This is a genomic window from Micromonospora sp. ATLC16 (assembly GCF_057196645.1).
The window spans coordinates 1-57,671 of record NZ_JBXUOW010000020.1 but is presented as its reverse complement, the minus strand read 5'-3'; the positions used below and the strand labels follow the sequence as shown (position 1 = coordinate 57,671).

Annotated in this window: 48 protein-coding genes, 1 tRNA gene and 1 pseudogene (1 of these 50 running past the window's edge); 19 read left to right on the top strand and 31 right to left on the bottom strand. The window is 71.3% G+C overall.

Features of this window, described 5'->3' with window-relative positions; translation table 11 throughout:
* A protein-coding gene (eccD, locus tag AC2CHE_RS11325) for a type VII secretion integral membrane protein EccD (RefSeq protein WP_484504858.1) crosses the window boundary here: on the bottom strand, nucleotides 1-1,302 show its 5' portion. Its footprint begins 99 nt before the window's first position; the window shows 1,302 of its 1,401 coding nt (coding positions 1-1,302); the start codon lies at nucleotides 1,300-1,302; its stop codon lies off the left edge, out of view.
* 100 nt (nucleotides 1,303-1,402) lie between these two features.
* Here eccD and eccCa point away from each other — a divergent pair, with 100 nt between their 5' ends.
* The 3 genes from eccCa to AC2CHE_RS11310 all read left to right on the top strand — a co-directional run bounded on the left by eccCa (nucleotide 1,403) and on the right by AC2CHE_RS11310 (nucleotide 7,537).
* Nucleotides 1,403-5,341: a type VII secretion protein EccCa gene (eccCa, locus tag AC2CHE_RS11320; RefSeq protein ID WP_484504857.1), complete on the top strand. Its 3,939-nt coding sequence runs from the start codon at nucleotides 1,403-1,405 to the stop codon at nucleotides 5,339-5,341.
* A 73-nt stretch (nucleotides 5,342-5,414) separates the two neighbouring features.
* The gene (mycP, locus tag AC2CHE_RS11315; RefSeq protein WP_484504856.1) at nucleotides 5,415-6,737 is read left to right on the top strand and encodes a type VII secretion-associated serine protease mycosin; all 1,323 of its coding nucleotides are present in this window, start codon (nucleotides 5,415-5,417) and stop codon (nucleotides 6,735-6,737) included.
* A gap of 158 nt (nucleotides 6,738-6,895) precedes the next feature.
* Nucleotides 6,896-7,537 carry a phosphatase PAP2 family protein gene (locus AC2CHE_RS11310; RefSeq protein WP_484504876.1) on the top strand — a complete coding sequence of 214 codons (642 nt, stop codon included), beginning with the start codon at nucleotides 6,896-6,898 and terminating at the stop codon, nucleotides 7,535-7,537.
* Between the two features lie 6 nt (nucleotides 7,538-7,543).
* Here AC2CHE_RS11310 and AC2CHE_RS11305 read toward each other — a convergent pair whose 3' ends face one another.
* The 6 genes from AC2CHE_RS11305 to AC2CHE_RS11280 all read right to left on the bottom strand — a co-directional run bounded on the left by AC2CHE_RS11305 (nucleotide 7,544) and on the right by AC2CHE_RS11280 (nucleotide 12,827).
* Nucleotides 7,544-8,722: a MarP family serine protease gene (locus AC2CHE_RS11305; protein ID WP_484504855.1), complete on the bottom strand. Its 1,179-nt coding sequence runs from the start codon at nucleotides 8,720-8,722 to the stop codon at nucleotides 7,544-7,546.
* Between the two features lie 63 nt (nucleotides 8,723-8,785).
* Entirely contained in the window at nucleotides 8,786-9,517 is a 732-nt protein-coding gene (locus AC2CHE_RS11300; RefSeq protein ID WP_484504875.1) for an NUDIX hydrolase, read from the bottom strand.
* Nucleotides 9,518-9,522: 5 nt separating this feature from the next.
* Nucleotides 9,523-10,131, bottom strand: a complete 609-nt coding sequence (locus tag AC2CHE_RS11295; protein ID WP_484504854.1) for a TlpA family protein disulfide reductase — start codon at nucleotides 10,129-10,131, stop codon at nucleotides 9,523-9,525.
* Nucleotides 10,128-10,907, bottom strand: a complete 780-nt coding sequence (nth, locus tag AC2CHE_RS11290) for an endonuclease III (protein WP_484504853.1) — start codon at nucleotides 10,905-10,907, stop codon at nucleotides 10,128-10,130. The genes AC2CHE_RS11295 and nth overlap by 4 nt, the downstream gene beginning before the upstream one ends.
* 54 nt (nucleotides 10,908-10,961) lie before the next feature.
* Entirely contained in the window at nucleotides 10,962-12,107 is a 1,146-nt protein-coding gene (locus tag AC2CHE_RS11285) for a CapA family protein (RefSeq protein ID WP_484504852.1), read from the bottom strand.
* Between the two features lie 57 nt (nucleotides 12,108-12,164).
* The gene (locus AC2CHE_RS11280; protein WP_484504851.1) at nucleotides 12,165-12,827 is read right to left on the bottom strand and encodes an adenosylcobinamide amidohydrolase; all 663 of its coding nucleotides are present in this window, start codon (nucleotides 12,825-12,827) and stop codon (nucleotides 12,165-12,167) included.
* A 220-nt stretch (nucleotides 12,828-13,047) separates the two neighbouring features.
* On the opposite strand from AC2CHE_RS11280, the gene AC2CHE_RS11275 reads away from it, so the two are divergent.
* A complete protein-coding gene (locus tag AC2CHE_RS11275; protein ID WP_013736306.1) occupies nucleotides 13,048-13,725 on the top strand; it encodes a Crp/Fnr family transcriptional regulator in 678 nt (225 codons plus the stop codon).
* A 213-nt stretch (nucleotides 13,726-13,938) separates the two neighbouring features.
* Nucleotides 13,939-14,172 (top strand): annotated as a pseudogene (locus tag AC2CHE_RS11270) (acyl-CoA dehydrogenase family protein); the annotation flags it as partial.
* Between the two features lie 33 nt (nucleotides 14,173-14,205).
* Here the strand turns inward: AC2CHE_RS11270 and AC2CHE_RS11265 are convergent.
* A complete protein-coding gene (locus tag AC2CHE_RS11265) occupies nucleotides 14,206-15,348 on the bottom strand; it encodes a hypothetical protein (protein ID WP_484504850.1) in 1,143 nt (380 codons plus the stop codon).
* The gene (locus tag AC2CHE_RS11260; RefSeq protein WP_484504849.1) at nucleotides 15,345-16,286 is read right to left on the bottom strand and encodes a transporter substrate-binding domain-containing protein; all 942 of its coding nucleotides are present in this window, start codon (nucleotides 16,284-16,286) and stop codon (nucleotides 15,345-15,347) included. The genes AC2CHE_RS11265 and AC2CHE_RS11260 overlap by 4 nt, the downstream gene beginning before the upstream one ends.
* Before the next feature lie 271 nt (nucleotides 16,287-16,557).
* On the opposite strand from AC2CHE_RS11260, the gene AC2CHE_RS11255 reads away from it, so the two are divergent.
* Nucleotides 16,558-16,893 (top strand): hypothetical protein, encoded by a 336-nt coding sequence (locus tag AC2CHE_RS11255; protein ID WP_484504848.1) that lies wholly within the window; start codon nucleotides 16,558-16,560, stop codon nucleotides 16,891-16,893.
* A gap of 17 nt (nucleotides 16,894-16,910) precedes the next feature.
* On the opposite strand, the gene AC2CHE_RS11250 is transcribed toward AC2CHE_RS11255, so the two are convergent.
* From AC2CHE_RS11250 to AC2CHE_RS11220, 7 genes are all read right to left on the bottom strand, one after another.
* Nucleotides 16,911-18,386 carry a serine/threonine-protein kinase gene (locus tag AC2CHE_RS11250; RefSeq protein WP_484504847.1) on the bottom strand — a complete coding sequence of 492 codons (1,476 nt, stop codon included), beginning with the start codon at nucleotides 18,384-18,386 and terminating at the stop codon, nucleotides 16,911-16,913.
* Between the two features lie 31 nt (nucleotides 18,387-18,417).
* On the bottom strand, nucleotides 18,418-18,954 hold the full coding sequence (locus AC2CHE_RS11245) for a hypothetical protein (protein ID WP_484504846.1): 537 nt from the start codon (nucleotides 18,952-18,954) through the stop codon (nucleotides 18,418-18,420).
* A gap of 223 nt (nucleotides 18,955-19,177) precedes the next feature.
* Nucleotides 19,178-22,765 (bottom strand): adenylate/guanylate cyclase domain-containing protein, encoded by a 3,588-nt coding sequence (locus AC2CHE_RS11240; protein ID WP_484504845.1) that lies wholly within the window; start codon nucleotides 22,763-22,765, stop codon nucleotides 19,178-19,180.
* Nucleotides 22,762-23,589 carry an MBL fold metallo-hydrolase gene (locus tag AC2CHE_RS11235; protein WP_484504844.1) on the bottom strand — a complete coding sequence of 276 codons (828 nt, stop codon included), beginning with the start codon at nucleotides 23,587-23,589 and terminating at the stop codon, nucleotides 22,762-22,764. The genes AC2CHE_RS11240 and AC2CHE_RS11235 overlap by 4 nt, the downstream gene beginning before the upstream one ends.
* A gap of 111 nt (nucleotides 23,590-23,700) precedes the next feature.
* Nucleotides 23,701-24,171, bottom strand: a complete 471-nt coding sequence (locus AC2CHE_RS11230; protein WP_484504843.1) for a RidA family protein — start codon at nucleotides 24,169-24,171, stop codon at nucleotides 23,701-23,703.
* Nucleotides 24,168-24,323: a Sp36 family protein gene (sp36, locus tag AC2CHE_RS11225; protein ID WP_412818755.1), complete on the bottom strand. Its 156-nt coding sequence runs from the start codon at nucleotides 24,321-24,323 to the stop codon at nucleotides 24,168-24,170. Before sp36 ends, AC2CHE_RS11230 begins: the two co-directional genes overlap by 4 nt.
* 44 nt (nucleotides 24,324-24,367) lie before the next feature.
* Nucleotides 24,368-24,862, bottom strand: coding sequence for a hypothetical protein (locus AC2CHE_RS11220; RefSeq protein ID WP_484504842.1), 495 nt, complete (start codon nucleotides 24,860-24,862; stop codon nucleotides 24,368-24,370).
* A 326-nt stretch (nucleotides 24,863-25,188) separates the two neighbouring features.
* Here AC2CHE_RS11220 and AC2CHE_RS11215 point away from each other — a divergent pair, with 326 nt between their 5' ends.
* From AC2CHE_RS11215 to bagB, 3 genes are read left to right on the top strand one after another with little or no spacing between them, the layout of a single operon-like run.
* Nucleotides 25,189-25,776 (top strand): Rv0361 family membrane protein, encoded by a 588-nt coding sequence (locus AC2CHE_RS11215; RefSeq protein WP_484504841.1) that lies wholly within the window; start codon nucleotides 25,189-25,191, stop codon nucleotides 25,774-25,776.
* A gap of 26 nt (nucleotides 25,777-25,802) precedes the next feature.
* On the top strand, nucleotides 25,803-26,780 hold the full coding sequence (gene bagA / locus AC2CHE_RS11210) for an ATPase BagA (protein ID WP_484504840.1): 978 nt from the start codon (nucleotides 25,803-25,805) through the stop codon (nucleotides 26,778-26,780).
* 53 nt (nucleotides 26,781-26,833) lie between these two features.
* A complete protein-coding gene (gene bagB, locus AC2CHE_RS11205) occupies nucleotides 26,834-27,985 on the top strand; it encodes an ATPase BagB (RefSeq protein WP_484504839.1) in 1,152 nt (383 codons plus the stop codon).
* 46 nt (nucleotides 27,986-28,031) lie between these two features.
* Here the strand turns inward: bagB and AC2CHE_RS11200 are convergent, their stop codons facing one another.
* The gene (locus AC2CHE_RS11200; RefSeq protein WP_093409985.1) at nucleotides 28,032-28,352 is read right to left on the bottom strand and encodes a WhiB family transcriptional regulator; all 321 of its coding nucleotides are present in this window, start codon (nucleotides 28,350-28,352) and stop codon (nucleotides 28,032-28,034) included.
* 402 nt (nucleotides 28,353-28,754) lie between these two features.
* Here AC2CHE_RS11200 and AC2CHE_RS11195 point away from each other — a divergent pair, with 402 nt between their 5' ends.
* Nucleotides 28,755-31,208 (top strand): penicillin-binding protein, encoded by a 2,454-nt coding sequence (locus AC2CHE_RS11195; protein WP_484504838.1) that lies wholly within the window; start codon nucleotides 28,755-28,757, stop codon nucleotides 31,206-31,208.
* A 106-nt stretch (nucleotides 31,209-31,314) separates the two neighbouring features.
* Here the strand turns inward: AC2CHE_RS11195 and AC2CHE_RS11190 are convergent, their stop codons facing one another.
* A complete protein-coding gene (locus AC2CHE_RS11190; protein ID WP_484504837.1) occupies nucleotides 31,315-31,770 on the bottom strand; it encodes a GatB/YqeY domain-containing protein in 456 nt (151 codons plus the stop codon).
* 25 nt (nucleotides 31,771-31,795) lie between these two features.
* Here AC2CHE_RS11190 and AC2CHE_RS11185 point away from each other — a divergent pair, with 25 nt between their 5' ends.
* The 3 genes from AC2CHE_RS11185 (at nucleotide 31,796) to AC2CHE_RS11175 (ending at nucleotide 36,855) form a co-directional block, all read left to right on the top strand.
* The gene (locus tag AC2CHE_RS11185; RefSeq protein WP_484504836.1) at nucleotides 31,796-32,689 is read left to right on the top strand and encodes a metallophosphoesterase; all 894 of its coding nucleotides are present in this window, start codon (nucleotides 31,796-31,798) and stop codon (nucleotides 32,687-32,689) included.
* Nucleotides 32,690-32,754: 65 nt separating this feature from the next.
* Nucleotides 32,755-32,831: transfer RNA gene (locus tag AC2CHE_RS11180), tRNA-Pro, on the top strand.
* 289 nt (nucleotides 32,832-33,120) lie between these two features.
* A complete protein-coding gene (locus AC2CHE_RS11175; protein WP_484504835.1) occupies nucleotides 33,121-36,855 on the top strand; it encodes a S8 family serine peptidase in 3,735 nt (1,244 codons plus the stop codon).
* Nucleotides 36,856-36,966: 111 nt separating this feature from the next.
* Here the strand turns inward: AC2CHE_RS11175 and AC2CHE_RS11170 are convergent, their stop codons facing one another.
* Together AC2CHE_RS11170 and AC2CHE_RS11165 are read right to left on the bottom strand one after the other, a co-directional pair.
* Nucleotides 36,967-37,785: a hypothetical protein gene (locus tag AC2CHE_RS11170; protein ID WP_484504834.1), complete on the bottom strand. Its 819-nt coding sequence runs from the start codon at nucleotides 37,783-37,785 to the stop codon at nucleotides 36,967-36,969.
* Between the two features lie 245 nt (nucleotides 37,786-38,030).
* On the bottom strand, nucleotides 38,031-38,294 hold the full coding sequence (locus AC2CHE_RS11165) for a metallophosphoesterase (RefSeq protein WP_484504833.1): 264 nt from the start codon (nucleotides 38,292-38,294) through the stop codon (nucleotides 38,031-38,033).
* A gap of 181 nt (nucleotides 38,295-38,475) precedes the next feature.
* Between AC2CHE_RS11165 and AC2CHE_RS11160 the strand changes: the two genes are divergently transcribed.
* Nucleotides 38,476-39,894, top strand: a complete 1,419-nt coding sequence (locus tag AC2CHE_RS11160; RefSeq protein ID WP_484504874.1) for a diguanylate cyclase — start codon at nucleotides 38,476-38,478, stop codon at nucleotides 39,892-39,894.
* A gap of 122 nt (nucleotides 39,895-40,016) precedes the next feature.
* On the opposite strand, the gene AC2CHE_RS11155 is transcribed toward AC2CHE_RS11160, so the two are convergent.
* On the bottom strand, nucleotides 40,017-41,078 hold the full coding sequence (locus AC2CHE_RS11155; RefSeq protein WP_484504832.1) for an aspartate-semialdehyde dehydrogenase: 1,062 nt from the start codon (nucleotides 41,076-41,078) through the stop codon (nucleotides 40,017-40,019).
* 5 nt (nucleotides 41,079-41,083) lie between these two features.
* Nucleotides 41,084-42,349, bottom strand: coding sequence for an aspartate kinase (locus AC2CHE_RS11150; RefSeq protein WP_484504831.1), 1,266 nt, complete (start codon nucleotides 42,347-42,349; stop codon nucleotides 41,084-41,086).
* A gap of 222 nt (nucleotides 42,350-42,571) precedes the next feature.
* On the opposite strand from AC2CHE_RS11150, the gene AC2CHE_RS11145 reads away from it, so the two are divergent.
* The 3 genes from AC2CHE_RS11145 to leuA all read left to right on the top strand — a co-directional run bounded on the left by AC2CHE_RS11145 (nucleotide 42,572) and on the right by leuA (nucleotide 46,017).
* A complete protein-coding gene (locus AC2CHE_RS11145; protein WP_484504830.1) occupies nucleotides 42,572-43,387 on the top strand; it encodes a hypothetical protein in 816 nt (271 codons plus the stop codon).
* Between the two features lie 85 nt (nucleotides 43,388-43,472).
* Nucleotides 43,473-44,021 (top strand): nitroreductase family protein, encoded by a 549-nt coding sequence (locus tag AC2CHE_RS11140; RefSeq protein WP_484504829.1) that lies wholly within the window; start codon nucleotides 43,473-43,475, stop codon nucleotides 44,019-44,021.
* Between the two features lie 238 nt (nucleotides 44,022-44,259).
* Nucleotides 44,260-46,017: a 2-isopropylmalate synthase gene (gene leuA / locus AC2CHE_RS11135; protein WP_484504828.1), complete on the top strand. Its 1,758-nt coding sequence runs from the start codon at nucleotides 44,260-44,262 to the stop codon at nucleotides 46,015-46,017.
* A 39-nt stretch (nucleotides 46,018-46,056) separates the two neighbouring features.
* On the opposite strand, the gene AC2CHE_RS11130 is transcribed toward leuA, so the two are convergent.
* A complete protein-coding gene (locus AC2CHE_RS11130; protein WP_484504827.1) occupies nucleotides 46,057-47,529 on the bottom strand; it encodes an MFS transporter in 1,473 nt (490 codons plus the stop codon).
* 108 nt (nucleotides 47,530-47,637) lie between these two features.
* Here AC2CHE_RS11130 and AC2CHE_RS11125 point away from each other — a divergent pair, with 108 nt between their 5' ends.
* Nucleotides 47,638-48,297, top strand: coding sequence for an HNH endonuclease family protein (locus AC2CHE_RS11125; protein WP_484504826.1), 660 nt, complete (start codon nucleotides 47,638-47,640; stop codon nucleotides 48,295-48,297).
* The gene (locus AC2CHE_RS11120; RefSeq protein WP_484504825.1) at nucleotides 48,279-48,725 is read left to right on the top strand and encodes a hypothetical protein; all 447 of its coding nucleotides are present in this window, start codon (nucleotides 48,279-48,281) and stop codon (nucleotides 48,723-48,725) included. Before AC2CHE_RS11125 ends, AC2CHE_RS11120 begins: the two co-directional genes overlap by 19 nt.
* A gap of 82 nt (nucleotides 48,726-48,807) precedes the next feature.
* Here the strand turns inward: AC2CHE_RS11120 and AC2CHE_RS11115 are convergent, their stop codons facing one another.
* The 8 genes from AC2CHE_RS11115 to AC2CHE_RS11080 all read right to left on the bottom strand — a co-directional run.
* Complete coding sequence (locus tag AC2CHE_RS11115; protein ID WP_484504824.1) at nucleotides 48,808-49,911, bottom strand: ABC transporter ATP-binding protein; 1,104 nt, start codon at nucleotides 49,909-49,911, stop codon at nucleotides 48,808-48,810.
* Complete coding sequence (locus AC2CHE_RS11110) at nucleotides 49,908-51,023, bottom strand: ABC transporter ATP-binding protein (protein ID WP_484504823.1); 1,116 nt, start codon at nucleotides 51,021-51,023, stop codon at nucleotides 49,908-49,910. Before AC2CHE_RS11110 ends, AC2CHE_RS11115 begins: the two co-directional genes overlap by 4 nt.
* Nucleotides 51,024-51,086: 63 nt before the next feature.
* The gene (locus tag AC2CHE_RS11105; RefSeq protein ID WP_484504822.1) at nucleotides 51,087-52,049 is read right to left on the bottom strand and encodes an ABC transporter permease; all 963 of its coding nucleotides are present in this window, start codon (nucleotides 52,047-52,049) and stop codon (nucleotides 51,087-51,089) included.
* On the bottom strand, nucleotides 52,046-53,050 hold the full coding sequence (locus tag AC2CHE_RS11100; RefSeq protein ID WP_484504873.1) for an ABC transporter permease: 1,005 nt from the start codon (nucleotides 53,048-53,050) through the stop codon (nucleotides 52,046-52,048). Before AC2CHE_RS11100 ends, AC2CHE_RS11105 begins: the two co-directional genes overlap by 4 nt.
* 77 nt (nucleotides 53,051-53,127) lie before the next feature.
* On the bottom strand, nucleotides 53,128-54,789 hold the full coding sequence (locus AC2CHE_RS11095) for an ABC transporter substrate-binding protein (protein ID WP_484504821.1): 1,662 nt from the start codon (nucleotides 54,787-54,789) through the stop codon (nucleotides 53,128-53,130).
* A 268-nt stretch (nucleotides 54,790-55,057) separates the two neighbouring features.
* Complete coding sequence (recR, locus tag AC2CHE_RS11090; protein WP_093410030.1) at nucleotides 55,058-55,651, bottom strand: recombination mediator RecR; 594 nt, start codon at nucleotides 55,649-55,651, stop codon at nucleotides 55,058-55,060.
* 8 nt (nucleotides 55,652-55,659) lie between these two features.
* Nucleotides 55,660-55,968, bottom strand: coding sequence for a YbaB/EbfC family nucleoid-associated protein (locus AC2CHE_RS11085; protein WP_484504872.1), 309 nt, complete (start codon nucleotides 55,966-55,968; stop codon nucleotides 55,660-55,662).
* A gap of 127 nt (nucleotides 55,969-56,095) precedes the next feature.
* The coding region (locus AC2CHE_RS11080) for a DNA polymerase III subunit gamma/tau domain-containing protein (RefSeq protein WP_484504820.1) at nucleotides 56,096-57,671 on the bottom strand (1,576 nt) is incomplete at its 5' end.

The window sequence follows — 57,671 nt, the reverse complement described above, 5'->3', positions numbered from 1 at the left end:
CCGCCCGAGATACGGGGAGACCGGCCGGCGGGCGTACGTCGTGCCGCCCGCCACCACCAGCAGCGCGCCCAGCAGCCCGCCGGTGACCAGGATCAGCCGCACCGCCGGGTCAGCGGCCCCGGCCAGCACCCCGCCGAGGACCGCGTACCCGGCCAGGCCGGCGAGCACCGGCGCGATTCGGTGCCGGACCGTCCTGAAGAGCCGGGCCCGTAGCAGCAGCACCGTCGCGGTCACCCCGACCAGCAGCCGACCGGCGGTGCCACCGGTGCTCACGAGGATCACGGCCGCGCCGACGGCCAGCACGGCCTGACCGATCAGCATGCCGGTGAGCATTTCCTCGGTACGGGCCACGGCTGCGTGCACCCGGCCACGGTCCGGCAGGTCACGAGCCTGGTCCGAGTCATCCGACGCGTCGGTGGGCAGGGTTACCGGCGGCAGCGGCACCTTGCCCAACCGGACGGCCAGCAGCGGGACGGCCCCGACGGCGAAGGTGAGCGTGCCGAGCAGGACGGCCGCCGCGTCGGCCGGGCCGAGCAGCAGACCGCCGAGGGCGGCTGATCCGGCACCCGCCCCTACCACCGTGCCGGCCACGAAGATCCGTAGTCGGGTGGCCACTCCGAACAGCCCCAGCACCGAAGCGAGCAGCAGCGCCACCGACCCGGCCAGCAACTCCGGTGCGCCCACCCAGCGCAGCGTGCCGATCGGCCCGACCTGGTCGCCCGTGCTGACGGCGAGGGCGCCGGCCAGCGCCGCGTAGGGCAGCGCGTGTCCGCCCAGCACGGCGCCGGCCGGACCGTCGCCCTGCGCACGGGACAGCACGGTGCCGGCCAGCACCAGCAGACCCGCCACCACGGTCGCGGCCGGCCAGCCGGCGGGGTCGCCGGGCCCACCTGCGGCCAGGGCGAGCAGGCCGACGACGAGCGGCACACCGGCACCGACAAGTGTCACCGCCCGGGTGGCACCGGGTGACCAGGCCCCGCCTCGGCGGCGGGCGGCGTCGGCGATGGCCTCCACCACGTCGTCGTACTCGAACTCCGGCCACTCGGTGCGAGCCGGCACCAGGTGCAGCACCTCGCCGTCGCGGACCCCCTGAGCGAGCAGCGCCTGCCCGCCGGTCAGCACGGTGCCGTCGGCCCGCCGGAGCAGCCAACCGCCGTGCTGCTCCCCCTCGTCGGCGAGCCCGTCGCCGGCATGGCGCAGCACCTCGGGCAGCAACTCGGCGAGGGGTACCTGGTCCGGCAGCGCCACGTCGACCCGCCGTCGGGGCGTGCTGACGGTGAGCCGGGCAAGCCCGACGGTCATCGGCTCACCTCCATCCCGAGCGGGCCTGCTGCTGCGCGGACGACAGGACTTTACCTACCATGAGCCAGGCTCGGGTCACCGTGCGCAGTCGGGAGGTCGAGTGTCCACTGTCGTCATCCGGCGGCCGGCCCGACGCCCGGCGCCCGAGATACCGGTCGGTGACCTACCGGTGCAGGCGCCCCCGGAGATTCCGGCCAGCGCCGACACCCGCTGGCACCAGCTGCTGATGCTGCTGCCGATGCTCGGCGGTACGGTCGCGATGGCGATGATGTTCGGCCGGGGCGGCGGGGCGTACGCGTATGTGGTCGGCGGCATGTTCGGCCTCTCCTCTCTGGCGATGCTGGCCACCTCGTGGGGAAGTGCCTCCGGCAGTCCGAGGAAGTCCGAGATGATGGCCGCCCGCCGGGATTACCTGCGGCACCTGGCCACCCTGCGTCGGCAGGTCCGGCAGACCGCGGAGCGGCAACGCGCCGGCCTCTGCTACCGGCACCCCGATCCGTCGCTGCTCTGGTCGACGGTGCACAGCCACCGGGTCTGGGAACGACGGCCGACCGACCCGGATTTCGCGGTGATTCGGGTCGCCGTCGGGCCGCAGACGCTGGCCACGCCGTTGGTGCCGCCGGTCACCCGCCCGCTGGAGGAACTGGAGCCGATGACGGCGGGCGCGCTGCGCCGCTTCCTGGACGCGTACTCGGTGGTGCCCGACCTGCCGGTGGCTCTCTCGCTGCGCAGCTTCGCCCGGGTCTTCGTCCGGGCCGCTCCGGCCGGACCCACCGGGTCGCCGGCCGCGCAGGCGCTGGCCCGGGCCATGCTCGCCCAACTCGCGGTCTTCCACGCCCCGGACGAGCTGCTGGTCGCCATCTGCGCCGGGCCGGAACGACGCGGCCGTTGGGAGTGGGTCAAGTGGTTGCCGCACGCCCAGCACCCCACCCGCACCGACGCTCTCGGCCCGGTACGGCTGGTGGCCACTTCCGCCGTGGAGCTGGAACGACTGCTCGACCGGGTGTTGGCCAGCCGGTCGAGGTTCAGCCCGGCCGGACCGGCCACGGACGGGCCGCACCTGGTGGTCGTGTTCGACGGCGGGGACCGCACCTGCGCCACCGAGCTGGTCGGGGACGGCGGGATCGACGCGGTGACCCTGATCGACCTGGACACCCCGCCGCCGCGCCTGCTCGACCGGTTCTCGCTGCTGCTGGAGCTGCGAGACGGCCGGCTGCACTCCCGCTCCTCGGACGGGTCGGCCGAGGTGGGCACGGCCGACGCGCTGGAGGTCGCCGAGGTCGAGGCGGTGGCCCGAAGGCTGGCACCACTGCGGCTGGCCGCCACCCCGGGTGCCGACGCCGCCCCCGGGGCCGAACCGGGTCTACCGGAGCTGCTCGGCATCGGCGAGCCGGAGAGCTTCACCGTCGAACAGGGGTGGGTTCCGAGGTCGCCGCGGGACCGGCTGCGGGTGCCGATGGGGATCGGCGTGAACGGCGGCGCGGTCGAGTTGGACCTGAAGGAGTCGGCGCAGGGCGGCATGGGTCCGCACGGGCTGCTGATCGGAGCCACCGGCTCCGGCAAGTCCGAGCTGCTGCGTACGCTGGTGCTCGGGCTGGCCGCCACCCATTCCGCCGAGCAGCTCAACTTCGTACTCATCGACTTCAAGGGTGGGGCCACCTTCGCGCCCTTCGACCGGCTGCCGCACACCGCTGCGGTGATCACCAATCTGGCCGACGCGCTACCGCTGGTCGACCGGATGGTCGATGCGATCAACGGGGAACTGGTCCGCCGGCAGGAGCTGCTGCGCCGAGCCGGCAACTTCGCCAGCCTGCGCGACTACGAGCGGGCCCGGGCGGCCGGCAATCCGCTGCCCCCACTGCCGTCGCTGCTGCTGATCTGTGACGAGTTCTCCGAACTGCTGTCGGCCAAGCCCGACTTCATCGACCTGTTCGTCCAGATCGGCCGGCTGGGCCGCTCGCTCGGGGTGCACCTGCTGCTGGCGAGCCAGCGGCTGGAGGAGGGACGACTGCGTGGGCTGGACACCCACCTGTCGTACCGGATCGGTCTGCGGACCTTCTCCTCGCTGGAGTCCCGCACCGTGCTCGGGGTGCCTGACGCGCATGAGCTGCCCCCGTCGCCGGGGCACGGTTTCCTGCGCTTCGGCACCGAGCCGCTGCTGCGCTTCAAGACCGCGTACGTCTCCGGCCCGGTGCGTCGGCGCGCCCTGGCGACCGACGCGGCCGGGCCCGAACGTCCCCGGCTGCTCGCCTTCTCCACCCACGCCATCCCGGTGCCGCAGCCGCCCGTCCCGCCGGCCGTGGAGGATGATGCGGACGGCACGGAGACCCTGCTGTGTCTGCTCGTCGACCGGCTGGCCGGGCAGGGTGCGCCGGCCCACCAGGTGTGGCTGCCGCCGCTGGATGCCGCTCCGGCCCTGGACGAGTTGGTCGGCCCGCTCACGGTCTACCCGGCCCGGGGGCTGACCTTCGGCAATCCCGAACTGCACGGTGCCCTCCAGGTGCCGGTGGCCGTCGTCGACCGGCCCTTCGAGCAGCGCCGCGACCTGTTGTGGTTGGCGTTGGACGGCGCCGCCGGTCATGTCGCGGTGGTCGGCGGTACACAGAGCGGCAAATCCACCGCGCTGCGTACGCTGATCTGTGCGCTGGCCCTCACCCACACGCCTGCCGAGGCTCAGGTCTACTGCCTCGACTTCGGTGGCGGCGGGATGGCCTCGCTCCGTGACCTGCCGCATGTCGGTGGGGTCACCGGCCGAGCCGATCCCACCGGGGTGCGCCGCACCGTCGGCGAGATGTCCACCGTGCTCGCCGATCGGGAACGCCGCTTCGCCGAACTGGGCGTGGAGTCGATGGCCGCCTGGCGACAGCGGCGCGGCACCGGCACCAACCCGGGCGATACCGACGCGTACGGCGACGTGTTCCTCGTCGTCGACGGGTGGACGACCCTGCGGACCGAGTACGAAGATCTGGAACCGCTGATCACCGACCTGGCGACCCGGGGACTCTCCTACGGCGTGCACGTGGTCGCCAGCGCGGTGCGTTGGCTGGATTTCCGGCCGGCCATCCGGGACCTTTTCGGCTCCCGACTGGAACTGCGCCTCGGTGATCCGTCCGACTCGCTGGTCGCCCGACGGGCGGCGGCGCACGTGCCGGAGCAGACCGCCGGGCGTGGCATCACCTCGGAGAGCCTGCACTTCCTCACAGCGCTGCCTCAGCCGACCGGTGGGGACACCGCCGGGCTGGTGAGGCGGATCAACGACGCGTGGTCCGGCCCGGTCGCACCTCCGGTCCGGCTGCTCCCGGCCGTGCTGCCGTACGCCGACCTCGACCTCGACGCCACGACGGGGCTGCGGATCCCGGTCGGTGTCGCCGAGGCCGACCTACGTCCGGTGGTCCTCGACTTCGCCACCGAGCCACATCTCGTGGTCTACGGGGACGCAGAGAGCGGCAAGTCGTCGTTCCTGCGCGCCCTGGCTACCTCGATCGTCACCCGGTTCACGCCGGAGCAGGCACGGGTGATCCTGGTGGACTATCGGCGCAGTCTGCTCGGCGTCATCTCCACGGAGCACCTGATCGGCTACGGCACCGCGGCGGCACACACCGCCGACCTGGTCGAGTCGGCCGCCGGTTACCTGACAGGCCGCGCACCGGGGCCGCAGGTCAGCCCGACGCAGCTGCGGGAACGGTCATGGTGGTCCGGGCCGGAACTGTTCGTGCTGGTCGACGACTACGACCTGGTGTCCAGCGGGCCGGCGAACCCGCTGCGGGCGTTGGAGGAGCACCTGCCGCACGCCCGCGACGTCGGGCTGCACCTGGTGTTGGCGCGCCGTTCCGGCGGTGCCGCCCGCGCCCAGTACGAGCCGTTGGTGCAGCGGTTACGGGAACTGTCCACCTCGGGCCTGGTGATGTCGGGCAGCCCGGAGGAGGGTGCGCTGGTCGGTCCGGTCCGTCCTGGTCCGCTGCCGCCCGGGCGCGGTCGGCTCTTCACCCGACGCGAGGGCGTACGCCTGGTCCAACTGGCTCACCTGCCGCCACGGTGACGTCGACTCCACGGAACGTCCCTGTAGGCGGGTTGGACCCGGTAATCTCCGATCGTCATGTGTCCCGCGACGAATGGCTGAGGATGTGACCAGGCTGCGGCACAGCGGCCCGGCGAGGGCCGGCCGGTTTGCCAACCGCGTGCTGTTCGCGACGGCCGCCACCGCGCTGTCGACTGCCGTCGCGGTCGTGCCCGCCGCCGCCGTGCCGGTCCAGGCTCCCGCGCTCGGCCCGCCGGCTGCCCACAATCCCGACGCCGCGCGACGCGCCGACCAGGTCCGTGACGAGCAGTGGCAGCTCGACAAGTTGAACGCCCGGACGGCGTGGCGTACCTCGACCGGGCGCGGTGTGATCGTGGCCGTGATCGACTCCGGGGTGGACGGCTCCCACCCGGACCTGACCGGTCAGGTGCTGCCCGGGCTCGACCTGGTCGCGCCGATCGGGGCGACCGAAGCGGACCCGGTCGGGCACGGCACCACGGTGGCCGGCCTGATCGCGGGGCGCAACGACGACCGCCGTGGCGTGGTGGGGCTCGCGCCGGACGCCCGGATCCTGCCCGTACGGGTGCTGGACGCGGAGAACCGCTACGACGACGCGCTGATCGTGGCCAAGGGTGTGCGATGGGCGGTCGACAACGGCGCGAAAGTGATCAACCTGTCGCTCGGCGGTAACGGCGACAGTGCGGCGCTGGCCGCGGCGATCGACTACGCCTTCGCCCGGGACGTGGTGGTGGTCGCCTGCACCGGTAATCTCGCCACCTCGCCCGAGGCGAAGGTGTGGTATCCGGCCCGCGAACCCGGCGTCATCGCGGTCTCCGGCCTGGAGCGCAACAGCGACAACCTGTGGAGCGGGGCGATCACCGGCCGTGCCACCGTCCTGACCGCCCCCGCCAGCGGACTGGTGGGCGCGCGTTCGGCGGGCGGCTACTGGCGGGTGCAGGGCACCAGCTTCGCGGCACCGCTGGTCGCCGCCACCGCCGCCCTGGTGCGGTCGCGTTACCCGCAGATGTCCGCCGCAGACGTGGTGAGCCGGCTGCTGACCACCGCCCGGGACATCGGACCAACCGGGCGGGACGAGCGGTTCGGGTACGGGCTGGTCGACCCGGTCGCGGCGCTGACCGCACAGGTGCCGTCGACGGAAAAGAACCCGTTGGACGACAACGACCCGCCCGGGGTGACCGGCTTCGGTCACGCGCCGGGCTCCGTGACGACGAGTGATCCCGATGCCGAGCAACTCGGACTGACCAGGTCCGGGCAGGAGACCCAGTGGCGGGCCCGGGCCGCCGGTTTGCAGGACGACGCCGGATCGGAGCGGCTCTGGATCGGCTCGGCCATCTTCGTCGCACTGCTCACCGGGGCGGCGCTGCTGGTGCGCCGGTTCCGGCAGGCGCGCCGCTGACCGACCCCGATCGACGTATCCCGCCGCAATTTCGCGCATCTGCCCGGGGCGGTCCCGTTCAGCGCGGTACAACCATCGCCGTGGACGCCTTCGAACGAGTCGATCCGACACCGCCCGCCGGTCCGGACCGGGTCGGACAACGGGACGACCGGCCAGGTGTGCGGCCGGCCCACACCGTCTCCGGCGTGCTGCTGGCTACGCCGATCGCGCTGCTGGCCGCGCTGGTGCTGGGTGACTGGCCGCCGCTGCGTCGACTCGACCTGGCGATCACCACCCACCTGCACGGGTACGCCCAGGACCACCCGGTCTGGGTCCGGGCGATGAGCTTCTGGACCGACGCCTTCGCGCCGATGCCCCTGCGGGCCGTGGCGCTGGTCCTGGTGATCTGGCTGGCCCGCGACGGTGCGCGGCGGCTCGCCGGCTGGGTCGCCAGCACCATGGTGCTCGGTGGTCTGCTCGGGCCGCTGCTCAAACTGCTCGTCGGCCGGCAGCGACCGGATCTGCCCGACCCGGTGGCGCAGGCGCCCGGTCTGGCCTTTCCGTCGGGCCACGCGCTGAACGCGATGCTCGCCGCCGGGGTGCTGGTGGTGGTGCTCCGGCCCCGGACCAGGCCCCGTTCCGCGGCCCGCGCGGCGGTCTGGCTCGGTGCGCTGACGATCGCCCTGGTGACCGGGTTCAGCCGGGTGGCGCTCGGCGTGCACTGGAGCAGCGACGTGCTGGCCGGGTGGCTGCTTGGTGCGACGGTGGTCGTCGCCACCACCGCCGCGTTCACCGTCCGGGCGGGCCGCCGGTCGGGCTGACCCTCGTCACGTGCAGTCGCCGGTGTCGGTGCCCCGGGTGCGTTCGGCGCCGGCCAGCGCCACCGGTCGGGCCTCGGCGGCGGTGACCGCGAACCCGGTGTTCGGGTCGTCGGCCGCCGCCGCGAAGATCACCCCGAGCACCAGGCCGTTCGAGGAGACCAGTGGACCGCCCGAGTTGCCGCTCCGGACCAGGGCCCGGATCGTGTAGATCTCCCGGTTGACGTCCCCCGACGAGTAGATGTCCGGCCCGGTGATCCGATCGACGTCGCGGATCCGCGCCGACTGGGCGTTGTACGGCCCGTCGAGTGGGAAACCGAGCACTATGGCGTCCGCGCCGGTGGAGGCGTTGCCGGCGGCGAACCGCATCGACGGGCCCGGCAGCCCGGGCACGTAGAGCACGGCCAGGTCCCGGTCGGGGTCGTAGACGACCACCTCGCCCTCGTACCGGTCCCCGCCCAGTTCCACCGCGACCGAACGGGTGCCGGCGACCACGTGCGCGTTTGTCATCACCCGGTCGTCGGCGTACACGAAGCCCGACCCCTCGATCCGGCGCGAGCAGCTCGGTGCCGACCCGAGCACCTTCACCACCGAGCGCTGGCCGTTGCTCACCACCTCCGAGCCGGCGAGCGCCGGGTCGGGCGGCTCGACCTGCCGGGCCTGGGTACGTCGCAGCCCGTCGAAGACGTCGGGGAAGCCGTTGGTGTCGACGGTGTCGCGCAGTGCGGTGGAGAGTTGCTGAGCCTGGTCGGGCAGCACCCGGTCCACCACGTTGAGCAGCGCGCTGCTCTTCACCGAGGCGGCGAGCCAGGGCAGCGAGGAGGAGCCGAGCGGCACGGCGACCAGCCAGGCGACCAGCAGCACCGCGAAGAGCGAGACGAACGCGCCTCCGATGTCGTCGGCCCGTCGTCCCACATCACTGGCGATGGTGCGGCGCAGGTGCGATCCGAGCCAGCCGGCCAGTGCCTGACCCACCACGGCGAGGCCGAAGATGGCGACCAGTGAGATCAGCACTCGGGTGCCGCTGTCCACGAACTGCTGGGCGAACATCGGGCCGACCTGCAGGCCGATCAGGGCACCCAGGAAGAACCCGGAGAACGAGAGCACGCCGATGACGAACCCCTGTCGGTATCCGCTGATCGCGAACACGAGCATGAGCAACAGCAGGACGAGATCCACGGCCGACACGGCTCAAGCGTACGGGGCTAGGGCTCAGGCGAAGACGATCGCTTGCGTAAGGTGACGGTCAGATCAGCGCAGGGCGCTCTCGTCGATCTCGTCGGTGCCGGCCGACGGAGCGGGCGAGGCACCGACCGGCGGAAGATCGATCACTCGGCTGCGCGGCCACGGGCGGCTCCAGCCTCCCATGTCCAGCAGCGCGGCCAGCACCCCGGCCGTGAACCCCCAGACCAGCATCCCGCGTACGGAGAAGGCGGGGCCGACCCAGCCACTCGAATGGCGTACCCGGACCCGGTTGTCCGGGTCGATCAGCTCGGCGATCGGCAGGCGGGCCACGTGCGCCACCTCGGCCGGCTCCCGGGAGTCCACCGGATGCGGCGCGTGCCACCAGGCGAGCACCGGCGTCACCACGAAGTCGCTTACCGGGATCCACAACCTCGGCAGTTGGGCCAGCACCGTGACGCTGCCCGGGTCGAGCCCGACCTCCTCGTTCGCCTCCCGCAGCGCCGTGGCGGCGGCGTCGGCGTCCTCCGGGTCGGCCGCGCCGCCGGGAAACGCCGGTTGGCCGGGGTGGTTGCGCAGGGTCGCGGCCCGCTGGAGGACCAGCACGTCCGGGCCGGTGACGGCGTCCTCGCCGAGCAGCACCAGCACGGCGCTTTCCCGGCCACCCTGGTCCGGCGTATGCAGCTGGGTGAAGTCCTCCGTACGCGCGGTGCCGAGCCGGACCAGCAGCGGGTCCAGCCAGTCCGGCACCGGCCGTGACGCGCCGGACGTCTCCCGGCCCGGGCTCACGCTGGCTGGCACCTCGCTCACGCCGGTACCGCGATGCCGAGGTGCTGCCGGACGAGTTCGGCGAGTTTGGCGTCGTCGAGGGCGCCCGAGGTGTCGATGTACCGGACGCCGCCGTCGGCACCCACGAACACCGTCATCGGGAACGCGCTGCGTTCCAGGGCCCGCTGGAACGCCTTGCCCTGGTCGAACAGCATCGGGAACCGTACGCCGAAGTCCTCGCCGAGGGACTGTGCGGCGCTGCGGCTGTCCTGGGTGTTCACCCCGATGACCCGCAGCTGCCCCTCGGCGCGCTCGTGCAGCCGCTGGAAGGAGGGAAGCTCCTTGCGGCAGGGCGGGCACCAGGAGGCCCAGATGTTCACCACTGCCGGTCCACTGATGTCCCGCAGGGCGACCGGGGACCCGCCGGTGAAGCAGGTGAGGGTCAACTCGGGCAGCGGATCGCCGGTCAGCTCTCCCCCACCGGGGTCGGCCGGGCCGTCGGTGAGCCCGCCGCAGTCCTCGAAGGGTGACGGGCGGGCGGCCGCCGTGGCCGGTCCGGCCGGCGCGGGGGCCTCGGGGTCGGCGGTGCAGGCGGTGGCGAGCACCAGCAGCAGCGGCAGGGTCAGCAGCGCGAGCCGGCGGTTCACGGTGCCTCCGCCTCAACCGCCTGCGCCGGCACCAGCTCGGGATCGACGCCGGCGGCGGCCGCGAGGGAACGGGCGCGGGGCCCCTTGAGCAGCTTCGCGGCGGCGGCTGGTTCGGTCGGGCCGGTGCCGTACGAGGGGCAGAGCTTCGCCAGGGTGCACGAGCCGCAGGCGGGCTTGCGGGCGTGGCAGACCCGGCGGCCGTGGAAGATGATCCGGTGCGACAGCATGGTCCAGTCGCGCTTCGGAAACATCGCCCCGATCTCGTGCTCGATCTTGACCGGATCGGTCTCGGTGGTCAGCACCCAGCGCCGCACCAGCCGCTGGAAGTGGGTGTCGACGGTGATGCCGGGCACGTCGAAGGCGTTGCCGAGGATGACGTTGGCGGTCTTGCGACCGATCCCGGGCAGGGTGACCAGGTCGGCAAGCCGGTTGGGAACTCGACCGTGGTAGCGCTCGACCAGTGCCTGGCCCAGTTGGATCAGCGAGTTGGTCTTGTTGCGGTAGAAGCCGGTCGGTTTGATCATCTCCTCCACCTCGCCGCGATCGGCCCCGGCGTAGTCGGCGGCGGTCGGGTAGCGGGCGAACAGTTTCGGAGTGACCTCGTTGACCTTCTTGTCCGTGCACTGGGCCGACAGGATGGTGGCGACGGCCAGTTCCAGCGGGCTGCCGTGGTCGAGCTCGCAGTGCGCGTCGGGATGCGTTTCGGTCAGCACCCGGCCGATCCGCCGCGCGCGACGGGTGCGTCCCAGGTCGGTCTCGGTGGCGCTTCTGGTCACGACGGCCAGCCTACGTCGCCGGTCCGACTGGCTCGGACGCCCGTGGCGGCGCAGTCAGTCCGCGTCGGGCGGGCTGATCTTTCCGGCGTCGGTGAATCGGGCACCGGTCTCGGCGAAGTCGAGCTCGGTGAGGTCCCGCAGCAGCCCGAGACCCCGATCGTCGGGGTCGATCGTCGGCTTGCGGGCCCCGTCCATGTAGGTGGGGGTGAACGAGCCGCCGGCCCAGGTGCCGTCGGCTTCGAGTGACACCTTCAGCACGCCGCCCCAGCCGAGCCGACCGTTGTTGCTGAGCGAGTTGCCGCCACCGGCGAAGTTGCCCAGGCTGTAGGCGATCAGCCTGCCCTTGTAGAACTCCATCCCGCGCAGCACGTGCGGGCCGTGCCCGACGATCAGGTCGGCACCGGCGTCGATCATGGCACGGGAGAACCTGATCGGGTCGCCCCGGTTCTCCCCGAGGAACATCTCGGTGCCGGGCCGCACCCGCGTCATCTCCGACCCTTCGGCCCCCATGTGTACCTGCACCACGACGATGTCGGCCTGACCGGCGGCCTTCTTGACCACCTCTTTCGCGGCCGGAATGTCGGTGAGGCTGTTCGACCACTGGTACGACGAGAAACCGGCGACGGCGACCCTGACGCCCTTCACCTCGACGACCGTGATCTGGTCAGGTGCGCCGGTGTGCTCCAGCCCGTGCTCCTCCAACGCCTGCTGGGTGTTCTCGTAGCCCTTCGGCCCGAAGTCGTACCCGTGGTTGTTGGCCTGGTTGAGCAGGTCGAAACCGGCATCGGCGAGATGGGCGGCGTACTCCGGCGGCGCTCGGAACTGGAAGCAACTGGTGGAGTTGGCACCGCACTTGCCGGCCCCGGTGTCCACCGTCAACGGCTCTTCCAGATTTCCCATCACCAGGTCGGCGGCGAGCGCCTTCTTCACCGAGTTGAAGAAACCCTTGCCGTTGTTCGGGGGGAGCCGATCGGGTGCCATGGCCATCACGATGTCGCCGGTGGCGGAAAGCGAGATCTTCTTGACCTCGGGGGCGGCCGATTCGACGGGCGCGCCCTCGCCACCGCCCGTGCCGGGTTGCCAGAGCGGCCCCTCGTCGGTGCTGGCGCAGGCGGCGAGGAGGAGGGCGGCGAGGAGCGCCCCCACTGCGGCCAGGGTGCGGCGACGGGGCCGGGGCACGGAGGGGCCGGAAGAGTACATCGTGCGCGACCCTACCGGGCGGATATCGCGGGATCGACCGCCGATCGGGTGGGAGATTCAGCCTTGGAGCCGATCCGACCATGGCACGACGGTGTCGCGGCCCCCCGACAGCACTGCGGCGTGCACCGCCCGGGCCAGCGGCGCGCCCCAGGTGGAGCGGGGTCCGCCGTAGGCGTTGATCGGCCCGTCCGGCGGGCAGAGCACGGTGACCGCGTCTGTGGGCGTACCGGTGCCGGGCAGCCCCAACTCCGCGATCGCCTGCGCCTTCGCCTCGGTGGCCGTGGCGACCGCGTTGACAAGTGCCGCGTCGCCGAGCCGCGCCGGAACGTACGCCACGATGTTCACCGTGCCGACCGGTTGCGCCGGCGCCGCCACCGTGGGTGCCGCCGCTGGCACCGGCGTACCCAGACCGACGGTGGCCCAGATCTGCACGCCGGTGTCGGTCCGCCGCACCACCTCGGCCACGTCCACGCCGGTCATCAGGCCCACGCCGGGCCCGTCCAGGCCGAGCTCCCGGGCCAGCTCGGCCAGGTGGTCGGCGGGGTCGTTCCGGTCGTACGACGTCGACACCGTCGCGTTCAGCACCCACCGCCGTACGCCGATCCCACCGCCCAGCGGGGCGGAGCTGACCGCCCGCAGCACCCGCTCGGCATGCCAGATAAGCACCGGGACGTCACGTTCGTCCTCACGCCGGGTGGCCAGCACGGGTTCGGGCAGCACCCGGTGACCCTACGTCCGGGTGTCCGCACCGCCGATCCCGGCCTGACCAGGGGCGGGATTCTAAAGGGTGATCACGACGGGCGCGTTACGCCCAACGATCAAGATTCCAGGGGTGCACCTCTGATTCCTGCTCACGTGCGCCTAGACTGGTCGGCGCGCGAGGGATCAGCGGACGGCGGACCCAGGCCGAGCAGACGGCACGCGCAACCGGAGGTGCGCGATGGACGAGGTACTGGCCCGCAGCGGGATCTTCCAGGGTGTCGACCCGGAGGCGGCCGAGGCGCTCGCCAAGGAGATGGAGACGATTGAGGTCCGCAAGGGCGAGGTCGTCTTCAACGAGGGCGAGCCCGGCGACAGTCTCTACATCCTGCTGTCCGGCAAGATCAAGGTTGGCCGCCGGGCGGCGGACGGCCGGCAGAATCTGATCGCCGTGATGGGTCCGTCGGACATGGTCGGCGAGCTGTCGCTCTTCGACCCGGGTCCGCGTACGGCGACCGCGACCGCGGTCACCGACAGCCGATTGGCCCGACTGCGCAAGCAGGCGCTGCGGCCGTGGCTCAACAACCGGCCCGAGATCGCCGAGCAGTTGCTGCGGGTGCTGGCCCGCCGGCTGCGCCGGACCAACGACGCCCTCGCGGACCTGATCTTCACCGACGTGCCCGGCCGGGTGGCGAAGAACCTGCTCCAGATGGCGGGGCGCTTCGGCACCCGCGACGGCGGCGTGCTGCGGGTGACGCACGACCTGACCCAGGAGGAGATCGCCCAGCTCGTCGGCGCCTCCCGGGAGACGGTCAACAAGGCCCTCGCGGACTTCGCCTCGCGCGGTTGGCTCCGGCTGGACGGCAAGAGCATCATCATCCTCGACCCGGAGCGCCTGGCCCGCCGCGCCCGCGTCTGACACCCACCCGGCTCACGCGCTCTTCCACCGGCTAGCCCGCCCTGCGCGATCCGGGCGGTGTCCAGTGCGGTGATCAGGAACGTTGGCAGTGTCGTGGCGAGGACCTGGCCGCCGCGCCAGTTCGTGGCGGGCACACGCACATGCCGTTCACCCGGCTCGTCGACCGGCGGCTGGTAATCAGTCCGGGCAGCGTCGGCATGCCGCCGGGGCGCCGGCACCGGCCGGTACGCCATCGAACGCGCCTGCGAGTACACCGCGACCCGTTCGGTGTGGGGCGGCCGGACGATCGGCTCCCACCAGGGAGTCGCACATCCCCTCGCGCACGCGGCGGTGCAGGTGGAGCTGGCCCGACTGATGATCCAGAAGGCGGCGGCGCTCTACGACGCCGGCCGCGACCTGGAGGCCGGGATATCCGCCAACATGGCGAAGTACGCGGCCGGCGACGCAACATGCCGCAACCCGCAGCGCCGTCAGCCGGGATCAGCGGCAGGCGGCGTCGACCCGGTGGACCGGGCGCACCCGACGGCCCAGTCCTTCCAGCAGCGAGTCCTCGACGTGGAAGTCGTGGACGCGCAACCGGTACCGGGGCAGTTCCTCCTCCGACGGGCAGAGCACCTGCCCGCGTACCTGGTCAACCGGGACGTAGCGCACCCCGCCGCGTTCCTGGAGGATCACCATGTTCACATCGTCGGTGGTCACCACGTGCCCACGGATCTCCTCGGTGGCCTCGGCGGAGGTCGCGCCGGGATCGCCCACCGTGGTCACGGTCAGCGGCAGCACCGGCGTGCTGATCACCGGCAGCGCCGCCCAGACCAGCACCACCAGCACGGCGAGTTGGGTCACCGGGGCGAGTGGCCGGATGACCGCCCGGGGCAGCGGACCGGCGACGAAGAGAGCCAACAGCGGAGGTACCACCAGCAACACGATCGGCAGGGGCTCGCCCTGCCGCCCGGCGTCGCGCAGCGTCGGCACGAGCAGCCAGAGGTAACCGGCGTACGCCGCGACGACGATCAGGACACGGAGGGCGGGACGCTCGTGCAGGCGTTCCGGCCGGAGCTGGAAGGCCGCCGCGACGGCGGGCAGCAGCAGCGGGAGATACAGCAGCGGCCAGGTCACCAGGGCCATCAGGAAGCTCGCCGCGACGAACCAGCCCGGCGTGATCTCCATCCACCGGGCAAAGAGCGGTCGGCGGGTCAGCCGGTGTCCGCTGGCGGCGAGTACCCCGCCGAGCGCGAACACCGCGACCAGCACTGTGGAGAGCAGGCGGGCCGCCGTGGTGAGGAAGCCGGCGAGCAGGTTGACCGGTCCCACGTTGGCCACCAGCAGCAAGGTGGTCTGCAACTCTCCACCGGCCTCGATGCCGAGCCGCAGCACCGAGAAGATCGCCGGTACGCCGACCACGGCCGTCCAGAACGACTGGCTGGCCCGCGCCCGACGCTCGGCCGGATCCCAGCCGCCGGCGGCCTTCGTCCAGAGCGCAACGGGGGCTGACTCGATCCGTCCCGTCGTGCTCGGCAACGCCGAAGGCGGCGCGGCGGTCGGCGGTACGGGGGCCCGCGGTACGGGTGGCGGTGGGCGGCCAGCGCCCGGTTCGTCGGGAGCGGTGGCGGGTGCCGGGGTCATCGGTGTGGCGCCTTGTCGTCGAAGTCCACCAACCTCGGCACGTCGAGCGGTTGCGGCTGCCGCTTCTCGCCCCGCAGCCACGGCCCCAACGTACGGTTGTACGCGGTCAGCCACGGGCTGGCTTCCCCGCTGCGCCCCTCCTGGTAGCTCTTGTCGAGGAAGTAGGCGACCAGGTCGCGCAGGGCCGGGTCTCCGATCGGCACCCCGACGCCGAGCAGTTCGCTGGTGCCGAAGGGCATGTCGACGATCTCGAACTCGGTCGGGTAGCGGGCCAGGAAGCCGGCCAGGATCGTCTCGTCGGAGCTGACCGCGTCGTACTTGCCGGCGCGGATTCCCTTGACGCAGTCCCAGACGTCCTTGACCACCAGCGTGCGGACCTGATTCTCCTCCAGTTCCGCCTCGGTGGTGGAGCCGCCGCTGGTGCAGATCCGGTACTTCGGGTTCCGCAGGTCCTCGATGGTGCGGATGGTGTCCTTGTGCCGGGTCGGCACCAGCACCTCCTGGGTGGTCACGAAGTACGGACCGGCGAAGCTGACGAGCTTCTTGCGTTCTTCCGTGATCGAGAAGCTGGAGACCACCAGGTCCACCACTCCGCCCTGGAGGGCCGGAATCCGGTCCTCGGTGGACACCGCCACGAATTCCAGTCGGTGCTCCCCCTCGTAGCCGAGGGATGCGGCGATGTACCGGGCGATCTCGACGTCGAAGCCGATGTGGTTCCCGTCGCGTACCTCGCCCATCAGCGGTTCGTCGTCGGCCACCCCTATTCGTAGGACGGGCTGGCCCCAGATGTGGGACTCGCGCAGCTTCTCCTGTACGGACGGCAGTTCCGGCTCCTTCTGGCTGTCGCAGCCGGCCGCCGCGCCGAGCAGCAGCGTCAGGGCGACCGCCGCGGTGGTCGCCGCCGCACGCCACCGGGAACTGGAGAGGCTTACCGCCATGGCCACCTCGCTACGTTTCGAGTTTATGGTTGCACCGAAAGTAGTCGTCCGTGTCGAGGCGCCACCATCCGGTGATTGGTTTCGACGTGGGTTACCGCCCGGAGAGCTTGATGAGTGACAGCAGGTGGGCGATCAATGTGATGGCGCATTTCCGACTCGATCGGCACTGTTCCGGCCCCCTCTCCATTCGGCAAGCTGTTGTTTGTCAGCTGTTCCGCGTGGTGAAGCTGGCTGCTGTTGACAGATCGGCAATCTCCGACATTCTGGACGGATGAGACGGTTCCCAGGATCCGACGCTCGGACCGTGGCGGTGGCTGCGGCCCTGGCGGCGTTCTGGCTGCTCGCGGCGCTGGTGGTGGGGCGCCGGCAGGATCTGCTCGGCGTCGCGGGGGCGCTGCTCTGTGTTCTGCTCGCCACCGTCGCGGGGGTGGCCGTCACCGCTGCTCGGCAGCGGGACGGGGACGCTCGACCGGATCGCGGGCAGCCGTCCGTAGGGCCGGGCATCGAGCCGTCCGGCATCGATGCCGACACACTGGAAAGCCTGGGCGACCGGGAGGCGGTCCGCGCGCTGCGGGACCGGCATCGACGCGATCGGCGGGGGCGCTGACTGCCCTCGGGAGGGGGTCAGCCGCTGGTGAGCGTGGGCGAGGCTAGGCCGTTGAGGCCCCGGCCGGCCAGGCATCGGTAGGTGGGGTCGGTGTCCGCGTCGGCCGGCGGTAGCACCTCAAGATTCCATCCCGCCGCCTGACGCATCCCGCTGACCAGGCGGAACGTCTCCTCGTTGCAGACCTGGCGCACACCTGGATCCGCGACGATCTCGTTGTGGCCGGCATCAGTCAGCGCGGCCGGCAACTTCCCCTGGGCGTAGCTCTCCCAGGTGTGCCGGGCGTCGCAGGGCATTCGGCTGGCCTCGGCCCACTGGCCACGCACCTGCACCGGCCCGAAGCACTCCAACTCCGCGGCGCACTGGGCACCAGCGGGGAGCACCTCCTGGTGAGTGGCACAGCCCGGGCGCAACATCCCGGTGGCCGCCGGGCGCGCCGGCATGCTCGGCTGTGGCGACGGTCCACCACCGGCCGCCCAGGCGCCGACACCTGCCGAGGCGGCGAGGGCGACCACCCCGGCGGCCCCGAGGAACCAGCGTCGGCGACGGCTGCGCTCGGTGGAGCCATCCCTGGCCGGCGGAGCCGCACGGCCGGCATCCTGGCCACTGGCGGCAGCGCCGCCGATCGGTGCCGCCGCGGCGTTCGCGCCGCCGCTGGACCCGGCCGAGCCGTCCAGCGTCAGGTTGCTGAGCATGTCGCGCAGTTCGGCGGCGGACGGCCGGACGCCGGGATCGTTGGCCATGCCGGCACGCAGCACGTCGACCAGGTCCTCCGGGATGCCGGGCAGACCGGGAATCGGCTGGTGGAACATCTCCAACACGGTGACCAGGCTCGGGTTGCGCTCGCTCTGCCAGCGCGGCGGCCGACCGTGCATGACCGCGTAGAGGGTGGCGCAGAGCGCGTACACGTCGGCGGCCGGCGAGGGCGGACTGTGGCTGAACATCTCCGGCGGCGCGTACGCCGGGGTGAGCACCTCCAGCGCGACGGAGGCGTCCCGCATCTCGGCGACCACGGCGAGGCCGAAGTCCGCCAGTACCGCCGGGTTGAAGTGCGAGTGGAGGATGTTGGCCGGCTTGACGTCGCGGTGCAGCACGCCGGCCGCGTGTGAGTGGGCGATGGCGTCCGCGATCTTGACGCCGAGATCCCGGGCCTCGACGGCGCCCAGCGGTGAGTTGCGCATCCGCTCGGCGTACGAGCCGTCGCAGAGTTCCATGATCAGGTAAGGGTGCTGGTCGATGGTGACCCCGACGTCGAACAGGTCGACCACGTGCGGGTGCGACGACATCCGACCGGCGGCACGCGCCTCGCGCAGAAAACGGGCCTGATCCCGGTCACTGGCCAGGGTGCGGTTCTCCACCTTCACGGCGACCTCGCGTCCCACCGAGATCTGCGTCGCCCGGTAGACCGTGGCGTAGCCACCCCGGGCGAATACGTGTAAATCAGTCAGACCGGGCACAATGGGCGTCGGCAGGGCGCCGGGTGGGGTGTCGGTCACAATCTCGAAAATACCGAACTCTGCCGGCCGCTCACTGAACCGCATCGGTGGCCGGCCCCGAACCCGACGCATCGGCAGCGCGCCGGTCGTCTTCCTGCTCCGATTCGCCCGCAGTCGATCCGTTCCCGCCCGCTGGGACGATCACGCCGGACCGACCCGTCGTGCCAGCGGACCGCCGCGCGTCCCACCACAGTCCGGCGGCGGTCGCCACCGCGCCCAGGCCCTCCCAGGCCGCCACTCCGAAGAACCGCCCCGGTGCGACGTCGGCCAGCACCGCGAGGGTGAAGACCGTGAACGTGACCAGCCGGAACACCACGGTGAAGCGGTAGAAGGCGCGCCACTCGGTGGCTGCGGCGAGCAGGTAGTAGACCCCCATGTTGAACGAGGCCATCGAGGAGGCCGTCACGAAGACACCCGTGTAGTCGCCCGATGCCCGGCTCTGCGGGATCTCGAAGCCGAGCATCCGCAACAGCGCCTCCGGCCAGAGCAGGCCGACCGCCCCCGTCACCAGCGCCAGCACGCCGAACACCGCGATCGTCCACCCCGCGACCGAACGCGGCAGCCTCATCTTCGCCCCCCTCGACGGCGCGACCAACGACAGCGACGGCCGCGTGCACCCGTCACGCTAGCGGCCAGCCCCGACCGATCGCATCCCCGAAACCGTCAGATCCGCACCGGCCAGCGATCCACCGGACGAATCGGGCCGAGAGCACCCGACCCGGTTCCTCGACAGCGCGGCCCACCGGCAGCGCCGCCGGGGCGGGGCACGCCGATGTCGCGGGCGGGTGCGGTCAGCCGGGGGTACGCAGCCGATTCAGCAGCGCCTCCGCGGCGGCCCGCTCACTGCGCTGCTCGGTGGCGTACGCCAGCCGAACCGCGTCCTCGGCGCTGGCCTTCGCCTCCGCTGGCCGCCCGCACGCGGCCAGCGCCTCGGCCAGCACGCTCGCCGCGACCACCTGGCTGCGGACGTCCTCGGCCTGCACCCGCACCGCCCGGTAAGCCCAGTCCAGCGCCTGCTCGCGCTGGCCGTGAGCGAGCAGGGCCGAGGCGTAACGCGCCATCGACTGCCGGCGGGGGAAAAGCAGGGACGGGGTGGTGGCCGCCCTCGTGGCGACCGGAGCGAGCAGGCCGACCGCGGTACCCGAGTCGCCGGTCGCCAGCCGGGCGGTGGCCAGCAGCACCCGGGGAGCGACCTGGGCCGGTGCCTGCGGATTGTGCGGATCCACAGTGGTGAGCACCGCGCGGGCGTGCCGCTCGGCGCCGGCCACGTCACCCATCTCCAGCGCGACGAAGCCACGCAGCGTACCGGCCATCCCGGTGAGCAGCGGGTGACCGGTCCGGTGGCCGTACGCGAGCGCGTCGGTGAGCAGGTCCGCGGCGTGCTCCGGCTCGCCCAGCCCCCGGGCGACCACGCCCCGAACTACCAGCGCAAAGCCCTGCCCCCAGTCGTCCGAGGCGGCGGCGAAGTCCCGGTACGCCCGCCGGGCCTCCCGGTCGGCGTCGACCAGCTCGCCCAGCTCGGCGTTGGCGTACGCGTCGACCGCCCGCAGGGTGCCCACCGCCCACGCCTCACCGACCCGTTCACCGAACGGCAGGAAGACCCGGGCCAGCCGGCGCGCCTCCCGCAACCGACCGGCTAGCAGCCGGGCGAAGGCGGTGGTGCCGCGCAGCCACGCCCGGCCGTACGGGTCCTTCAGTTCGGCGAAGAGCCGGGCGGCCCGGCCGAGCACCGCGTCCGTACCGGCGAAGTCGCCGCGGGTGGTGGTCACCCAGGCGAGGTTCTGCAACGACCACGCCTGCCCCCGGCGGTCCCCCGCGCCCAGACTCACCTGGTACGCCGCCGCCAGCCGGCTGCTCGCCTGCCCCAGCCGGCCGACCAGGAAGTCGTTCATGCCCAGCCGGCGCATCGCCGACGCACGCAGGGTGGGCAGGTCGGCGTCGCCGGCCACCTGAAGCGCCTCCCGCCAGCAGGACTCGGCCCGGCGTAGATCACCCATCACCTGCTGGGCCTGCCCGGCGAGCAGCAGGGCGCTGGCCCGCGTCGCCGGATCTCCCACGTTCGCGGCGATCTTCTCGGCCGAGGCCAGCGCGTCGGTGGCCCGACCGACCTGGAGCAGTGCCCGGGCGTGTGCCACCCGGTCGACCGCGGGAATTCCGTCACGGGCCAGTTCGACGGCGCGTTCGGCGTACTCGACGGCCAGTGCCGGCTCTCCCGCTTGCAGGGCCCGTCGGGTGGCCCGGCCGAGCGCCGCCACGCCCAGCGGCGCGACCGCCCGGGCTGGCGCGTCCGGACGCAGCGTGACCGCGTCGGCCAGCGCGGTGGCCCGCTCGACGTGCTCGGCCACGAAGTCGTCCCGGGCCGCCTCCGGGAAGCCGCCCGGTCCGGTCCCGATGCCGCTCGGACTGGCGGCCTCGGTCACCGGAGCCGCCCAGCGGGCCAGCGCGGCGTGCCGTTCCGCCAGCTCCGCCTTGCTGATCCCGGAGTACGCGGCCTCCCGCATCAGCGGGGTGGCGAAGGCGTACCCGCTGCGGGTGCGGTGCAGCATCCGGCGTTGCAGCAGTTCCTCCACGGCCCGTTCCAGCTCGACGGCGGCGACGGCGGCCGGACGGCCGTCGCTGGCGGTGCACTGCTCACGCAGCGCCTCCAGCGCACCGTCGGGCACGGTGTCGCCGACCACCGCGGCGTCCCGCAGCACGGAGCGAGCCTCCGCCGGCAGGGCGTCGATCCGGGCGGCGAGCACCGCCGCGAGGTCCCGGGAAAGCAGTCGGCTGCCCAGTGAGCCCGGTGCCAGCCGCCAGGTGTTGCGGGTCCCGGCGATGAGCGCCCCGCGCTCCATCAGCAGGGTGACCAGCTCTGCCAGGTAGAACGGGTTGCCCTGGGCGGTGGCGAGCAACCGGTCGGCGTCGGCCTGGGGCAGCCGCCCACCGCCGAGGTAGCTGGTCAGCAGCCGGGCCGCGTCGGCGCCACGCAGCGGCGGCAGCGGCTGCACCTCGGCGTCGGACACCCGGGCCAGCGTGCCGGCGGTACGGACCAGTTCGGGCCGCCCGAGCAGCAACACCAGCACCGGACCGGCGAGCCGGGACAGCGTGACCTCCAACGCGCCGATGGTCTCCGCGGTGGCGTCGTGCAGATCGTCCACGATCATCACCAGCGGCGCCTCCTCGGCGAGCGCACTGAGCAGGTCGGCCACCGCGTTGGGCACCGCGTCGACGTCGGCCGGCGTCTGTACGGTGCTCCACTCGCCCTGGTCCGTCGGGCCACCGGCGGGGAGTTCCGCGTACCCGAGCAGCGCCAGCAGCTGGTCGGTGGCGACCGGGGCCGGCTCCGTCCGGACCCGGTTGAGCCGTTGCCCGAGCCGACGCAGCCGCTCCTCCACAGCGGCCCGGGTGACCGCGGTCGCGGCGTCGTCCGGCAACCCCGTCGCGGCGCGCACCAGGTCGGCGAGGGGTGCCAGTCGACGCCGCTCGCCGAACGCCGCACAGCGCACCGAGAGCACCCGGGCGCCGGTGTGCGCGGCGTACCGGCCGGCACCGACGTCGTAACCGGCGGCGAGGCGTTCCACCTCGGCGGCGAACCGGGACTTGCCGATGCCCGCCTCGGCCGTCATCAGCAGCACCCGGGGCTCGGTACGGTCGATCACCTCGGCGAGTCGGCCCGCCACCCGACCGATTTCGGTCTCCCGGCCCACGAACGGCGCCTCGTCGCCCAGACCCGAGCGGGTGCCGGGCGCGTCCAGCAGACCGAGCAGCTCGTACGCCTCGACCGGCTCGCGCTTGCCCTTGAGCCGCAGCGGTCGCAGCGCCCGCCAACTCGCGACGTGCCGGGTCGCCGCGGCGGTACGCCCACCGGCGTAGACCGCACCGACGGCGGCGGCGTCGGCCAGCCGGGCGGCGGTGTTCACCGTGTCGCCGATGACGGTGTACTCGATGGCGGCCTGGATGCCGGCGATCACGTCACCCGTGTTGAGCCCCACCCGCAGTCCCACCGGCGCGCCGCCGCCCCGCTCGTCGTCGAGCACCCGGCGCACCGCCCGCTGCATCGACAACGCGGCGCGTACCGCCCGCTCGGCGTCGTCCTCGTGCGCCACGGGAGCGCCGAAGACCGCCATGATCCCGTCACCGGTCAGCTTGTCGACGTGCCCGCCGAAGGTCTTGACCGCCCCGGCCAGCGCGGCCAGCACCCGGTCGGTGACCGCGCCGACGCGTTCCGGGTCGAGATCCTCCGACCAGGAGGTGAAGTCGGACAGGTCGCCGAAGAGCACGGTCACCACCCGGCGCTCGGCAGCGGGCAGGGTCGCGGCGGCCGGCAGCGCGGCGCCGCAGTTGTGGCAGAACCGGGCGCCGGGCACGGCGACGGTTCCGCACACCGGGCAGGTCACGCTGGATCCAACCTCGCGTCGCCGCCGTCGGATTCCCGGCCCAGGTATTCGAGTTGGGCGCGCACCGACCATTCCGCCGCCCACCACAGCGACCGGTCGACGTCCGCGTACACCACCGCGACCACCTCGGCCGCGGTCCGCGCACCGGCGTCCAGCGCCGCCCGGACCTGGTCGAGGCGGGCGCGACGGTGGGCGAGGTAGAAGTTGGCGGCGGCGCCGCAGTCGGCCAGCGCCGGGCCGTGCCCGGGCAACGCCGGTGTTCCCCGGTACGCCGAGAGCAGCTGAAGGCTGGCCAGGTAGTCGCCGAGATGCCCGTCCGGGTGCGCGACGACGGTGGTGCCCCGGCCGAGGATCGTGTCACCGGTGAGCACCACCCGCTGGCCGTTCCGCTCGGCCAGGAAACAGACCGAGTCGGCGGTGTGCCCGGGGGTGGCGAGCAGGCGGATCTCCAGGCCGAAACCGCTCAGGTCCGGCCCCGCGCCGGCCAGCGGCGCACCGCCGATGGTGTGCGCCGGGTCGGCGGCGAGGACGGCGACTCCATCGAGCAGGTCGTGCAGGCGGGTCGAGCCCTCGGTGTGATCCGGGTGGCCGTGGGTGATCAGCACCAGCCCGATCGGCCCCTGCGCGACGATCGCCGCGAGGTGCGCCTCGTCCGCCGGCCCCGGATCGACCACCACGGCCGGCTCGCCGGGTCCGGCCCGCAGCAGCCAGGTGTTGGTGCCGTCCAGCGTCATCGGCCCCGGGTTGGGTGCCCGCAGCAGCGCCGCCCAGTCCGGCAGTTCGCTGGCGAGGGCGGTCGCCGCCCCCGTCACATGCCCTCCCATGGCTGCGATCGTACGACTCCACGAACGCACCCCCGCGATCTTGCAGCTCCGGTCCCCGATTCGTCCTCGTTAGAGGCCTTCGTCCGGGCGGAACTGCAAGATCGCGGCAAGTCAGGAGACCTCGACGATGACCTCGACCTCCACCGGCGCGTCCAGCGGTAGTTCCGCGACACCGACGGCCGACCGGGCGTGCCGTCCCGCCTCGCCGAAGACGGTGCCGAACAGGTCCGACGCGCCGTTGATGACGCCCGGCTGCCCGGTGAAGCCGGCGGCGCTGGCCACGAAGCCGGTCAGCTTCACGACCTTGACCACGTTCTCCAGACCGACCAGCGAGTCGATCGCGGCGAGCCCGTTGAGTGCGCAGCGCTGGGCCAACTGCTTGGCCTGCTCGGCGGAGACGCCGGCGCCGACCTTGCCGGTGGCCAGCAGCTTGCCTTCGGCCATCGGCAGTTGCCCGGAGACGTACACGTGCTGCCCGGACTGCACCGCCGGCAGGTAGCTCGCCACCGGCGGCACCACCTCCGGCAGTTCCAGACCGAGTTCCGCCAGCCTGGCGTGGGGTCCGTTGGTCACGGCACTCATACCTTCGGGCGCTTCAGGTAGGCGACCAGTTGCTCCGGGTTCGGCCCGGGCACGACGGAGACGAGTTCCCAGCCGTCCTCACCCCAGTTGTCGAGGATCTGCTTGGTCGCGTGGACCAGCAGCGGGACGGTGGCATATTCCCACTTCTGCATTGGTGGAGGGCTCCCTCGGTGGCATGGACGCTTCGGTACACAGCCTACGGTCCGCCGGCCGGCCCGGACGCGGGACGCTGTTCAGCATCGGGCCACTGCTCGGGAACGGCCCGTTGCTCGGGTGCCGGCGACAGTTCGCCGCAGGGCCCGGGATGCTCGTAAGGCTGGGGGCAGCGCGTACGGTCCGGCAGCAGCAGGTCGCAGAAGACCCGGTGTCGGTTGTTCTGGTCGTCGGCGGTCGACACCTCGGTCTCGCCGGCGTCGAGTTCGAGCAGGAAGTTCAGCGAGGTCGCCAGCCGGCCGGCCAACGCGGTGGCGGCGGCCAGATCGGTCACCCGAATGGGCAGGTGGATGACGTACCCGGGGCCGTCCTCCTCCCGCCCGCTGGTCGGCTCGGCACTCGTGACCGGTTCGACGGGACGCCGATACGACCGCTCGTTGACCGGCAGCCGGCCGGAGGAGTCTCCGCCAGCCGTCCGGCTGCCCCGCCACAGCCCGCCGGGGAACTGGGCTCGGGGGGTGTTGTCCGTGTCGCGCATGCACTGCCTCCGGGCGTCGTACCTGGTCACGGCGTCGCCCACCGGTCCGGGACCCATCCGTCCGGCCCGGGCCGGGGCGTGCCGGAGCGACCGTAGGACCGGAGCAGCGGTCCCATCAACAGGACGCGCGCGCCCGATTGCGTTAGGTCACATTTGCGACACCCGACCAGCGGAAAGTTGATCGCGATCGCCGTACCGGACAGACCGGGCTCTCCGCAGCGGGACCGCGGACCGCTACCCTTCCCGTCTGGACGGGCGCCCGGCCCGGCCACCCGATCCCACGCGCACCGCCTCGACGCGGTGCTGCGCCGCACCCGGGGGGACCGATGACCCAGCCACCCGCCGGCGGCCCGACCGGCCCCGCCGATCTCCCGCCGGCCGGCTCACCGGCTCAGCCCCCGCCACCGGCCACCGGCCACGGTGCGCCGCCCGAGGGCGGATATCGGCGGCAACATTCGCCGGCCGGACCGTCGCGTAAGCGGGGGCCACTGCTGGCCTCGCTCACGCTGGCCGTGGTGCTGCTGCTCTGCACCGGGGGCGGGGTGGCCGCCTTCCTCACCCTGCGCAACACCGAGTCGGGCGAGGGCGCACCCGATCCGTCGGTGGCGGTCGACGACTTCCTGACCGCGATCTACCAGGACCAGGACGCCGCCAAGGCGGCGGATCTGGTCTGCACCGCCGCACGCGACCAGGACAAGATCCGGGCCAAGGTGTCCGAGGTCGAGGAGTATGTCGCGACCTACCAGAATCCCCGGTTTCGCTGGGACACCCCGACCGTGGACAACGAGACCGGCGACCGGGCGACGGTCACCACCACGGTGACCGTCACCACCGCCGACGAGAAGATCGCCGATCAGGATCTGCGCTTCACGGTGATCCGTAAGACCGGCTGGTGGGTCTGCGAGGTCGCCTGAGCACGCCGGATGGATAGGCTCGACGGGTGGGAGCAGCGCAGCGACCGACGGACCGGGCCGGCATCGACTGGCCCGCGCGCCTGCACGTGGTGACCGGCAAGGGTGGCACGGGCAAGACCAGCGTGGCCGCCGCGCTGGCCCTTGGCCTGGCCGCAGGTGGTCGACGCACCTTGCTGGTCGAGGTGGAGGGGCGGCAGGGCATCGCCCAGCTCTTCGGCACCGAACCGCTGCCGTACGCCGAGCGACACCTGGCCGACGCCCCCGGCGGCGGCGAGGTGTCGGCGCTCGCGGTCGACGCCGAGGAGGCCCTGCTCGAATACCTCGACATGTTCTACAAGCTCGGCGCGGCCGGCCGGGCGCTGCGCAAGTTCGGCGCGATCGACTTCGCCACCACCATCGCTCCCGGTCTGCGCGACGTGCTGCTCACCGGCAAGGTCAAGGAGGCCACCACCCGCACCGTCGACCAGCGGCGGGTGTACGACGCGGTGGTGCTGGACGCGCCACCCACCGGCCGGATCGGGCGCTTTCTGAACGTCACCGCCGAGACCGCCCGGCTGGCCAAGATGGGGCCGATCAAGACGCAGAGCGACGGAGTCTCCGCGTTGCTGCGCTCCCCGATGACCGCCGTGCACGTGGTGACGCTGCTGGAGGAGATGCCGGTGCAGGAGACGGTCGACGCGATCGCCGAACTGACCTCGCTCGGATTCGGCGTGGGGCGGGTGATCGTCAACGGGACCAGCGCGCCGCTGCCGACCGGACGATTGGTCTCCGAGGCGGAACTGACGCGGGGACTGCGCGCGGCCGGGCTGACCGCCAGCGCGGGGATCGTCAGCGGCCTGCACCACGAGGCGCGGGACCTGATGATCCGCCGGGAGTTGGAGGATTCACTCCGCACCGATCTGGTGGACCTCGGCGTGCCCCTGGTCGAACTACCGCTGCTGCCCGACGGGGTGGACCGCGCCGGCCTGGAGGTGCTCGCCGCCACGCTCGTCCAGGGCGATTGACTCACACCTCACCTCGGCCTGGCGCGCGGAGCCGGTCAGCCCGATACGCTCGATTGGTGCCTCCCGACAACGCCGCGCCGCCGCTGGACGTCGACCGGATCCTGGCCGATCCGGGAGTCCGGATCGTGGTCTGCTGCGGTGCGGGCGGGGTGGGAAAGACGACCACGGCCGCCGCGCTCGCGCTGCGCGCCGCCGAACAGCACGGCCGCCGCACGGTGGTGCTCACCATCGATCCGGCGCGGCGACTGGCGCAGTCCCTCGGCCTGACCGAGCTGGACAACACACCCCGGCAGGTCAAGGGGATCGACGTCGAGGGCAGCGGCGGCGAACTGCACGCCATGATGCTCGACATGAAGCGCACCTTCGACGACGTGGTGCTGGCGCACACCGACCCGGCGAAGGCGGCGGAGATCTTCGCCAACCCCTTCTACCAGGCCATGAGTTCCACCTTCGCCGGCACGCAGGAGTACATGGCGATGGAGAAGCTCGGCCAGTTGCACGCCCGGGGCGAGTGGGACCTGATCGTGGTGGACACTCCCCCGTCGCGCTCGGCGCTGGACTTCCTCGACGCACCGGCCCGGCTGTCGCGGTTTCTCGACGGGCGCATGCTCCGGCTGCTGCTCGCTCCGGCACGCAGCGGCGGTCGCAGCATGTTCAGCCTCGTCACCGCCTCCTTCGGGATGTTCTCCCGGGTGGTGCAGAAGGTGATCGGCACCCAGTTGCTGACGGACCTGTCCGGCTTCGTCGCCGCGCTCGACTCGATGTTCGGCGGATTTCGGCAGCGCGCCGAGCAGACGTACCGCATCCTGCAGGCGCGGGAGACGGCGTTCCTGCTGGTCGCGGCGCCGGAGCCGGACGCGGTCCGGGAGGCCGCCTACTTCGCCGGTCGGCTGGGCGCGGAGCAGATGCCGCTCGCCGGCCTGGTACTCAACCGGGTGCACCAGCCGACGGCGACCGAGCTGGGCGCTGCGGAGAGCCGCGCCGCCGCCGACCGCCTGGCCGCGGCCGGTGGCCATGAGGGCACCGTCCAGGTGTTGCGGGCGCACGCCGCCCTGGCCGAGCAGGCGGTACGGGAACAGCAGGTCGCAGCGCGATTCACCGAGGCGTTTCCCCAGGTGCCGGCCGTGTCGGTGACGGCGCAGCCCGCCGACGTGCACGACGTCGACGGGCTACGGACGATCGCGGCGGCGATCAGCCGCCCCTGACCGACGGTCGGAGCGGCGGGAAGCCGCAGCCGACCGTGCCGGTGGTTCAGTTGCCGGTCGCGGCCAGGATCTTGTCCTTGCCGGCCTTGTCCTTGGCGTTCTTCTTCATCGCCGCCTCGAACATCTTGCGCCAGCTGGTGACCTGGGGATGGCGACGCAACAACGCGCGACGTTCCCGTTCGGTCATGCCACCCCACACGCCGAACTCGATCCGGTTGTCCAGCGCGTCGGCCAGGCATTCGTACCGGACTGGGCAGCTCCGGCAGATCCGCTTGGCCACGTTCTGTTCGGCGCCCTGTACGAACAACGCGTCCGGGTCCCCGTTCTGACACGCCGCCAACGACGGCCAGTCAGTGATCATGCCCATCTGTACACGTCCCCCCTTGCTGTACTACCGACGCCGTCGCGGGCCAGCCGGCAATCCCCCCGGGTCGTCCGGCACGCCTTACCCCGAGGCGGCACAGACGACATGTGGCTCTGTCGCCGCCTACATCATGCTCTGTAGTCACACGATTACGCAACGTTGTCGGCAAAATCCATCATTCCGGACACTCCCGGCTTCTCGGGCCTGGGATCGCCGCTTACCCCACCGAGGTCGCCGAAAACGCTGCGAGCGACCTCCATGGGGAGGAAACTCGGCTCGAATCCACGCAACCGGACACCCGGTGCCACGCGTCTAGCACAACGAGGACGGCGCGCGCAGGAAATGGGGAAAAGACGCCCCAGCGCCCCTCGTTACCTGTTCGCGTACCCTGTCGAGGTGACCTGGATGCGGAAACGTGACCACAACATTCTGACCAACGCCGCATCGCTGCTCATCTGTGGGCTGTTGGCCGGCGTGGTGGTCGCCGCTGCGGCTTTCCCCGCGGTAGCGATGTCGGGCCTGGCCGCGAAGGCCGGCGCGGAGACCTTCGGTGCGCTACCGAAGGAGCTCACCGTGGCCCGCGCACCACAGATCAGCTACCTGCTCGCCTCCGACGCCAAGACACCGCTGGCCACCATGTACGACGAGAACCGGCGGGACGTGGAGTTCGCCGATATCTCGGAGAACATGCGCAACGCGATCGTCGCCGCCGAGGACCACGACTTCTACAACCACAACGGGGTCGACCTCAACGGGGTGGCCCGGGCCTTCGTGAACAACAGCCAGGCCGGCGCCGACCGGCAGGGCGCCTCGACGTTGACCATGCAGTTCGTCCGGATGGGCATCGCGTACTCGGCCACCCACCCGGCCGACGTGATCGCGGCGACCGAGGACACCAGCGCCCGCAAGCTGCGCGAGATGCGATACGCCCTCCAGCTCGACAAGGAGATGTCGAAGGACGAGATCCTGGAGCGCTACCTCAACCTCGCCGCCTTCGGCAACGGCGCGTACGGCGTCTACGCCGCCAGCCAGGTCTACTTCAACAAGCCGCCGAAGAAACTGGAGATCGAAGAGGCGGCCATGCTCGCCGGCCTGGTGAAGGCTCCCACCTCGTTCGACCCGACCACCAAGGACGGTTACCCGCACGCGGTCGACCGGCGCAACTACGTGATCGACAACATGGTCAAGACCGGGGCGATCACCCAGCAGCAGGCCGACAAGGCCAAGGCCGTCAAGCTGGTGGTCAAGGGCAAGCGGGCACCCAACGGCTGCGTCGCCACCAACAAGAACGCCTGGGGCTTTTTCTGCGACTACTTCTACCGCTGGTGGATGTCTCAGGAGACGTTCGGGTCGACCTCGTACGACCGGGAGCGGCGGCTCAAGAGCGGCGGCTACACCATCATCACGACCCTGGACAAGCAGGCCCAGACCGGCGCCGACAAGGCGGTGCGCAAGGCGAAGCCGGTGACCGCCAAGGAGACCGCCATGCTCGCGGTGGTCGAGCCCGGCACCGGCCGGGTCCGGGCGCTGTCGGTCAACCGGAACTTCAAGCTCGACAACCCCGACAAGCCCAAGAACAAGCCGCACAGCGACCCGAAGCAGCGCAAGAAGGGCAAGCGGGGCAACTATCCGAACACCGTCAACCCGCTGCTCACCGGCGGCGACGGCATCACCGGCTACCAGGCCGGCTCGACCTTCAAGATCTTCACCATCGTGGCCGCGCTGGAGAAGGGCATCCCGCTCAGCTACACCTTCAACGCGCCGCAGCAGTTCAAGTCCGAGTACATCATCGACAAGCGCAGTCCCGCCGCCTGTGAGGGAACGGACCTCTACTGCCCGACGAACTCCGGCGAGAAGGCCGGCGGCGTGCAGAGCATGTGGAGCGCCTTCTCCGCCTCGATCAACACGTACTTCGTCCCGTTGCAGCAGCAGGTCGGCGCGGAGAACGTGGTGGACGTGGCCAAGCGCCTCGGCATCCAGTTCCGGCAGAGCAAGGACGCGGAGTTCGCCAGCAGCAAGGAGGCCGCGCACCAGTGGGGCGCGTTCACCCTGGGCGTCTCGCAGGTGACTCCGCTGGATCTGGCCAACGCGTACGCCACCCTGGCCGCCGACGGCAAGTACTGCGAGCCGATCCCGGTGCAGGAGATCCGGGACCTGGACGGCAACAAGCTGGACGTGGCCAACCCGCGCTGCGAGAAGCGGGTCAGCACCGAGGTGGCCCGCGCCGCGGTGGACGCGGCCCGGTGCCCGGTCGGCGACAACTCCTCCACCAGCAAGTGCGGTGGCCGCCGGACCGCGGCCCAGACCAAGGGCATCGTCGACGCCCCGGTGGCCGGCAAGTCCGGCACCACCGACTCCGAGAAGAGCGCCGCCCTGGTCGCGATGACCAAGCAGTACGCGGTGGCCGGCATCATGGCCGACCCGGACTGGCCGCAGACCAACGTGAAGATGAAGCACAACGAGCCCGACGGCATCAACCCGCCGGTCTGGGAGACCCTGCGCGACGCTATGAAGGGCAAGAAGCGAATCAACTTCGATGCGCCCGGCAAGAAGATCTCCGTCGGTGACCAGCGCACCATCCCCGGCGTCGGCTGCCTGAACGTAGACCGGGCCAAGTCCCGTATCTCCGGCGCCGGCTTCGAGCCGGTCGTGTCCAGCAGCCGGATCACCTCCGACTGCCCCGCCGGCACCGCCGCCGGCACCAGCCCCAGCGGGCGCACCATCAAGGGCGGCATCGTGACGATCATGATCAGCGCCGGTAAGCCCCGCAACGGCGGCGGTAACGACCGACGGGCAAACGACTCACCCTCCAGGCCGCCCAACAACCCCGGCCGCCCGCCGGACCGCCCCGGCGGCTGACCGGCCTCGGCAACGCTCGAACGGGCGGGCACCCCGAACCGGGGGTGCCCGCCCGTTCCCGTTCACCTCAACGCCGTGGTCAGCGGAGTCAGCGGCAGAGGACGATTCAGAGGCCCAGCTGGCGGCGTACCTCGGCGGCCACCCGACCCCCCTCGGCCTGGCCGGCCACCGCGGCCTGGGCCGCCTTCATCGCCGGACCCATCTGGGCCTTGCCGGTGAAGCCGCCCGCGGCGAGCGCCTGCGTCACCACCTCGGTCAACTCGGCGTCGGAGAGCTGCTTCGGCAGGTAGCGGTCCAACACCTCACCCTCGGCGCTCTCTCGCGCGGCCTGCTCGGTGCGGCCCGCGTCGGCGAAGGCGGTGGCGGCCTCGCGGCGCTTCTTGGCCTCCTTGGTCAGCACGGCCACCACCTCGTCGTCGCTGAGCTCCCGCTTGGCCTTGCCGGAGACCTCGGCGGTGCCCACGGCCGCCAGGGCCATCCGCAGGGTGGAGGTGGTCAGCTCGTCGCGGGCCTTCAGGGCGGCGCGCATGTCGACGGTGAGGCGGTCCTTCAGCGTGCTCATGGACGGTCAAACTACCCTGATCGGCATGCGAAAGCGCACACTATTCCGGCTCGCGACCGCAACCGTCGCGACGGGTGCCGCCGCCCTGGCGTACGCCTCCCTCGTCGAGCGCAACATGTTCACCCTCCGCCGCTTCGACGTGCCGGTGCTGCCGACCGGCACCGAGCCGCTGCGCGTGCTGCACCTGTCGGACCTGCACATGACTCCCAACCAGGTACGCAAGCAGCAGTGGGTCGCCTCGCTGGCCGCCCTCGATCCCGACCTGGTGGTGGTGACCGGCGACAACATGGCGCACCCGGATGCGGTGCCGGGGGTGCTGCGAGCGCTCCAACCCCTGCTCGACTACCCGGGCGCGTTCGTGTTCGGCTCGAACGACTACACCGGTCCGGTCTGGAAGAACCCGTTCACCTACTTCCTGCCCGACCGGGAGTACACCGAGGGCGTCGAGCTACCCTCCGAGGAACTGCGTGACGTGCTCGTCGGGGCCGGGTGGGTCGACCTGAACAACCGGCGGACCACGGTGAAGGCCGGCGGCCGGGCGATCGACATGGCCGGGGTGGACGACCCCCACGTCGAGCGGGACGACTACCCCTCGGTTGCCGGGCCGATCTCCACCGACGTCGACCTCTCCATCGCGCTCACCCACTCGCCCGAGCCCGCGCTGCTCGACGAGATGGCCGCTGACGGCTTCGGCCTGCTGCTCGCCGGGCACACCCATGGTGGCCAGGTGTGCGTGCCCGGGGTAGGGGCGTTGGTGACCAACTGCGGGCTGCCCCGGTCGATGGCGAAGGGCCTGCACCGCTGGCCCGGATCGGACTCCTGGCTGCACGTCTCCGCCGGACTCGGCACCCATCCGACCGCCCCCGTACGGTTCGCCTGCCCTCCGGAGGCCAGCCTGCTCACGCTGATCCCGCGCTGACCACCCGCGCCCGGGTACCGACTTTGTGCCCCGGGACGGGTGGGCTACTATTTGTCGGCACGCCTCGGGGTGTGGCGCAGCTTGGTAGCGCGCTTCGTTCGGGACGAAGAGGTCGTCGGTTCGAATCCGGCCACCCCGACCAGGTGAGGGGCACATCCAGTCACTGGATGTGCCCCACTTTGTGGTGTGCCAAATCTTTTGTGGTGTGCCAGTTGCCGCCGGGGTTGTTGACCGGGAGGTCCGTCGCGGGCCCGCCCTGGACCGGGAAGCGGCTCGGGTGGGCGCACGGTGAGCAGGAGATGACGCCCGGCTCCGATAGTGCCTGGACCCGGTCCGCTCTTACCGACCGCGCAACGACGCGGCACCCTCGCCGAAACAAACGATCGACACGCTGGCAGCGCTTCCGTTTGTTGATCAACCTGAGGAACCCGGTGCTGTTCACACATCTTCCCGGGCGGCGCCTGGTCGCGCTGCTCACCGCCGCGGCGGTGCTCGCCTCGTTGCCCGCCCCGGCTTCGGCCGCGCCCGCCGATCCCCCGTACACCTCCGTGTCACCGGTCGCGCCAGTTGCTTCCGCATCCACGTTCACCGTCACGCTGATCACGGGTGAGAAGGTCACCGTGACCCGAACAGCTGACGGGAGGTTGAGCCCCGAGGTCCGGGATGCGGCCGGGCGGTTGACCGGGTACACCTCGCAGACGAGAGGGGAGGACACCTACGTCTACCCGCACGGCGCACTACCGTATGTGTCCGCCGGGCTGCTCGACGACCAGCTGTTCAACATCACCGAGTTGCTGGCGGACGGCTACGACGACGCGAACCGGGACCGGATCCCGCTGATCGTCACCTACACCGACGCCGCGGCGGCTTCGCGCAGGGCGGTGGCACCCGAGGGCGCCCACGCCGTCCGGGCACTGGACAGCATCCAGGGCGCCGCGCTGGACGCGGACCGCTCCGGCGCCTTCTGGTCCTCGATCACCGGAGGCGGAGGGGTCGCCGCGCGTTCCACCGGCCGGCAGCTCGCACTCGCAGGCGGTATCGCCAAGGTGTGGCTGGACGGCAAGGTCGAGGCCACGCTCGCCGACAGCACCGCGCAGATCGGCGCCCCGGAGGTGTGGGAGTCCGGGAACACCGGCGAGGGTGCCGACGTCGCCGTCCTGGACACCGGCATCGACGCCGACCACCCCGACTTCGCCGGCCAGCTGGCCGCCACCGAGTCCTTCGTTCCCGGTGAGACGGTGAAGGACGTCTACGGACACGGCACGCACGTCGCCTCCACCATCGCCGGCACCGGAGCCGCCTCGGACGGCCGGGAGAGGGGTGTCGCCCCGGGCGTGCGGCTGCACGTCGGCAAGGTCCTCGCCGACAACAATTCCGGTCAGGAGTCATGGATCATCAGCGGCATGGAGTGGGCGGTCCGTGACCGGCAGGCCAAGATCGTCAACATGAGCCTCGGTGGCGATCCCACCGACGGTACCGACCCGATGAGCGTGGCCGTCAACGAGCTCAGTGAAGAGACCGGTGCCCTGTTCGTGATCTCGGCCGGAAACAGTGGTCCCTGGTCCTACACGGTCGGCTCTCCGGGCGCCGCAGACGCCGCGCTGACCGTCGGCGCCGTGGACGGCGACGACGCTCTCGCCTACTTCTCCAGTCAGGGTCCGCGCCTCGGTGACCGGGCCATCAAGCCCGACCTCACCGCACCCGGCGTCGGTATCCTGGCCGCCCGCTCGCAGTACTCCCAGGGCGAGGGGTTGTATCGGCTCGGGGACGGAACTTCGATGGCCGCCCCGCACGTCGCGGGCGCTGCCGCGCTGCTGGCTGCCCAGCATCCCGACTTCACCGGGCGGCAGCTCAAGGAAGCCTTGGTCAGCACCGCCAAGCCGACCCCTGGGATCAGCCCGTTCCAGGGCGGCAACGGCCGGGTGGACATCGCCGCGACCACGGCCGCGACTCTGTTCGCCACTGCCGGTGCCGACTTCGGCTATCCGCAGTGGCCGACGGCGCCCGAAGGCCCCGTCGGGCGAGACGTCCGCTTCACCAACATCGCCGACAGCGCCCTCACCCTCGACCTCGCCACGGCGCTCGACGGCGGTCCCGCGGACCTCGTCGTCCCGTCGGCCCGGCAGGTCACCGTTCCGGCGCACGGCAGTGCCACGGTGACCCTGACCACGAACTTCGACCGCGTGCCGGCCGACCGTCTGATCTCGGGCTTCCTGACCGCGTCCGACTCCGCCGGGAAGGTCCGCGCCCGCACCTCGATCGCCGTCGGCAAGGAAGGGGCGCGCCACAAGCTGACCTTGCAGGCCAAGGACCGTAGCGGCCGGCCGATCCGCGGCGACCTGATCGTGCTGGACAAGGACGGCGCCGCGCTGCCGGCGTATCAGATCGACGAGAGCGGCACCCTGGACCTGCGGCTGCCCTCGGGCACGTACTCGGCGTGGCTCACCACCGACGTGGAGGGCGTCAACGGGCCGCACTCGCGGGGATTCGCGCTGCTCCCGGTACCCGAGATCACCCTCGACCGGGACCGCACGGTCGTCTTCGACGCCACCAGAGCCCGCCGCACCACCGTGACCACTCCACAGCCATCCACCCTGGACGATTCCCGCTTCGAGCTGTTCCGCGAACTCAAAGGTAACCCCTGGGTCTCCGCGTGGTACGCGGGCCCCGAGTACGACAGCGTCTGGATCCTGCCCAGCGACCGCAAGGTGACGACGGGTGCCTTCGCTGTCGGCACCCGCTGGCGCATGACCCAGCCCGCACTGACGGTCTCGGCCGGCCACCGCGCCTACGAAGACCTGAGGGTGCAGCGCGCCGAGACGCCCCTGCCGCGCGGAAAGCACCGCCTCGACACGGTGTTCGCCAGCACCGGCGACAGCGCCGGGTACGCCTCGGTCGATGCCCGGGGCAAGGCCGTCGTCGTACGCCGCAGCGACACCGTGTCACTGGAGGAACAGGCCGCCGCGGCCGCGTCCGCCGGAGCCCGCCTCCTGCTCGTGGTCAATGACGGCACCGGGCGGCTCGACCCGTGGCCCAGCTTCTGGTGGGATCCGCGTGACGCACCGCCGGTGACCGTCGCCACCCTCACCCGGGACGAGGGCGAGCGGTTGATCGCCCGCCTCGGGCACGAGCGGCGGGTCCGGCTCGACATCACCTCCCAGCCGGACACCGAGTACATCTACGACCTGGTCCACGACTACATCGATGCCGTGCCGACCGACCTCACCCACCGGGTCACCCGACGCGACCTGGCCCGGGTCGACATGTCCTTCCGCAACTGGCGCCCGGGCCGGTCGCTCGAAACGCGCGCCGGCCTGACCCCGTCGGGGACGCCGAGCGCGCTCGACTTCGTCGAGGTTCCGGCGCGTGGCGAGCGCACCGACTGGGTCACCGCCGGGGAGCCGTGGACCACCGAGGTCACCATCCCCGGCGAACAGGGCCAGCGGACCGCTCCCACCGCCTACCGGGCCGGCAAGGTGCACGAGGAACGCTGGTTCGGCCCCGTGCAACGGCCCCGCCTGCTGGACCACACAAGTGTCTTCCGCGAGGACGGCGGCTTCTCCGCCTTCATCCCCGGCTGGGGCGACTCGGGCACCGCCCATCGGGGCGACACCTACGACAACTACGCCGCCGACAACGTCATCCGCTTCTACCAGGGCGATACGCTCCTCGGCGAGACCGACCGCTACCAGCGCATGCTGTCCGTCGGACTGTCGAACCCGCAGCCGCTGCCGTACCGCCTGGTGTCGGAGAACAAGCGCGACGCCTGGGCCGGGCCGTATTCCACCGCCACCCGGACCGAATGGGGCTTCACCTCCGGCGCGGTCAGCCCGGGCAGCGTGTGGAACCCCTCGCTGCTCCAGCTCGACTACACCGTCGACACCGACGTCGACGGAAAGGCGAGACGCGACGCTCGCCTCACCGTCACCGCACTGCATGTGCCAACGGCAGCCGAGGCATCCCCGGTCCGCTCGGTGACCCTTCAAGTGTCCTACGACGACGGCGCCACCTGGCACAACGCCAAGCTCCGCCGCAGCGGCGACGGCTGGCGCACGCGCCTCGACGCGCCGCGAACCGCCGGGTTCGTCACCCTACGCGCCACCGCCCGCGACGTGCGGGGCAACAGCATCGATCAACGCGTCGTCCGGGCCTTCGGCCTGCGGTGACCCATGGGGTGGGGCCCGGTGGCGGGCCCCACTGTCATCGAACGGGCGAGGGGTTTCCGGCCAGCCGGAAACCCCTCGCAGTGTCCTATCTCAGAGTGAGAATCTCATGCCTCACTGGGTGCTGCGCCTACGCAGGATCAGGGTGGCGGTACCACCGAGGGTCACCATCGCGGCGCCGATCCCGAACAGCCACCACAGCTGCGCCGGCTCGCTGCCGGTCACCGGAAGGGTGGGGACAGGACTGACCGTCGGCGGTTGGGTCGGCCCCACCGTGGGCGACGCGGTCGGCTGGGTCGGGGTCGGGGTCGGGGTCAGGGTCGGGGTAGGTGTCGGCGAGGGGCCGAGCGGACGCTCGCAGCGCGCCTCGGCGAGGATGACTGTGCCAACGGGGATGTCCAGCAGTGGCCCGCCGATGATGGTGCCGGTCAACCGGAGGGTTGCCTGCACGGCGATGGCGACGGCACCATCGTCGGTGACGGTTTCGACGCTGGTCAGCGTCGCCTCCAGCGCGGCGTCGGCCAGGCCGACAACCGTGACGCCGGCACTGGCGGTGACCCCGGGAGTGTTCGGCAGCAGGTCCACCGGTGCACCGAACAGCTCCAGCCCGACCAGGGTGGTGTCCGCCGTCTGCGCGCCGGTCTGGGGGCAGCTGACCGCCGCCGTGATCACCTCGGCATCGATCACGGGGGTCCCGAGGATCGCCAGGGCCAGGTCGGCGATCTCGGCGTTGGCCGACGATGCCGTCTCGCCTCGGGTGGCGCTCACCTCGACGACCGTGCCCGAGGCCGTCACGCCCAAGGCACCTGGGATGGTGATCGCCAGAGCGGTGTCGGTGTCCGTGCCGCCGCCGGCCGGTGCGGTCGCGCTACCGATGACCGCATTGGCCGTGATCACCGGTACGCCAGCCACGGCTGCGGACAGGTCGATCACGACGCCACGGGCGCTGGCGTCTCCGGGGGCGGCAAGCGCTGGTGTCGCGCTCGACAGCGCTACAGCGCCCGCGGTGATTGCTATCGCTCCGGTGGCAGAAATTCGCCGGATTACGCTCACGTTTTCGCCTCTACTCGATCGGACCTTCCCGACCGTCGGGAAGGCAAACTGACCTTATCGGCGATCTACCGCATAGCATCACAAATAGGACAAAACAAGGATCGTTCATCAATCCGCTATCCGACTCAGGTAGAAACAGCGGAGCTCGTATCGGTGCCTGCCGTGCCGGTGACCAGGTGCACCGGCAACGGAAATCGCCCGAGCACCTCGCGCAGCACGGCGCACTCGTCGGGACGGCCGTGGTCGGCCAGATCGCCGGTGATGACCACGCAGTCGGGCCGGGGATTCGGCGCCTGCACCCGGCCGAGCGCCCGGTGCAGGCCGGCGGCCGACTCGGCGCCGAGGACGCCGGTGGTCAGGTGCGGATCGCCGAGGTGGGCGATGAGCATCGGGCCTCCACTCGACCGGAAATCCCCACGCCATCGTCGCCGCGCGTGGCCGCACAGGCCGTGTCCACATCCTGTGGATAGCACATGTGTACGACCACGGCCGGCTCCCGGCCCCGCGTGAGTACGCTTGATCCGCGACCCGGCGCCACCGGGATCGGATCCAGCCTGGGACGACGTGCGAGTGGATCACCAGAAAGTCATCCGTGACGTCACGGTCCGCCTGCCGATGGGCTCGACCGTCGCCGAGGTCTGCGAAGCGGCCGTCGATGCCCTCGCCCGGTACACCCCTGCCACGATCGCCGTCCTGCTGCACGTGCACGGCCGGCTGCGCTGCGTCGCCGCCACCGGTTCCTGGCAGGTCTTCGCCGCCGTCGCGCCGGAAGCCGGCATCGTCGGTCGGGTCTACACCGCTGGACGCTCCGCCGTCGTCCCGAATGTCACCGCCGACGACGCGCACATCCCGGTACGCCCCGACGTCACCGCCGAGGTGTGCGTGCCGGTGCTGAACCCGGCGGGCCGGACCATCGGCGTACTCGACCTGCAGTGGACCGGGCCGGCCGACCTCGCCCCGTGGCGGCTGGTCGCCGAGCAGGTCGCCGCCCGCCTCGGCACCCGGATCTCGGCGCTCGGTGGACCGGCGGAGAGCCGCAGCGAGAAACTGCTCCGGCACGTCTCGGCGATGACCGCCGCCAGCAACGAGTGGGACCTCATGACGGCGGCGATCGCTGCGGCCCGGGACGTGTCGACCCTTGCCGCGGCCGTCCTGCTGCTCGGTGGCCGGGGCGGCCCGCGACTCGGCGCCCCGACGGTCACCCCGGGCGGGCTGGAGACCCGGATGCGTACCGAACTGGCCGAGCTGGACGCACCGACGATCGGGCGCATCATCGACCGGGCCCACCGCTACGGAGCCGGCTACACGCTCGGTGAGGCCGGCCATCCACCGACCGACGAGCATCAACCGCTGGTCCGCTCCGGCGTCAGCACCCTGGTGGCGGTGCCGTTCGGGCCACCGGAGCGGGGTGGCGTGCTGCTGGTCGCCGACGAGCGGCTCCTGCGTCCGGACCCGACCACTGTCAACCTGCTGGAGCTGCTGGCCGGGCAGGCGTGGAGCTGCCTGGAGCGGCTACGCACCCTGGAACGGCTGCGCGAGCAGGCCAGCTCCGACCCGCTGACCGGGCTGCGGCACACCGGCCCCTTCGGGCAGCGGATCGCCACCGTGACCCCGGGCCGCACCGCACTGCTGGCGATCGACGTGGACGGGTTCAAGATCGTCAACGACACGTACGGCCACCAGGCGGGCGACCGGGTGCTGATCGGACTCGCCCGGGCCTTGGAGGATGCGTTGCGCCAGGGCGACGAGTTGTACCGGATCGGCGGGGACGAGTTCGTCGCGGTGGTCGAGGTGAGTCGTCCCGAGGAGGCGGTACGCGTCGCCGAACGGCTGACCGAGGCGGCGCGCCGGGTGGGCCGCACGATCAGCGTCGGCGTAGCCCTCCCCCGCCCCGGCGAGCCACCTGAACTCGCCCTGCGCCGCGCCGACCAGGCCCTCTACGCGGTCAAACGGAAAGGCCGCGACGGCGTCCACCTCTCCGCCGCCTAGCCCCTCACCCCACCCTCCGTACCAGCAGTTGATCATGAGGTTATCGCCTCGGAGGCGCTCCCGGGCGGCAACCACCTCATGATCGACCCGAGCGGGGCAGGGGCGGGTGGGGTGGGGCGCTGTCAGGGGCGGGCGAGCTCTTTGGCGAGGAGTTCGGCGATCTGGGCGGTGTTGAGGGCGGCGCCCTTGCGGAGGTTGTCGCCGGTGACGAAGAAGTTCAACGCGCGCGGGTCGTCGACGGCGCGGCGGATCCGGCCGACCCAGGAGGGGTCGGTGCCCACCGCGTCGATCGGCATCGGGTACTCGCCGGCCGCCGGATCGTCGACCACGATCACGCCGGGCGCGTTGCGCAGCACACCACGGGCGCCCTCGGCGTCGATCTCGGTGACGAAGACGGCGTGCACCGCGACCGAGTGGCCGGTTACCACGGGTACCCGAACACAGGTCGCGGAGACCTTGAGGTCACGCAGTCCGAGGATCTTGCGCGACTCGTTGCGCATCTTCATCTCCTCGGACGACCAGCCACCGTCGGCCAGCGAGCCGGCCCAGGGGACCACGTTGAGCGCCAGCGGCGCGGGAAACGGGCCGAGGTCGTCGCCGACCGCCTGCCGCACGTCGCCGGTACGCGAGCCGAGCAGCCGGTCGCCGGCCACCTTGGACAACTGGTCGTGCAGCGCGTCCACGCCGACCTGGCCGGCTCCGGAGCCCGCCTGGTACGAGGCGAGCACCAGTTCCCGCAGCCCGTACTCGTGGTGCAGCGGGGCGACCGCGACGATCATCGCGAGCGTCGTGCAGTTGGCATTGGCGACGATGCCCCGAGGCCGGTTACGCAACTGCTCCGGATTGATCTCGGGCACCACCAGCGGAACCTCGGGATCCATCCGGAAGGCACCGGAGTTGTCCACCACGATGGCGCCGCGCCCGACCGCGATCGGCGCCCAGTGCGCGGCGACCTCGTCCGGCACGTCGAACATCGCCACGTCGACGCCGTCGAGCGCCTCCTCGGTGAGGACCTGAACGGTCAACTCCTCGCCCCGGCAGCGGACCTTCCGACCGGCGGAGCGTTCGGAGGCGAGCAGCCGGATTTCGCCCCAGACGTTGCGCCGCCCGGTGAGCAGCTCACACATCACCGTGCCGACGGCCCCCGTCGCCCCGACCACGGCCAGGGTGGGCAGCCTGGCCACCCGGGCTACCGCCCCGTCCCCGCGTACACCACGGCTTCGGTGTCGCCACCAAGGTCGAAGGCCTGGTGGATGGCGCGGACCGCCGCATCGAGGTCGGTGTCCCGGCAGACCACCGAGACCCGGATCTCCGAGGTGGAGATCATCTCTATGTTCACCCCGGCCTGGCCCAGCGCGGCGAAGAAACCGGCGGCCACCCCCGGATGCGACCGCATTCCCGCGCCGATCAGGGAGACCTTGCCGACGTGGTCGTCGTAGAGCAGGCCCTTGAATTTCAGGGTTTCCTGGATCTTGCTCAGGGCGGCCATCGCCGTCGGACCGTCGGTCTTCGGCAGGGTGAAGGAGATGTCCGTGCGACCGGTGCCCTCGGTGGAGACGTTCTGCACGATCATGTCGATGTTGATCTCAGCGCCCGCGACGGTGTCGAAGATGCTCGCGGCGGCGCCGGGCTCGTCGGGCACCCCGACGATAGTGATCTTGGCCTCGCCACGGTCGTGGGCGACCCCGGTGATCAGTGCCTGCTCCACAGAGAGCTCCTCCATCGATCCGGTGACCATGGTGCCGGTGTTTGTCGAGTATGACGAACGGACATGGATCGGCAGCCCGGCCCGCCGGGCGTACTCCACGCTACGCAGGTGCAGCACCTTGGCGCCGCAGGCGGCCAGCTCCAGCATCTCCTCGTAGGTGATCTGCCTGATGTGCCGGGCGTTGGGCACGATCCGAGGATCGGCGGTGAACACCCCGTCGACGTCGGTGTAGATCTCGCAGACGTCCGCGCGGAGCGCCGCGGCCAGCGCCACGGCGGTGGTGTCGGAACCGCCCCGCCCGAGTGTGGTGACGTCCTTGGTGTCCTGCGACACGCCCTGGAAACCGGCGACGATGACCACGGCACCCTCGTCCAGCGCGCCCTTCAGCCGCCCCGGGGTGACGTCGATGATCCGCGCCCGGCCGTGCACCGACGTGGTGATCACGCCGGCCTGGGAGCCGGTGAACGAGCGGGCTTCGTACCCCAGGTTGTGGATCGCCATGGCGAGCAGCGCCATGGAGATCCGTTCGCCGGCGGTGAGGAGCATGTCCAACTCCCGCCCGGGCGGCAACGGGCTCACCTGGTTGGCCAGGTCGAGCAGTTCGTCGGTGGTGTCACCCATCGCGGAGACCACCACGACCACGTCGTCGCCGGCCTTGCGGGCAGCGACGATGCGCTCGGCCACCCGCTTGATCCGCTCGGCGTTGGCGACGGAGGACCCGCCGTACTTCTGCACCACGAGTGCCACGACGGTGCACTCCCTCCCGGTTGCCCTGAGCGTGCCGACGCCGCCGGCACCGGGGCCGGCGGCGCGAATCGTACGACCTCAGGGTATCGGGCGGCTCTGACCGCCAGGTCAGGTGATCCCACGATCCGGCCCGCGGGCGCGGCCGGCGTGGTCTACGACACGCCGGAAAGGCCAGCCTTTCCGGGGCTGTGCCGATCCCCGCCCAACACTCAGAATGGCCGGGTGCCCGCCGCCCATCATCCGAACCGTCAGCTGACCGTCGCGCTCGTGCTCGCCGTGCCCGCACTACTCACCGCCTGCTCGTCCGACCCGCCCACCGACCCCGCACCACCGCCGACCGCCGCGCCGCGCCCGGCCGGCCCGGATGCGGCCCGGGACGAGTTGGCCGCCCTTGCCGCTGCCGCACAGGACCGGCACCTGGTCGCTCGGTACACCTTGCGGTCGGACGGGACCGCCGACCGGGTGGTCGTCTTCACCAGTGCGAACGACGGCAGTTGGCGGGTGGACGTGCCGGGCGGGGCGCTCGGCGGCACCGCGGACATCACGCTGGCCGCGATCGCCGACGGGTTGTTCCAGTGCGGGCTGCCATCCGCCGCCCGACCGGAGCCGGCGAGCTGCGTACGCCTCGGCGAACGGGACGACACGCTGCCGCGCCGACTGGATCCCCGGGTGCAGCACCCGTTCACCGACTGGCTCGACGTGCTGACCGATCGGCGCGCCCCGCTGGCGGTGTCACCGGCCATGCCACCCGCCGATGCGACCGGCAGCTGCTACTCGGTGGAGACCACGGCGGCATCGATCAACCCGCCGCTGGACGTCGGCATCTACTGTTTCGACGCCGATGGCACGCCGACGACGGTACGGGCGGCGTTCGGCACGCTGACGCTGGCCGCCCCACCCGAGCCGGCCCCGGGCACGGTGCAACTGCCCGCGCCGGTGGTCGAGGGTGAGCCGCTGGGCATGGCCGCGCCGGTGGAACCCACCACGCCCGTGGGCACAGCGCCGACAGCTACGGACGAGCGCGCGGGAACGCCCTGACGCTCAGTCCCGTTACGGGTGTTATTGCCCACATTCATCCGACCCGGACCACCTGGCAAAAACGCCCATACGGGACACTTCCTCCATGACCGACCTCACTCCGCTGCTCGCCTTCCGCTGGAGCCCCCGCTCCTTCGATCCGGTCGCGGAGTTGACGCCAGCCGAAGTGACGACCCTGCTGGAGGCGGCGCGGTGGGCACCGTCGGTCGGCAACCGCCAACCGTGGCGGTTCGCCGTCGGGCACCGCGAGGACGAGACCTTCAAGCGGATCCTGGTCAACCTGCCGGCGGGCGAGCAGCGGTGGGCCGGTCGGGCCAGTGTCCTGCTGCTCGCCGCGTACCAGCCCGCCGACAACCCGTTCGCGGCGTACGACCTGGGTCAGGCGGTGGCCCACCTGACCGTGCAGGCCACCGCACTGGGGCTGCACGTGCGTCAGGTGGCCGACCTCGACCGGCCCGGCCTGGTCGCCGACCTCGATCTGCCCTCCGACGTGCGACCGTACGTGGTGACGGCGGTCGGGCAACTCGGTGATCCGTTCAGCCTCCCGGCCGACCTGCTGCTTGACGAGACGTCGCTCCGCCACCGCCAACCATTGGCCGAACTACTTCTGAACTGCCCAAACGCTTCACGTTGAGGACGCCTTTGCGAGTCTCGTCCCAAATTCCGGACGAGCCTTCCCAGACCTGAGGTCCACCACGTAGTGTCACTCTGTCATGTGGCAGGCGTACCTTCTCCTTGGTCGCCGCGGCGAGGCCTGACGGCCGGCACCTCGTCGCGGAGTCGAACCGCGCCGCCAGCATTTCCCGGATCCCTCTCGGCCTTGCCGCCGACCTTCCACTGCTGACGTCACATGACCAGGGGAGAACTCCGCGATGGCTCACCCAGCCGGCACCACCGACATCGACTCCGATCCGTTCACGCGCCAGCGCCCGAGCCGGATGCCGTACACCCGCTACCAGCCGTACCGGGAACAGTTCCGGATCGACCTGCCCGACCGCACCTGGCCGACCCGACACGTCGAGGCCGCCCCGCGCTGGTGCGCGGTCGACCTGCGGGACGGCAACCAGGCGCTGATCGACCCGATGTCACCCGAACGCAAGCGCCGGATGTTCCAGCTCCTGGTGCAGATGGGCTACAAGGAGATCGAGGTCGGCTTCCCGTCGGCCAGCCAGACCGACTACGACTTCGTCCGGCAGCTGATCGAGCAGGACCTGATTCCCGAGGACGTCACCATCCAGGTGCTGACCCAGTGCCGGGAGCACCTGATCGACCGCACCTTCGAGTCGCTGCGCGGAGCCCGCCGGGCGATCGTGCACTTCTACAACTCGACCTCGACCCTGCAACGCCGGGTCGTGTTCGGGCTGGACCGGGACGGCATCACCGACATCGCCACCAGCGGCGCCCGACTCTGCCAGAAGTACGCCGAGATCCACACCCCGGATACCGAGATCTTGTACGAATACTCGCCGGAGTCCTACACCGGCACCGAGCTGGAGTACGCGCTGGAGGTCTGCGCAAAGGTCATCGACGTGATCGACCCCACCCCGGACCGCAAGCTGATCATCAACCTGCCGGCCACCGTCGAGATGGCCACGCCCAACGTGTACGCCGACTCGATCGAGTGGATGCACCGGCACCTGCCCCGGCGGGACAGCCTGGTGCTCAGCCTGCACCCGCACAACGACCGGGGCACCGGCGTGGCCGCCGCCGAGCTGGGCCTGCTGGCCGGGGCCGACCGGATCGAGGGCTGCCTGTTCGGCAACGGTGAGCGCACCGGCAACGTCGACCTGGTCACGCTGGGCCTGAACCTGTTCTCCCAGGGCATCGACCCGATGATCGACTTCTCGGACATCGACGAGATCAAGCGGGCCGTCGAGTACTGCAACCAACTGCCCGTGCACGAGCGCCACCCGTACGCCGGCGACCTGGTCTACACCGCATTCTCCGGTTCCCACCAGGACGCCATCAACAAGGGGTTCACCGCACTGGAGGCCGACGCGGCGGCGGCCGGGGCGCCGGTCGACGAGTTCACCTGGGCGGTGCCGTACCTGCCGATCGACCCGAAGGACCTGGGCCGCAGCTACGAGGCGGTGATCCGGGTCAACTCGCAGTCCGGCAAGGGCGGCGTCGCGTACATCATGAAGACCGAGCATCAGCTCGACCTGCCCCGCCGGCTCCAGATCGAGTTCTCCGGCGTGGTGCAGCAGGTGACCGACCACGACGGTGGTGAGGTCGATCCGGCCACCATGTGGCAGATCTTCGCCGGGCAGTACCTGCTCGACCACCAGCGCGACCCTGCCGTGGCGCTGTCCGAGTACACGATCGGTACCGCCGACGGGAAGGTCGAGATCGCCGCCCGGCTCCACACCGGCGGGCAGGATCGCTCGATCACCGCGATCGGCAACGGCCCGATCGACGCGTACGTCAACGCGCTGGGCTCGGCCGGCGTGAGCGTACGCGTGCTCGACTACCACGAGCACGCGCTCTCCTCCGGTGGGGACGCCCAGGCCGCGGCATACGTCGAGTGCGAGGTGCAGGGGCAGACGGTCTGGGGTGTCGGCATGGACGCCAACATCATCACCGCCTCCATCAAGGCGGTCACCAGCGCCGTCAACCGCGCCCGAGGCTGAGACGACACGCGGGGCCTCGCACCGGCGCGAGGCCCCGCGTCACTTCGGCGTGGAGACCGGCAACGAGTGGCAGGGCTGGGCCGGTGGCGGGCGACGGGCCGGCCGATGGACCAGCAGGGCGGCGATGAGAGCGCCGGCCACCAGCACACCGGCGCACCAGAGCAACGCGCCACGGTAGGCCGAGGTGAGTTCCGCGGGCTGTTCGTACCCGGTGCCGGTGAGCCCGACCAGCAACGGCAGGGCTGCCACCGCGAGCAGCCCGCCGACCCGCGAGGCGGCGTTGTTGAAGCCGCTGGCCACTCCCGCGAAGCGGTCGTTGACGGCGGCCAGCACCGAGGCGGTCAGCGGCGCCACGACCAGGGTCAGCCCGACTCCGAAGATCGCCACCCCGGGCAACACCTCCCGCCAGTACGATGCCCCCGGCTCGATCCCGCGCAGCATCAGCAGCCCGACGGCGGCCAGCAGCGGCCCGACGGTCAGCGGCAACCGAGGTCCGATCCTCGTCGACAACGCACCGGTGACCGGCGAACCGACCAGCAGCAGCACGGTCATCGGCAGCAACGCGAGGCCGGTGAGCAGGGCTGACCAGCCGACCACGTTCTGTAGGTACACGGCGATGAAGAAGGTGAACCCGCCGAGGGCGGCGTAGACCAGCACGGTGAAGAAGTTCAGCACCGTGAACAACCGGCTGCCGAACAGACCGGTGGGCAGCATCGCGGTCTCCCCCCGACGCCGCTCCAGGAACACGAATGCCACCGCGGCGACCACCCCGGCCACAGCCGCCACCACCACCGCCGGCGAGTCCAGGCCCCGATCCGGGGCGTCGACCAGGGCGTACGTGACACCGGCCAGGGCGAGTGCGCCGAGCAGGGCACCGGACACGTCGAACTGGCGGGTGCCCCGCTGTCGGGACGCGTTCTCGTCCCGGCTCTCGGGAACCCAGCGGAGTGTCGTCACCACGACCACCACCGCCAGCGGCACGTTCAGGAAGAAGATCCACCGCCAGGAGAGGGCGTCGATCAGCCACCCGCCGATGAACGGACCGAGCGCGGTGGAGACACCGGAGAGCCCCGACCAAGCTCCGATCGTCTTGGCTCGGTCGTCGGGATGGAAGCTCGCCTGAAGCAACGCCAGCGAGCCCGGGGTGAGCAGGGCACCTCCGGCACCCTGCAGGAACCGCGCGGCCACCAGCCAGTCGGTGCGCAGGGCGAGTCCGCAGAGGATGGAGGCGGCGGTGAACCAGACCACGCCGAGCAGGAACACCCGCCGACGCCCGAACCGGTCGCCCAATGCCCCACCGAGCAGGACGAACGCGGCGAGCGTCAGCAGGTAGCCGTTGATGGTCCACTGGAGACCCGCCACCGACGCGCCGAGATCGGCCCCGAGGTGAGGCAGCGCCACGTTGACCACGGTGCTGTCCAGGAAGACCATGCCCGAGGCGAGCACGGCTGCGGCCAGGGTGCCCCGGCCGGCGCTGCTGCGAAGGCGGAGGGCGGACGAGGATTCGGGCATGGTTACCAATCTGCCGTGCGGCATCCGTCAGACACCACGAAACGCCGAAACCCTAGCCGGGTACTGTGCGGGATCGCCGGAAGCCCGCAAGCTGGAGAGGTGTCGTCTGTGCGTACCAGATCAGGACCGCGCGTCCCGGGGGCGCTCGCGCTCATCGCGGCGCTGACCCTCGGCGCCGCTGGCTGCGTCCCGCTTGAGGAAGAGCCGGTCACGCCGCCGAGCGGCAGCGGCAACGTCAACCAGATGCTCGCGGAGCTGACCGTCGCCGAGGCGGGTTCGATGCGCGGCTACAGCCGCAGCCGCTTCCCGCACTGGCGCAAGACCGGCCAGAACTGCGACGTCCGCGACACCGTGCTGGAGCGCGACGGCGAGTCCATCGAGCACTCCGGCTGCAATGTGGTCGGTGGGCGGTGGGAGAGCGTCTACGACGGCCGCACCTTCACCGACCCCTCCGACGTGGACGTCGACCACATGGTCCCGCTGGCCAACGCCTGGCGCTCCGGCGCCGACGAATGGGACAACTCGAAGCGCGGCGACTTCGCCAACGACCTCGACCGGCCGCAGCTCTTCGCGGTTTCCGCATCCTCCAACCGGGCAAAGGGTGACCAGGACCCGTCCCAGTGGAAGCCATCAAATCGGTCATACTGGTGTCAATATGCCGGGGACTGGGTCGCGGTGAAGCACCACTGGCAGCTGACGGTGACCAGTGCCGAGCAGGCCGAGCTGGCCGACATGTTGGAGGGCTGCACATGGGAGAGCAAGCCGTGACCGGCGCCGACGGGGCACCGGCGCCCGAGCGTACGCCGGACCCGGGCGGCGAGGACGCGGCGGCGGCCACCGGCAGCCCCGGCCCGGCCACGGCCGGCATGACCGCGGACGGTGCCGCCGCAGGAGAGGTGGGGGTGCCGGGCGCCGGGATGACCGCCGACGCGGGCGGGGCCACCGGCTCGCAGAGCCGCACAGCCGACATCGTGCCGGGACCGGGCGGCGTGATGACCGACGAGGTCGGCGTGGTGACCGGCGAGCTGACCCTGCGCACCGACTTCGCCGACGGCCGGGTCAGTCTGCACGTGCAGTACAAGGACGCCGACGAGTGGTACGCGGTCACCGGCGGCAGCGCGCCGCTGGCCGACCCTTCCGGGCTGGACGCGGTACACACCATCGCCCTCGGCCTGCTGCACCGCCCCGAGGGCTGACCACCCCGCGTCGTCGGCAATGAGCCGGCGAGGGCCCCTTCCGGCAGCTCGGGCGTGCGGAAGGGACCCTCGCGGGCACGACCTACACGAAGGAGCCGGGCTCGGTGGGGGCGGAAACGACCGAGGGATCCTCACCCTCGCCCGCTGGCTTGGTGATCTCCACGCCGACCTTGTGCCGCCGCAGTTCCCCGCTGGCGATCTGCTCGGCCCAGTGGCAGGCGACCCGACTGCCGCCGATGTCCCGCAGCTCCGGCCGCTCGTCGGCGCAGCGGGTCGGCTGCGCCCACGGGCACCGGGTGTGGAAGCGGCAGCCCGACGGCGGGTTGGCCGGCGAGGGCAGATCACCGGCGATGAGGATGCGCTCCCGGCGGTCCTCCACGTCCGGGTCGGGCACCGGCACCGCCGACATCAACGCCCGGGTGTACGGGTGCAGTGGTTCGGTGTAGAGCCGGTCGCTCGGCGCCTCCTCGACCAGCGCGCCCAGATACATCACGCCGACGGTGTCCGAGATGTGCCGGACCACCGCCAGGTCGTGCGCGATCACCAGGTAGGTCAGACCGAGGTTGTCCTGAAGTTCGTCGAGCAGGTTGACCACCTGGGCCTGGATCGACACGTCGAGCGCGGAGACCGGCTCGTCCGCGACGATGAGTTCCGGCCCCAGCACCAGCGCCCGGGCGATGCCGATGCGCTGCCGCTGGCCGCCGGAGAACTCGTGCGGGTAGCGGGAGAGCGACCAACGCGGCAGCCCGACCTGGTCCAACGTCTCGACGATGATCTTACGGCGCCCGTCCCGGTCACCACCGATACCGTGCGCCTGCAGGCCCTCGGTGAGGATGGACTCGACGTTCTGCCGGGGATCGAGGCTGGACATCGGGTCCTGGAAGATCATCTGCATCCGGCGGCGCATCGTGCGCAGCTTGTTCGGTGCCAGCGTGGTCAGTTCGACCCCGTCGAAGCTGACCTCGCCCGAGGTCGGCGGGGTGAGCTGGAGCAGCGCCCGCCCGAGCGTGGACTTGCCGCAGCCCGACTCGCCGACCAGGCCGTACGTCTGGCCGCGCGTGATGCGCAGGTCAACGCCGTCGACCGCCTTGACATGGCCGACCGTACGGTCGAACAGCACGCCCCGCTTGATCGGGAAGTGCACCTTCAGGTCCCGTACCTCGACGAGGACGTCCTCTCCGGTCACGGCGTCTCCTCCTCACTCGGGGCGGCGGCCAGGCCCGGCACGGCCGGCGGGTCGTCCGGCACCGCCTGCGCGGGCACCGAACCCGGCGTGGCCTGTCCCGGTTGCGCCTCCCGGACCTCCTCGCCGCGGGTCAGGCCCGACACCGGGGCCGGGTTGACGCACCGGTAGCTGCGACCGTCGTGGGTCAACACCAGTTCCGGCGGCTCGCCGACGCAGGCGTCCACCCGTCGGTCGCAGCGCGGGGCGAAGGCGCAGCCGTCCGGCCAGGGGAGCAGGTCACGCACCGAGCCGGGAATCGGGTTCAGCCGCTCACCGCGTCCCGCGTCCAGGCGTGGCACCGAGCCGAGCAACCCCACGGTGTACGGGTGCCGGGGCTGACGGAACAGCGGACGCCGCCGCGCGGTCTCCACCACCCGACCGCCGTAGAGCACGTTGATGTTGTCGCACATGCCGGCCACCACGCCCAGATCGTGCGTGATCATCACTAGCGCGGTGCCGGAGTCCCGGACCAGATCCTTCAGCAGTTCCAGGATCTGCGCCTGGATGGTGACGTCCAGGGCCGTCGTCGGCTCGTCGGCGATCAGCAGCCGGGGCTGGCAGGCCACCGCCATGGCGATCAGGGCGCGCTGGCGCATCCCACCGGAGAGTTGGTGAGGGTACTCCTTCAGCCGCCGTTTCGGATCGGGGATGCCGACCCGGTCCAGCAGCTGCGCCGCCTCCTTCGCCGCCGCCTCGCCCCTCATCCCACGGTGCCGGGTCAGCACCTCGGTGACCTGGAGACCGATCGGCACGACCGGGTTCAGCGACGACAGCGGATCTTGGAAGATCATCGCGACGTCCCGGCCCCGGATGTCCCGCCGCGACCGGTCGTCGAGCTGGAGCAGGTCGGTGCCGTCGAAGACGGCCTTGCCGGCCACCTGGAGGCCGGGCTGCTTGGGCAGCAGACCCATGATCGCCAGCGAGGTGACCGACTTGCCGCAGCCGGACTCGCCGACCAGGCCGACCACCTCACCCGCCTCCACGGAGAAGGAGACTCCGTCCACGGCCCGTACGGTCCGCTGACCACGCCGGGCGAAGGTGACGGACAGATCTTCGACATCAAGCAGTGCCATGCCGCACCGCCCTTTCGTTTACAGCCACGCAGGTCAGATGCACGCTTCTCATGCTCGGCACGCCTACTTCCGCAGCTTCGGGTCGAGGGCCTCACGCATCGACTCACCGAGCAGGGTGAAGCCCAGCGCGGTGATGATGATGGCGACCGCCGGGTAGATGGCCAGCTCGGGCCGGATGCCCAGGTACTGCTGCGCGTCGGCGAGCATGACGCCCCACTCGGGGGTTGCCGAGTCGGGGTTGCCGAGCCCGAGGAAGGACAGTGCCGCCGCTTCGATGATCGCGGTGGCCAGGGTCAGCGTCGCCTGGACGATTACCGGGGCGAGCGAGTTGGGCAGGACGTGGGCCAGGGCGATCTTCGACTTGCGCACCCCGAGCGAGGTGGCGGCCAGGACGTAGTCGCTGTTGGACTGGGCGATCATCGAGCCACGCAGCAGCCGGGCGAAGACCGGCACCGAGACCATCCCGACCGCGATCATGACCGTGGTCAGGCTCGGTCCGAGCAGCGCGGCGATGCTGACCGCCAGCAGCAGGCTGGGCAGCGCCAGCAGCATGTCGATGAACCGCATCAGGGTGCTGTCGACCCATCGGCCCCAGCGCCCGCCGAGGCCGGCGGCGGCACCCGCGACACCGCCGATCAGCATGCCGACGGCGAGACCGATCAGGGTCGCCACCACGCCGACCAGCAGGGTCTGCCGAGCCCCGACGATCATGCGGCTGAAGACGTCCCGACCCTGGTGGTCGTAACCGAACCAGTGCTCGCTTGAGGATCCGGGGATGAGCCCCGGTTTGATGACGCCCTCCCGAATGCCCATCGTGTCCGTCGGCCCGTACGGCACCAGGAACGGGCCGATCAGCGCGACCAGAACGAAGACGGTGAGGACGACCGCGCCGATGATGGCGGCCGGGTTGCGCTGCAGCCGACGGAAGGCGTCCTGCCAGAGGCTCACCCCCCGCTCCTCGTCGCGGGCGGCCAGTTCGGCGAGTCGGTCGATCTTTTCTCGCTTCTTGTCACCGATGGTCGTCATCGGACCCTCACCCTCGGGTCGATCAGGCTGTAGGAGAGGTCCACCATCAGGTTCACCAGCACGTAGACCACGGCGATGATCATGATGAAGCCCATCAGCACCGGATAGTCGCGCTGGTTGATCGAGTCGGCGAGAAAGGCGCCGATCCCGCTGAACGCGAAGACCGTCTCGGTGAGCACCGCACCCGAGAGCAGGCCACCGGTGAGCAGACCGATCGAGGTGGCGACCGGAAGCATGGCGTTGCGCAGCACGTGCCGGCGGCGGACCACGTTCTCGGTCAGGCCCTTGGCCTCGGCGGTACGCACGAAGTCCTCATTGAGCACCTCGAGAACGCTGGCCCGGGTGATCCGCACGATGATCGCCAGCGGGATGCTGGCCAACGCCATCCCCGGCAGCACGAGATGCACGAGCGCGTCGGCGGCGGCGTCCCACTCCCGGGTCATCAGCCCGTCGAGGACGAAGAAGTTGGTGATCCGGGTGGCCCCGATGGTCGGGTCCTGCCGGCCGCTGGAGGGGAACCAGCCGAGGTTCTCCGAGAAGATCGCCTTGAGGATGTACGCCAGGAAGAAGACCGGGATGCAGATGCCGATCAGCGACCCGCCGACGGAGGCGTGGTCGAGGAACCGGCCGCGCCGGCGGGCGGCCAGGTAGCCCAGCGGGATGCCGATGCCGATCGCGATCACCATCGCGGTGATGGTCAGCTCGACGGTGCCGGGGAATCGTTGCAGGAACTCCGTCGTCACCTCGCGCTTCGTCGAGATGGACGTACCCAGGTCGAGGCGGATCATCCGGCGGACGAACCGGCCGTACTGGATCAGGATCGGCTCGTCGAGACCGAGATTGCGGCGGATCGCGGCGCGCATCTCGGGCGTGCCCCGCTCGCCGAGGATGGCGGTCTCGGGGCCTCCGGGCAGTCGCCGGAGCCAGATGAACAACAGGATGGAGAGCCCGAACAGCGTGGGTATCAACTGAAGCAGGCGTCTGACGATGAACCGGAACACGGCGGCCTCGGAAGGGGGCAAGGGATCACGGGCGGGCGCTGTGGGTCACAGCGCCCGCCCGTGGTCGGTGCGTCAGATCAGGACTTGAACTCCGCGGTGGCGAACCGCTCGTCGGTGAGCGGGCTCGCCTTGACCCCGGTCACGTCCTTGCCGAACACGATTGCCGGCGGCGAGTGCGAGATCGGCACACCGGGCAGGAAGTTCATGATGTCGGCGTTCAGCTCCTGGTAGAGCGCCGTCCGGGCCGCCTGGTCCGGAGTGGTGTCGGCCTGCCGGAACTTGTCGAACAGGGCCTTGTTGTTGAAGCCCCACTCGTCCTTCTGCCGGTCGAAGAACGTGCCGATGAAGTTGTAGCCGTCGCCGTAGTCGCCGGTCCACCCGAGGAAGTGCAGGTCGTGCTTGTCCCCGGAGGTGGTGGCGTTGAGGTAGTCCGGGCTCCACTTCAGCGGGATCGGCTCGATCTTGATGCCGGCCGCCTGGAGGTCCGCCGAGACCAGCTCGAACAGGTCCTTCGGGTTCGGCATGTAGGGCCGGGTGACCTCGGTCGGGTAGTGGAACCGCAGGGTCAGGTCCGACGCGCCGGCCTCGGCCAGCAGCGACTTGGCCTTCTCGACGTCGTACTCGTACTTGGTGACGTCGCCGTTCCAGCCCTCGACCGTGTCGGGGAAGAAGTTCACCGCGACCTGTGCGCCCGGGGGCAGCTTCGAGTCGACCAGGGCCTGACGGTTGACGGCGTGGGCGAGCGCCTGCCGGACCTTCAGGTCGGCCAGCTTCGGGTTCCCCTTCTGGTTGATGGCCAGGTAGAGGATATTGAAGGCCGGGCGGGTCAGGACGTTGAAGCCCTCGTCCTTGAGCGGCTGGACGTCGGCCGGGCCGACCAGGTCGTAGCCCTGGATGCCGCCGGAACGCAGTTCCTGCTTACGCGCGTTCTCGTCCGAGATGGTCTTGAAGATCAGGCTCTTGAGCTTGGCCTTGTCGCCCCAGTAGTCCTCGTTCCGCTCCAGGGTCAGCGTCTTGTTCGCGATGTCCCAGGTCTTGAACTTGAACGGGCCGGTGCCGGTCGGGTGCTCGGTCGCGTAGGCCGGGTACTTGATGTCGTCCGCGCTGCCCGAGACGTTGCTGGCGTCGTACTCCTGGAGCGCCTTGGGGCTGTGCATGGAGAAGGACGGCAGCATCAGGGCGGCCGGGATCTTGCTGGAGACCCGGCTGAAGGTCAGCGCGACCGTGCTGGGGTCGGTGGCGGAGCAGGACTTGAAGAGGCTCTCGCCGAGGGTGTCGTCCTCGTTGGCGGCGAAGCCACCCATGACGTCCTGCCAGTACGCGGTCACGTCCGGGCTCTGCATCAGGCCCTTGGCGTTGTACCAGCGGTCGAAGTTGACGCAGACGGCCTCGGCGTTGAAGTCGGTGCCGTCGTGGAACTTCACGCCGGAGCGCAACTTGAACGTCCACGTGGTGCCCGCGGCGTCCGGCTCCCAGGACTCGGCGAGGCCGGGGCTGACCTTGGTGCCACCCTCCTCAGGGCGGACCAGCGTCTCGAACACCTGGCGGGCCACGCGCAACGACTCACCGTCGCTGGCGAAGCTGGGGTCGAGCACCTTCGGGTCTCCGGCGACGCCGAAGACCAGGGTGTCCTTGCTACTACCGCCGGAACCTTCGCGGTCGCTCTCGGCACAGCCTGCTACCGCGAGGGCCGCGGCCGCCACGGCCGCGATAGCGACCTTCGGCCTGGATGCACGCATGGTGCTTCACCTCGTCCTTGGGGGTACGGACGACGTGGTGACAGGGTCACCGATGGCCGTGACCATAGCTCCCGTTCGGAGCGGCGGGAAATGGCTGTCGAAGCGGTTGGTACCGGATCGTGTCTTAATTGCTGAGACGACAGCGAATGACCTGCACAGACGACCGACAAAGAGACTTTTTGTCCCGTTTGAGTGATGCAGATTTGTTACATCGACTGTCGACCCGCCGGCCCACATGTTAGAAACCACAGTGGACGCGGCAGCGTCCTCAGACGGCCCGCCGCCCCTCGAAGGCCCGGCCCAGGGTGATCTCGTCGGCATACTCCAGGTCGCCGCCGACCGGCAGCCCGCTGGCCAGCCGGGTCACCGCGATCCCCATCGGCTTCACCATCAGCGCGAGGTAGGTCGCGGTCGCCTCGCCCTCGGTGTTCGGGTCGGTGGCCAGGATCAACTCACGGATCGCACCACCGCCGAGACGGGTCATCAACTCGCGGATGCGCAGATTGTCCGGCCCGATGCCCTCCAACGGATTGATCGCCCCGCCGAGCACGTGGTACCGGCCACGGAACTCACCGGTCCGCTCGATCGCCACCACGTCCTTCGGCTCCTCGACCACGCAGATCACCTCGTCGGTGCGCCGCGGGTCGCGGCAGATCCGGCACTGGTCGGACTCGGCGACGTTGTAGCAGCTGGTGCAGAACCGCACCAGCTCCTTGACCTTGCGCAGCGCGCCGGCCAGCCGGTTGATGTCGGCCGGGTCGGCGGACAGCACGTGAAAGGCGATCCGCTGAGCACTCTTGGGCCCCACGCCGGGCAGTCGGCCCAGCTCGTCGATCAGATCCTGGATGGCGCCCTCGTACATCTGTGGGCTCAGAACCCGGGCAGGCCGAGGCCGCCCATCCCGCCCGCGACCGGGCCCATCTTCTGATCGGTCAGCTCGCGGGCCGCCTCGGTGGCGTTGTGCAGCGCGGCGACGACGAGATCCTCCAGGGTCTCCACGTCGTCCGGGTCGACAGCCTTCGGGTCGATCTTGATGCTCTTGACCTCGCCGGAACCGGTGACGACAGCGGTGACCAGGCCACCGCCGGCGGTGCCGGTCACCTCGGCCTCGGCCAGCTCCGCCTGCGCCTTGGCGATCTGCTGCTGCATCTTCTGCGCCTGCTTCAGCATCTGCTGCATGTTCGGCTGTCCACCAGGCCGCACGATGACTCCCTCAACTCGCCCGTTCTGCCGCCGCCCACCCTAACGCCACCCACCGACCACGCCCCGCACCCCTGCCACCTACCAACCGGTCGCTGTCCCGGGCTCAGTCGCCGATCCTCTCGACGCTGCCGAAGGTCTCCCGGAGCAGCCGGACGGCCTGTTCCTCGCTCGACTCGCGGGCGGTCTTCTCGTCGATGATCTCGTCGAGTGGCTCGTCACCCGGGTCAAAACCCTCGTAGGCGGGGGTGGCGGCCGGTTGAGCACCGCCGGGACGTCCCGCGCCACCGCGCAACGGGCCGTCGAAATCCGGGTCGTACGGCGGCTCGCCGGCGAACTCCACGTCCGCGGTCTGCCGGACCCCCTTGGCGGTACGCGCACCCCGCCCGGCCGCTGCCGCCCGAGCCGCCGCAATCGCGCTGCTCACCGGGGCACCGGCAGTGCCGTTGGCCGCTCCCGCCTGACGGGGCGCGGCACTCGACCCGTGGCCGCCCGACCCACCGTTCGCCCGAGCCCCACCCGACCCGGCGGTGGTCGCCGCTCCAGCCGGCCCACGGCTCGCCGCGCTTGCAGCCGGCCCGACATCAGCAGCTGCCCGACCCGACGTGGCCTGCGTCCCCGTGCCGTCCGAACCGGCGACCGCTGAGCCGTCACCCGCGCCACGGCTCGACGGGGCACCCGGCGCAACCGGGTCCGCCGAGGCGTACGAGGCAGCCGCCCGAGGGTCGCCCGACGGGTCCGCCGCCGCGTCTACCGACCCACCGCCGGGACGGGCCGCCTCCGGCCAGTCGTCGTCGGCACCTGACGCGGCGCTGCCACCTGGACGGGCCGGCTCGGGCCAGTCGTCGTCGCCGTCCTCAGCCGTGGTGGTGGCCAGGTCGCCCGACCGATGAGCGCCGGAGGCACCGCCGGAGCGGCCTCGATCGGCCCGTCCTGCGGGCACCGGCGGACTGGCGGCGACCGGAGCGGGGGCCGGGCCGGAAGCGGACGGGCTGCGGGGCGGACCGGGCGACGCCCCGCCCCGCTCGCCGGCCACCTCGCAGCGGATCTGCCAGCGTCCGGCCAGCTCCTCGTAGAGCGCGTCGGTGAGCACCTGCGCGTGGTCGGACATCATCCGGGCCAGCACCACCGACTTCACGGTCAGCACGAGGGTGTCCCCGTCGAGGTCACGGACGACCGCGTCGCGCATCAGCGCGGCGATCCGCTTGTTGCTCCGGTTGACCTTGCCGACCACCTCCGGCCAGACCCGGCGCACCGCGACCGCGTCCAGCGCGCCGGGGGCCGTCGCACCGGGGCGAGGAGGTTCCGGTGTGGCCGGATCGGGCATGATCGCCGACGGCGGCACGGGTCGCCGGGCGGCACCGTTTGTCGCATCCCCCTGGGGGCTTCCCGACCGCCCCGAACCGCCGTCAGGGCCACCGCTCCGGAACGCACCGCCACGATCGGCCTGCTGAGTGGTGCCGTCCTGACCGGCCGAGGACAGCCCGTCACCACCGGCAGCCCGGGTCACGCCGTCAGGACCGGCCGACGGACCGTCGCCATGGGCGGAGTACACGAGGTCGCTACCGCGATCGGTCGACGAGGGGGCGCCGTCGCGGCCGGTCGACGAGGGGGCGGTAGCCGGCGCGGCAGCGCCGGTCCCGGCCCGGTTCGCGGCGGCAGCCGCGGGCGCGGCGGGAGGC

Excerpts from the sequence above, each read along its gene's own strand:
- AC2CHE_RS11190 (WP_484504837.1), bottom strand. The coding sequence starts at position 31,770 with ATGAGCACGCTGAAGGACCGCCTCACCGTCGACATGCGCGCCGCCCTG.
- AC2CHE_RS11185 (WP_484504836.1), top strand. The coding sequence starts at position 31,796 with ATGCGAAAGCGCACACTATTCCGGCTCGCGACCGCAACCGTCGCGACG.
- AC2CHE_RS11220 (WP_484504842.1), bottom strand. The coding sequence starts at position 24,862 with ATGCGCGACACGGACAACACCCCCCGAGCCCAGTTCCCCGGCGGGCTG.
- AC2CHE_RS11235 (WP_484504844.1), bottom strand. The coding sequence starts at position 23,589 with ATGGGAGGGCATGTGACGGGGGCGGCGACCGCCCTCGCCAGCGAACTG.
- AC2CHE_RS11195 (WP_484504838.1), top strand. The coding sequence starts at position 28,755 with ATGCGGAAACGTGACCACAACATTCTGACCAACGCCGCATCGCTGCTC.
- AC2CHE_RS11260 (WP_484504849.1), bottom strand. The coding sequence starts at position 16,286 with ATGGCGGTAAGCCTCTCCAGTTCCCGGTGGCGTGCGGCGGCGACCACC.
- mycP (WP_484504856.1), top strand. The coding sequence starts at position 5,415 with ATGGCTGAGGATGTGACCAGGCTGCGGCACAGCGGCCCGGCGAGGGCC.
- sp36 (WP_412818755.1), bottom strand. The coding sequence starts at position 24,323 with ATGCAGAAGTGGGAATATGCCACCGTCCCGCTGCTGGTCCACGCGACC.
- AC2CHE_RS11140 (WP_484504829.1), top strand. The coding sequence starts at position 43,473 with ATGACCGACCTCACTCCGCTGCTCGCCTTCCGCTGGAGCCCCCGCTCC.
- AC2CHE_RS11130 (WP_484504827.1), bottom strand. The coding sequence starts at position 47,529 with ATGCCCGAATCCTCGTCCGCCCTCCGCCTTCGCAGCAGCGCCGGCCGG.
- recR (WP_093410030.1), bottom strand. The coding sequence starts at position 55,651 with ATGTACGAGGGCGCCATCCAGGATCTGATCGACGAGCTGGGCCGACTG.
- AC2CHE_RS11200 (WP_093409985.1), bottom strand. The coding sequence starts at position 28,352 with ATGGGCATGATCACTGACTGGCCGTCGTTGGCGGCGTGTCAGAACGGG.
- AC2CHE_RS11165 (WP_484504833.1), bottom strand. The coding sequence starts at position 38,294 with ATGCTCATCGCCCACCTCGGCGATCCGCACCTGACCACCGGCGTCCTC.
- leuA (WP_484504828.1), top strand. The coding sequence starts at position 44,260 with ATGGCTCACCCAGCCGGCACCACCGACATCGACTCCGATCCGTTCACG.
- AC2CHE_RS11110 (WP_484504823.1), bottom strand. The coding sequence starts at position 51,023 with ATGGCACTGCTTGATGTCGAAGATCTGTCCGTCACCTTCGCCCGGCGT.
- AC2CHE_RS11285 (WP_484504852.1), bottom strand. The coding sequence starts at position 12,107 with ATGTACTCTTCCGGCCCCTCCGTGCCCCGGCCCCGTCGCCGCACCCTG.
- AC2CHE_RS11120 (WP_484504825.1), top strand. The coding sequence starts at position 48,279 with ATGGGAGAGCAAGCCGTGACCGGCGCCGACGGGGCACCGGCGCCCGAG.
- AC2CHE_RS11085 (WP_484504872.1), bottom strand. The coding sequence starts at position 55,968 with ATGCAGCAGATGCTGAAGCAGGCGCAGAAGATGCAGCAGCAGATCGCC.
- AC2CHE_RS11105 (WP_484504822.1), bottom strand. The coding sequence starts at position 52,049 with ATGACGACCATCGGTGACAAGAAGCGAGAAAAGATCGACCGACTCGCC.
- AC2CHE_RS11215 (WP_484504841.1), top strand. The coding sequence starts at position 25,189 with ATGACCCAGCCACCCGCCGGCGGCCCGACCGGCCCCGCCGATCTCCCG.
- AC2CHE_RS11230 (WP_484504843.1), bottom strand. The coding sequence starts at position 24,171 with ATGAGTGCCGTGACCAACGGACCCCACGCCAGGCTGGCGGAACTCGGT.
- AC2CHE_RS11255 (WP_484504848.1), top strand. The coding sequence starts at position 16,558 with ATGAGACGGTTCCCAGGATCCGACGCTCGGACCGTGGCGGTGGCTGCG.
- AC2CHE_RS11265 (WP_484504850.1), bottom strand. The coding sequence starts at position 15,348 with ATGACCCCGGCACCCGCCACCGCTCCCGACGAACCGGGCGCTGGCCGC.
- AC2CHE_RS11095 (WP_484504821.1), bottom strand. The coding sequence starts at position 54,789 with ATGCGTGCATCCAGGCCGAAGGTCGCTATCGCGGCCGTGGCGGCCGCG.
- AC2CHE_RS11245 (WP_484504846.1), bottom strand. The coding sequence starts at position 18,954 with ATGAGGCTGCCGCGTTCGGTCGCGGGGTGGACGATCGCGGTGTTCGGC.
- AC2CHE_RS11275 (WP_013736306.1), top strand. The coding sequence starts at position 13,048 with ATGGACGAGGTACTGGCCCGCAGCGGGATCTTCCAGGGTGTCGACCCG.